This window comes from Chitinophagales bacterium (genome assembly GCA_041392475.1).
GTDB lineage: Bacteria > Bacteroidota > Bacteroidia > Chitinophagales > UBA2359 > JAUHXA01.
Map to the genome: position 1 here is coordinate 1,293,186 of JAWKLZ010000002.1, position 57,671 is coordinate 1,350,856.

Below are 57,671 nucleotides of genomic sequence, written 5' to 3' on the forward strand. Positions count from 1 at the left end.
TTGAATGCAGCAACAGGATCAGCATAGAAGAATAAATCTTGCTCAAATGTATCTGTACAACCATCAGGAGTTGTTACAGTGATAATGAGGGTATTTAAACCAATTTGCAATGGAGCACCATTTACTACAAATGGATTAGGAATGATGTTAGTAACTGTTCCAGTGAAAGTAAATGAATCACCTGTGTTAGTAAATGTAGCAACTGTTACATTGCTAGAATTTACCACACTGTATGGACCAGCACCCAAGTTAATTGGAGCACCACCGCCAACAGTAACATCTGCACCGTCATAAGTCAATACATCACCAGTAGTCAACATAACAGTAGCAACTGTTACACCACCATCTTGGATAGTAAATGTTTCAGTAGTAGGAACTGTTTCAGTAGTTTGGAACTGACCTTGGCCACCATTAGGAATAACCAATGTAGTACCATTCAATACTACTGTATAAGTATTAGCAGCTACAAGCGTGTTAGGCAAAATAGTCAAACCATCTGCAAAACAGAAGTTCAACTCATCTGGAGCAGGAGAAGCCAAAGTAGCATCAGGAGTAGGAACAACTGTAACTGTGAAGTTAGTAGTTGCAGCACATTGTCCTTCGATACCTACTGTATAAGTTACATCATAAGTTGTTGCACTACCTACTAATAAAACATCACCAGGTCCTAAAACTCCACCAACTGCATTAACAGTTGCAGCACCACCTGTATTGGTGAATCCACCACCAGGAGTAGTACCTGCACCCAAGAATTGAGTCAAGTTGATTAAGTCACCTGCATCTGCACATACTGTTTGACTATTAGAAGTAGCAACAGCAGTACCGATAATATAAACATAAGTATTGTCTGAATCAGAACAAACACCATTTGTAACAGTGTGAGTAATTTCATACAATCCATCTAAACCAGTAGTAGGGATAACAGCACCAACAGTACCACCATTGAAAGTAATAGTAGAAGTACCAAGAATAGTACCTGTAGGAGTTACTGTGATATCATCACCAGCACATACAAATGGCTCAGCATCTACTGTAAAGCTTGCATCTACGGCTCCGTTGATAAGAATGTCAGTAGTAGTACCAACATAACAATCAACAGCAGGACCATCAACACCAGCAGCAAGATCCATGAAAGTAACACCAGCAGCAGGGTTAGGAGTATATGTAATGGTAACAGTTGTACCATCAGCAATACCACTAATATCCAACATAGTACCAGCAGCAGTAGCTGTTACAGTACCTGCACTTGCAGTCAATGTACCAGGAGCAGCACCAGCATTCAAGTATCCGCTTAAGTTCAATGGACCTGCATCAGAACATACAGCAGCAGGAGCAGTCAAAACTGCAGCATCACGAGATGGGAATACAGTAATGTGGAATGTTTGACAATCTTCACACTCATCGTCACCAATACAGTATTGAACAGCAACAGTGCCTACCAATCCAGTTGGGTCAAAAGTTGCAATACCACCAAAGTCTGTTACACCAAGTCCACTGAAAGAACCTGCAGTAACTAAGCCATTAAAATCAGCTGCCAATTCTTCTAAGAACTGAACGCCTGCATCTTCACATACTGCTACATCAGCAATAGCTGCATCACCAGCGAATTTCACTTCAATGATTTGGCTCAATACATTAGTACAAGCACCCAAGCCATTGTTTTGTGTATAAGTGATGGTAAATGTACCAACACCAGCAACAGCAGGATCGAAGGTAGTACCAGCTACACCAGTACCCGCAAAAGTACCAGCAGCTTTGTCAGCACCTGTTACAACTGCATCCAAATCAACAACTCCGTCTGTCAAACAAACATGGTCAACTAAGTCGAAACTTACCTGTGTATTGTTGTTATCTACAAATACAGTAAATGTAGAAGTAGCAAAACATGGAGCACCAATTCCAGCATCACCTACTGTGTAATCAATGTCTACTTGAATTGTTCCACCAGCAGGAATTGCTAGAGGATCGTAGTGCAATACATTGCCGCCAATAAAGTCAAATTGACCAGCTACTGTATTGAAAGCAAAAGTACCACCAGGAGTAGTATTCGCTAAGAATGCTTCAGTCAAGTTCACTTGACCAGAACCAGTTGCACACAATTCAACATCAGTAGTAGTAGCATCTACATTTGTTACAATAGTAACACTATGAGATTGAGAAGCTACACATTGCTCGTATCCTACAAATGAAGTAATAGTATAAGTACCAGGAGGTAAGCTTGTATCGAAAGTAGCAGTACCGTCACCATTGTTTACGATACCAGGACCGTCGAAAACTACAGCTACTTGCAATTCAGCTGCAATGCCATTGTTTGGAGCATCGATGAAGAATACATCTTCCAAAGCAGTCAAAGCAGGAATAACATCTTCATCCAATACGTCAGGCTCAATAGTGATAGCGCCACCATTCGCACCTTGACATACAACCAATGGCAATGGATTCGCATTAGGAGCGTTTCCACCATCAAAAGAAGCAATGAAAGAAGGATATACGTTTACGATTTGTTGGTCGATAGCTTGGCAGTCGATGTCTGTTCCAACAACAAAGAATACACTGTGTTGTCCAGGACCAGCAAGGAAAGGATCAAAAGCAGCAGTGTTGTTGCCATTGTCCACAACATATCCAGCGAAATCACCAAAGAATGTACCAACAGGTAAATCATTTACCAAAGGATTCAAAGGATCAGTAACAGGACCTACATAAGGAGCTCCATTAGGATCACCATAAATTGTTACAGCAGCATCAAATTGACAATAGTCATTAGACAAAGCCAAAATCTCAGCTTGTGGCGTTTCGAATTGACCGCTTACAGTACTCTCACATCCGTTTGCATCCTGAACAGTCAAAGACCATACAGTATTAGCAGGTACGAACAAAAGAGGATTAGGGAAAGCGATAGGATCGCCAGCCATGTAAGCTGTAGTCAAACCAGCATCAGAATATACTTCTGTTGCAGCATTTACAGTGTAAGGAGCAGTACCACCTGTCACATCTAATGCAGGAATTTGTGCTACATCAGGAGAGATACAGTCATAGTTGGTTAATGGATTGATTCCATTAGGATTAAGAAAGTTTCCAACTATGTCAAATGCAGCTGAAGCTGCAGTTGTTGGCACAGCACAGAAATCCTGACGGATAGGTAAACCGTCTGGTGTAGGATCTGTACCTAAGTACACATCACCAACAGCAGTATAACCTACACCAGGAGCCAATGGAGAACCTGTAATAACAGGGGCATTGGTACCTGCAGGCGTACCAGCGGTAACTGTACCGTCAGCAGCAATGCTGATAGTCACTGCATTCAACAATGCAGGAGTCAAAGACTGAGCAGGATTACCTTCAAAAAGGACAGTTGCTATATTGCCACCATCTGTGATGGTAACAACGTAAGCACCATACAATCCTGCCGCTACACCAGTAGGAATATCTACTGCTGATAATCCGATGTCGAGACCACCTACTCCTGGGCATACAACTGCCGCATTCGTAGTAGGAGCACCTCCGGCATCACATTGAGCGAAAGTTTGATTGGTAGTAAGCGTAAGGCAACAAATAATGGCAATCAACGCAGCCATTTGCCCTAAACCTACTCGGAATAAATTTTTCATCATGTACATCTTGGTTTTGGAAAGTGAATAAAGAAAAAATAATTATAAAATAAATTAAAAATTGTTTTGTCGTTTTCGTGTCTTTTTAGGAATACGCCAAAACCCCTGAGAACAGTTTTGTTCACAAGAGTCGCAAAATAAACTAATAAATTGGAATTTTTGAAGCATATCTCTGAAAAAACTAAAATTACTCATTCAATTAGGTACTATTTTTCTTGAAAAAGAACGCAGCCAGTATTTTGCTACGAAATATCATGCTATTATTATCCTTTTCAAGTTCAATTAGAAAAAAATGACAATAATTTTACAAAAATAAAAAGATGTGTAATTAAACGTTTCTTAATGAAAACCAGAGAGAATAGAATCATACAGAAAGGGCATCCACCCAATTTGTTTTGGAATGTAATAAATGTGGAGTCGTAAGAAAAAATAATTGTAGTGATGCAAAGGTAAGTATTTTCATCCAATTTGCAAGCAATACCTAAAAATATTTTTTCTTAGAAGAAATTTATTTACAGTTATTGACAATTGCATCATACGTTGCTTTGAACTCAGCATGCTTGTCTTCTGCCAAGCGCTTCAATGTTGCATCATAGCTTTTTTGAACCCTTGTATCACAACGCTCTTTATCAGAGTTAGCAATACAATTGCAGTAGGTTTTCCCCAAAGCTTCTGCTCGTTTCATCATCATAGATGTCACCTGTTCATCTGTTTTTGCAGCTTTACGTGACTCTATTTCTTCCTTTTTTTCTGGAGAGAGAGTAGTTGCATCACCTGATGCGGGTGCCGCTGTTTTTGCAGGGGCATTACTATCTGCCTTACCCGTAGTATCCGAGCTTTTACAACTCGTTCCTACACAGACGCTCAACAAAATACAAAAAATCAAAGAGAGATACTTTTTCATGTGTTTGTTTTTGAAATACTTCCTATACACTAGCAATAGACTAATAGAAGGATTTCTTTGTTAAGAAAATTATCTACTAAATTAAAGGACAAAGATACGACCCTTCGCCATATTCCCACAAAGATTTGTATTAAATTTGTGCTTCAAAAAACAAAATCTGATGAAACAACCATTTTTTCTCCTATTTATATTCATGACAATGCTTCAATTTTCAGCTTGTCAATCTGATATATCCGCTCATTTGAATGGAACAAATTGGGAAGCCACAAATTTTTCGGTAACAATGCCGAGTTATCGAAGCAGCGACTCTTCTTATGTAAAAAAGGCTGACAAAAGCAATTGGGAAAGTGTTTTACAGGGAAAACCTTCAAAGTTGCACTTCAATAGTGATGGCTCTTACAGTGAAGAACACTTCAATCTAAATAACGACCTTATTCTAACCTATCAAGGAGCTTGGGAAATAACGGGTGACTCTATTATTTTCAATATTCAAAAACCTGCAAAAATCAAACATACTTACTTGATAAGTTTAGATGATGCCAAATCTACATTGCAGTTGTCCAGAACCTATGACCATGATAGAGACAAACAAGCGGACGATCAACAGGTCGTGATTTATAAAAAACAATAAGGATTGCCACTAAAAACGACGTAAACTTATGAAGTCTATTCTACTTTCGCTAGTGCTATGCTCGGTTTTATTTGCTTGCCATAATAACTCTACAAAAGAAGATACGCATACAACAGATTATTCTGTAAGGGATCAAGCAGGGAATACCGAATGGCTTGCTATTCCAAACAAAAGTGTGGGTAAAATTACTCCCGATATGACCGAAGCCAACATCATTGAAGTCTATGGAAAAGAACAGGTAATACATGACAGTCTTCATGTAGGAGAAGGGTTTTTCATTCAATCTACTGTTGTTTTCCCCAATACGCCCAATGAACTGCGTATTGCATGGGAAGAGGAGAAAACCTTTGAAAAAATAGCTCGCATCATCGTTAAAAAAGAAAATGCGCAATGGCATACCCCCAATGGTTTGAAAATCGGTACTCCGCTTCAAAAAGTCATTGACCTCAATGGAGTACCCTTCAATTTTTGGGGCTTTGATTGGGACTATTCAGGCAGTGTGTCTTCATGGGAAGGCGGCAATTTTGATGGGCAAGGGATAGGTGTCCGATTATCATACGGCGTTGATATTCAAAACTTGGACCGACATGCTATTGAAGCAGTAGTGGGCGATCAAGAAGTTTCGAGTGCAGAACCCATTTTGAAGGATATGCAAGTCCGCGTATCAGAGATGTTTTTCTATTTCCCTTAGTTGATTACAGATTTTGTAGATTGCGCTGATTATTAAAAAACGATCTGCCTTATTATTTTAATTTTCACCTACTTATATGCAATTCTCTACTTGGAAACAAACAGGTAAATACTTCACCTACAAAGAAAAACACTCTATTTTTTACCAAGAAGCAGGTACAGGTGAAGTGCTGATTTTGCTACATGGTTTTCCGACTGCTTCATGGGATTGGCACAAAATCTGGCAACCTCTTTCAGAAAAATACCGCTTGATTGCTCCTGATTTCATTGGATTTGGCTATTCCGACAAACCTCAAAAATACAACTATTCGATTCACGATCAAGCAGATTTGATTGAAGCATTGGCAGCACATTTGGAACTGCAAAAGGTACATATTTTGGCACACGATTATGGAGATACCGTTCTACAGGAATTATTGGCGAGAGACATTGACCGAAGAAAAGCAAACATTTCAACAGGTTTGCAGCTCCAAAGCATTGTGCTATTGAATGGTGGACTGTTTCCCGAAACACATTTGGCGAGGCCGATTCAAAAGGCATTATTGAGTCCTTTTGGTTTTATGCTGACTCCTTTTTTAAGCAAAAAAATGCTGCGAAAAACTTTTCACCAGATTTTTGGCAAAGAAACACCTCCGAGTGAAAAAGAAATGGATGAATTTTACACTTTGATGGACTTCAAAAAAGGGCAGCGAATTTTCCACAAATTGATTCATTATATGACCAATCGAATCCAACATCGAGAGCGTTGGGTAGCAGCACTTCAAAATTCTCCTGCTCCCATACGAATCATTGATGGAGCAGCTGACCCTATTTCGGGTGAACACATGACCAAACGTTATACTGAATTGGTGGAGAACGCAGATATTGTTTTATTGAAGGAAATCGGGCATTATCCCCAAACAGAAGCTCCCGAACGGGTTTTGGTTGCCTATTTGGAATTTCGCAAATAGGCACACACACTTAATGTTTAATTTTAATATTATTTCCAGCCCTCTATCGCAATACCTTCAACATCTTCGGTAAAATCTCAAATTGAAGTGGAGCAAAACCCAACAATTCTCCATCGGCTTGTACATATAGGAGCGTTTTACCTGTTGCTTCAATGGAAATTTGGGTTGTTTGAAAATATTTCACCTTATGAAAGTGAATAAAACTGCCATCATACAAACCATTGAGTTGCCCTAAAACCTCCATTTTACTGGCTTTTTCGATGAAGGTGACATCAAAAAGGCCGTCATCTAATACAGCATTAGGAACAACTTTCATACCACTACCCAAATATTTACCAATCCCTACATTGAGCATAAAAATAGGTGTATCGGACTGAAATGAACCGCTTTGCAGTTGTATGGGTATATTTTGAAAAGAAACAATCCCCTTCAACAACTCCCAAAAATAAGTAAATTGACCAAATCGTTTGAGGGATTTACCCATCCGATAGGCAACATACCCGTCAAAACCTGCTCCTGCTACATTGATAAAATACCGATGTTCTTGCTCCTTATACTGATTCATAAATGTAACCAAACCAATATCCTGCAAAAAGGTAGTGCCATTTTGTAGAATATGAATAGCTGCTTCAAGCTCAGAAGGAATCTCCAAACTGCGAATCCAATCATTGCCTGTTCCAACGGGAATGACTGCAAAAGTAATCTCAGTAGAAGCTACAATCGTCTGATTCATGATGCCATTCGCCACCTCGTGAAAAGTGCCATCGCCCCCAACAGCCAATATATGGCGGCTACCTGTTTCAATGAGTTGCTGAGTGAGTTTGCTTGCATGACCTGCCGATTGGGTAAATGCCGTTTGGTGGAAGATGTTTTTTTGTTGTAGCAAAGGAGCAATTTTTTGATGCCATTGTTTTTCGGCTTTGCCACCTCCAGCCGTAGGGTTGATGATTACAGACCAGTTCATGTGTTGTGGATGAATAATAAATCAATGATGAGGCAAGTTAAGAAATCCAAGAATAAATTGGGGCGACTAACAAAAGAAAGAGGTTAAATTTGATAGGATTGTATGGATAATCAAGTGGGATTTACGATATGCGGTAAGGAAATGGCATAAAAAAAGTTGGTAGTTCCAAGCCACTGAAAACTACCAACTTTAGAAAAAAATGTGTGTTTGTTAAAATCCAAGCATCTACAACTTAAACTATCATGTCGTTGTGATGGTGCAAATATACTGCATTTTGGGCAGTCATTTATTCTGTTTTCGATAAGTGGCAGTTTTGTGATGATATGAGGCAGAAATGTTCGATTTTCGGTTCTATAGAAATCGTAAGTTAATGTACCTGATATAGTGATTTGATTTGGGGAGGTATCTGTAAGTAAAGATTTGAGGAAACGTATGGGTATAAAAAAAGTTGGTAGTCCCAAGCCACTGAAAACTACCAACTTTAGAAAAAAATGTGTGTTTGTTAAAATCCAAGCATCTACAACTTAAACTATCATGTCGTTGTGATGGTGCAAATATACTGCATGTTGGGCAATCATTTATTCTGTTTTCGATAAGTGGCAGTTTTGTGATGATATGAGGCAGAAATGTTCGATTTTCGGTTCTATAGAAATCGTAAGTTAATGTAACTGATTTAGTGAATTATTTGTAAGTAAGATTTGAGCAGACATATGGGCATAAAAAAAGTTGGTAGTCCCAAGCCACTGAAAACTACCAACTTTAAAAAAAGTGTGTTTGTTAATTTAATCCAAACATCTACAACTTAAACTATCATATCATTGTGATGGTACAAAGATACCGTATGTTGGACGGTCATTTATTTCGTTTTCGATAGGTGGTAACTTTTTAAAGATAAAAGGTAAAAATGTTCGATTTTTGGTTTTGTAGAAATTGAATCACAGGTCAACGCCTTTGATGTAGAGGTTTGATTTGAGGAGACGATAGGTACAAAAAAAGTTGGTAATCCCAAGCCATTGAAAACTACCAACTCTAGAAAAAAATGTGTGTTTGTTAAAATTACCCAAGCATCTACAACTTAAACTATCATGTCGTTGTGATGATGCAAATATAAACACTTGTGAAGGATTGCCTGTTTTGTTTTCGATAAACGGTAGCTTTGCCGAGATGCATGGTAAAAGCGTTCGATTTTCGGTTTTTGTGAAGTTCAAAAAAATGACTGACTGTGACACCTAACTATAAAGAGAAGGTCATATGTCGAAAATATCAGGAGTGATTTTTGCCTGTAATAGCTTAATCAGTCTAAAAATAAATGGTTTTATATGAGAGGGATAAATTTTACTTCTAAAACAATCAGTTGTTTCTTGTTTTTTTTATTGTCAATGAGCATTGTAGCTCAAACAGATAAAACCACTGTTCCACAGGTAGAACTCATTAGCAAAAAACCTGCAACTATTTTTACCCAAACTATTCGAGGACAGGTAATAGACCAATCTACGGGTTTTCCTCTTATTGGAGCAACAGTGAGCGTATTGCCAAGCAAACCATTGCAAGGAACGACTACAAATGCGGATGGGTATTTTGAATTGAAGGAAGTAGCCGTAGGGCGTTATCGTTTGAAGGTCAGTTTTATTGGTTATGAAGATTTTATTGTACCTGAATTACTCGTCACAAAAGGTAAACAAGTGGTACAAAACGTAGAAATGATAGCCAACCCTTACGACTTGGAAACGATTACCATTGCAGCAATGACCTCACCATCTGCTATTTACACAACTCCTGCCATTACCGTCGAAAAAACACGCCGATTTCCTGCCACTTTTTTTGACCCAGCTCGTGTGATCATGGCCTACCCTGGAGTCATCAATACCAACGATCAAGCAAACAATATGACCGTTCGAGGCAATTCTCCAAACGGTGTTTTGTGGCGATTGGAAGGAGTAGATATTGTGAATCCCAATCACTTGAGCAATGCAGGAACATTTGACGATCGAGCGACTCAAAATGGAGGCGGAGTCAATATTTTGAGTGCTCAAATGCTGGACGATTCTCGTTTTTTGATGGGTGCTTTGCCTGCCGATTTTGGAAATGTCCAATCGGGGATAATGGATATGCGGCTCAGAGATGGCAACAATGAACAAAGTGAATTTATGAATCAAATTGGATTAATTGGAGTTGATTTTGCAGCCGAAGCTCCACTCGGTAAGGGCAAAAAAAGCAGCTATTTAGCCAACTACCGTTTTTCGACCATTGGTTTACTTTCGGCCTTGGGCGTACAATTGGGCGATGAAGACATTACCTTTCAAGACCTATCTTTTAAGTTGTCTTTTCCGCTTCAAAAATCGGGTAAACTCAGCGTTTTTGGCTTTGGAGGTTTGAACAGCAATGTGTTTCAGGCAGAGCGAGATTCTACTATTTGGGAGTTTGAAAAAGACCGACAAGACATCCGATTTGACAGCAAAGTGGGCGCACTTGGAATAAATTATCACAAACCTTTGTCCGACAAAGTCCAGTTGAAGGTCAGCAGTGTCTATTCTATTGCAGACAATGAACGCAGTGCCGACATTTTGAAGGGAAGCGACTACACTCCAAATGACCTTGGGAAAGACAACCAAAAACTTGGCTTGTGGTCTTCAAAGGCTGAGGCAGATATTCCCCTAAACCCCAAACATCAATTCAAAATCACTACTTTATTCAACCATTACGATTTCAATTATTTCTCAACACAGGGTACATTTTCAGATATTCCTCTTGAAAAAGTCACTGCAAATGGTCAACTTCAAACCGTACAGTCTTCGCTGCAATGGTTGGCAAACATTGCCCCTTCGATTGGCTTCAATGCAGGTGTGAATATCCATACTTTTGTAGGAGATGCCTTCAATAGGAATGCGTCTATTGAACCGAGGTTTGCATTGAAGTGGCAAGCCGCTCCAAAAAGTGATGTGGTTTTGGCGTATGGTCAGCGCAGTCAAATGCAATTGTTCGGCACATATTTTTCGAGCATCACCGACCAACTCGGCAATACAACGCAACCTAATGAAGGCTTGGACTTCACCAAATCCCGCAACTATTCACTTGCTTACACTCAGCAATTATCAGAAAGTCAGTTACTTCGGATAGAATCCTATTACCAAGACTTGTACGATGTGCCTATTTCACAGACTGCCAACAGTTTTTCGGCATTGAATCTGATTGACGGGTTTGTGGACGAGGCTTTGGTGAATGGCGGAACGGGTGAAAACTATGGAGTTGAGGTAAGTTTGGAGAAATTCTTTTCAGATAACTGGTACTATTTGGTGGGCGGAACTTGGTACGAATCAAAATATGTGGGTTCGGACGGCATCAAACGTGATACCCGCTTCAATGGCAATTACAATTTTAACCTCACAACAGGCAAAGAATTTCCGTGGCATCGAAAGGGAAAAGATCGGGTTTTGAGTATCAATGCGGCATTTACATATGCAGGTGGATTTCGAGATACCCCGATTGATGTCGCCACTTCAATGGCTGCCGAAAAAACGATTTACCAACAAACCGAGGCTTTCACCATCCAAATGGAAGACTACTACAAAATGGATCTTCGGGTAGCGATTCGCCGCAACAAAGCGAGTTCTTCAAGGGTTTTGGCTTTGGATATCCAAAATGTGAGCAACCACGAAAACATTGCGTTTCAGTATTTTGACGTGCAGAAAGGTGAGATTGTAACCAAAAGACAATTGGGAATCATTCCGATATTGAGTTGGAGGATAGAGTTTTAGTTTGGAGAGTAGAAAATTTTTGTACGATATTTTTATTTGTATGTTCCAAACATACAGTAAAATATCAGCGCAACCCAGCCCATAACTCCTTCCTAACAAAAAACATCCCCATCACCACCAAATCATCCGCTTCAATGATTTTCCAATAATAACACCCTGCTTTGAAATCGGAGGAGGATAGCTCAAAAGTCACCTCCTTGTTTCCAGCATCGATTGTTTCCTCTATCAAAATGTCGTATTGATTGTTTTCAATCAAAATTTCGACTTCTTTCTGCAATGATTTTTCAAAAACAAAATGGATGGAAGCATCAGTGCAATTCACTTCATTTTCTGGACTAAGAAGTGTAAGAGCGCTACCACGAGTCGTTGCGGCAATGGCAGTCGTATAGTTGGGAATTGGGCGAAAAAGTTCGATGAATTGGTCAATCGTATATCCCAACTGTTTGACCTCTGCCTCAATAACTGCCCGTACTGTATCTAAACCACTGATTTTGCTTTCGGTAGTTTTTACTGCAATCGTTTTTTCCAAGCTTTGAAATTGCTGCTTCAATACCTTACGAGCATTTGATTGGATACTGGTTAGGAGGTCTTTTTGGAAAATCACAGATAGGGCAAAATCTTTGTCATCTGCCAGCAGTTGTTGAAAAACCGTTTGCTCTTTTGCAGACAAATGATTGGATAGATGTTTTTCGATTAATTCGAGTTTTTGGTTGTCTGTCAATGTAAACATAAGCCTCTTGGTTGAAAATAAAAAAGTGAGTAGGTGAATTTACAGTTCATCTTGTTCATACAAATCAGCTGCCATCGTTCGCAGTCTTTTGATGCACCGAACCTTTTGGTTTTTGACCACCGATTCATTTTTGTACTCCATCGCTGTCACAATAGCCTCTACCGAAAACTGTTGATAATAAAACAATTGCAGCAAAGTTTTGCAAGGTTCACCGAGTTTTTCTAAAAGCTGAACAATCGCTTCTTGGCGTTCGCTTAGTTGGATAGAATCGTCAATTTGAAGTCCATCAGCTACGTTTTGCAGCACCTCCAATTCTTCCGTTTTTCCCTTTTCGTTCCGAAAACGCTTCAACAAAATATTGCGCCCGATGGCAAACAAATAAGTTTTGACCGAACTTTGAAACTCAATAATTTTATTGTTCACCACATTTTCATAAAACGCAATGATGGTTTCTTGAAACACATCAATGCTGTCTGCTTCCTTGCAGTTGAACTTCCTCCTTGTCCAATGGATAAATTCCGCTCGATAGGTTTCATAAAGTTGGTTCAATACCGTTCGATTGCCTATTTTTATCTGCTGCAATAAGTTTGCTCCTGTTATTTTATTGCTTTCACTCATTTAGTACCCCAATTTTTGAAAAGGTAAACGCCTAAAATTAATAAAAATATGACCCTTTCCCAACTTCAATACATCATTGCGCTGGACAAACACCGACACTTCAGCAAAGCTGCCGAACGCTGCAATGTGACACAACCAACCTTGAGCATTCAAATCCAAAAACTGGAGAAGGAACTCGAAATTGTCATTTTTGACCGCACTAAAAATCCAGTAGTGCCAACACAAGAAGGTGAACAACTTTTGGCGCAAGCTTACAGGGTATTGGAGGAAACCAAAAAGTTGAAAAATCTGGCTACTGATACCCGAACAAGTATCAGCGGACGACTAAGAATTGCAGTATTGCCTTCTCTTGCGCCTTATTTACTGCCTTTGTTTATTGGATCTTTTTTAGAGAAATATCCACAGGTTCAATTAGAGGTTATGGAACTGCATAATTATCAAATCTTTGGGCGTTTGAGGCAGGATAGAGCAGATGTTGCCATTACAGTTGCGCCGATTGAAGAAGAGGGTTTTTATGAGATTCCACTTTTCAACGAACCCATTGCAGTCTATTTGTCACCGACTCATCCTTTGGCTTCAAAAAAAACCTTAGCAGTAGAGGATGTAGATTTGGAGGAATGTATTTTAACAGATGATTCGCATACGATGCGTCAAAACATCGAAAGATTGCAGAGAAATAAAAGGGACAGAAAATCGACTGCAAGTAGCAATTTGAAGTATAGAAGTGGCTCGATGGAAAGCATTTGCAGGATTATCGAAAATTACGGAGGTATTACCCTTCTACCCTATTTGGCCACCCTTCATAAGAGTGATTGGGAAAAACAGTTTGTGCGTTACTTTGAAAATGCGCCACATCGTGAGGTAATTTTTTTGACGCAAAGAGGGTTTGAAAAACAGAAACTAATTGATTTGCTGGGCAAAGAGATCATGAGCGGAGTGGAAAAATATTTTTAGTCATAAGTTTCTGATTAATGACATCAAAAAGCTGTAACCTCTTTTCAAATGAATACGACTAAACTACTGAAATCAATATTTAACAATCAAACTAAACAGATACCAATATGCACGTATTCGAAATGATAACAACACTTGTGGTGGTGACAACTTTTTTCAGCACCATATCCTTTTTGGCAAAGACTTTTTTTACGGCTCGCCATAAAGAGCGCATGGCACTCATAGAAAGTGGGCGAGACATGACGGTTTTCAAACCTAAAAAAAGACAGACCAACCGAGCATTGAAGTTTGGCTTACTTTTTTTTGGTATTGGGGCAGGGATTTTGACGGGTAGCATCATTGAAGCGATTTTTGGTTTAGAAGAACCTCTAGGAATTTTTTCGATGATGTTTATGTTTGGAGGCGTAGCATTGGTGTTGTACTACATCCTTGCAGCAAAGTATAGTTTTGAAGAAAGGGAGGAGGAAGTGGTTCTTGAAAAGAATGTAGAACCACCTTTTGAAACAGAACTGCGAATGAAAGAACGGCAATTTGACGAAGAAGAAGGATTTGATTTGACCCAAAGACAGTATTAGTGAATTGACCTTCAAGAAGAATAATCTGATTTTTTTGGTGAAAGACAGGTAAGTGAAAACTTATCTGTCTTTTTTTGTTAATTTCACTACAAAGAATCCTTCTACTATGAAATATCTTCTAATTTTTGTATCCCTATTCTTTCTTGTTAGTTTTTCAACTATTGAGGCTCAAAACATTGGCATCGGCATTGAAGCCCAAAAGTATGCAGCAGGTCATATTTTGGGTGGGCGAATAGACATTGGTATAGGAGATTACAATAACTTGAATGTACGAGTAGGCTACAATTTTGCACGACACGAAGATTTTGGCGTACATCAAGATGAAACGGGTGGAGGATGGGGAGGTTCTCTTGGGTTTCGACATTATACGAGTCCTGACAAATCTGCTTTGTTTTTAGGAGTTCGTACAGATTTGTGGTTCAATACAATAGATTGGATAGATTTCATTGGACAAGTCGATGAGGTAAGCGGCACAACAGATATCGTTGTACTCCAACCTACTATTGAAATAGGGTATGGTTTTTTGCTGAATGACCGAATATTGATTGCTCCATCTGCCGCTTTTGGATGGGAATGGAACATCAAAGTCGATGGTGCTGATGTTGGAGAAGGGGCAATTTTATTGGGAGGTGTTCAGGTGTCGTATAGATTTTGATTGAACTAAAAATATTCACCCCCTAATGATTGCACCTATAAAGTAGCTTCTATGTTTGAAGGAAAGACTTCCGAAATTCTCGCTTTGTGAGGTCTTGAGCCTAAAAATAGCTCACTTTTTTGAAGAATAAATTTCGGAAATCTATATCTGATTTTTTTTCATACTATTCGGATTAGAAATCCAATCCCAAGCCAATGTGCCATTTAGAGTCTTGGACATTGCCGTTATCTACTCCCCACGCCCAATCAGCCCGCACAAAATAGCCCAATAATTTACTTCTAACTCCAACGCCATAACCTCCAATGACAGGGTTGCGGAAATAACGAACCGTAGCTGTAACAGGTGTCTGTAGAGGATTGCCTACTTCAACAGAGGTAAACTTGTTTTCATCGTCAAAAGGCGATACTCCATCCCATGCCACTCCTACATCTGCAAAACCAACAATTTGGAAGTTGCGGAAAAACTCTGAGCGAATCGGTGCATTGGAGATATACGCAAAAATAGGTATTCGCAATTCACTATTGAGAACCGCATAACTGTTGCCATTGCGGGAGTTTTGTTTGAAGCCCCTCACATTGGTTGCCAAAGATTGGAAACCATAATTTTGTTCTTGGTCAATAGGGGTGGTCGTATCAAAACGTTTATCATTGTCAAAAAGCAGCCAATTATCGACTCCCCCTAAATAGTAGAGCATTTTACGAGTACCATAACTATAAGCAGAAGCAAAGCGGTTGGCCCAAACAATTTGTTTGTGAACACGCTGATAGTGTCTAAAATCTGCACCTATAATCCCCAAATAACCTGTATCTTTGAAGTTAAGTTTGTTGATATCTTTGTCAAATTGGGCTTCAAAAGGTTTGTGTACTTCTGCATAGACTTTGAAGCGAGTACCGTTCATGATATTGAGTGCCACGTCAATGGTATTGTCAAATACATATTCTGCTTTGGTGAACAACCAACTTTCCGACTGTTGTGGTTCGATAAGCGAAATAAGGTCGCTTGCCAAATAGGTCACTTTATCATAACGTGCGCCTACATGCAGCCTTACACTTTGGTTTACATCCAATGGATAACTGAACGATGTTTGAAAATAATTGCTGACCACTTTTGCATCCGCTTGATAACTCGTTCCAGGCGGCAACAGGTCAGAGTCTAAACTAAAGGGTTGATTGTTGGCTCGGCGGTAATACAAGAATTTTTTATCCAAACGATGTTTCAGATTCCAGTACTCAACAAAATATTCTGAACCACCAAAGCCAACTGGTAATCTAAAACCTCCTATCAAACGATAATCTTCCATCAAATCGGTAATCCCCACTTTGATAAGTGTGTTCAAATCAGGACTGGTGAAGGCAGGGATTCCAGAAGTTGGGCTGCCAAATTGGAAGTTTTCATACTGATTGAAAATCACTGTATTGTCCAACTGTGTTACCACATTATCTACACTAAACTTGGTTTTGTAGGTACGAATCCGAGAATTTGTTAGTACCGATTCTTGTGCAGGAGGATTCAGACCTGGCAAATTGATGGTCGGAACAATCATACCACTATCCGTGATTGTAGATTTAGCGATTCCCGTTTTGCTGGGTAGTTCTATTGATGCAGGCGGCGCAGTGATAGTTTCATCATAGTCAAATTCACTTTGAAAGAAAAAGTTTTCCAAATCTATCTCTTCTGCCTCCTCAGCTTGCTGTTGTACTTCAATGTTTTCCAAAGTCATATCAGAATTTGGTAAGAGAGGTTCAATATCCTCTACATCCGCACCTTCTGTTTCTTCACCCAAAATAGTATCTGTTAGCGAACCTTGCGGTTTCTTTTCTTCAAAAGGATTTTGGAAAAACGAATCGGAATCACCATTGTCCTTCTCATTCGATTTTTTATTAGGTTGGGTAGAAGGTGTTGGCGAAACACTTGGTTGTGTACTATTTCTTTTATCCCGCTTCGAGGATTTGCTGAGTTTCGAATTCTTATTTGCAGAAAGCCTACTGCTCATTGCATTTTCAAGTTGTTGCCGGTAAATGGTCTTACTTAAGGTTTTCTTGGCTTGCTCAGGATCTTCGGGGAGTTGGCTTTTGTGAACTTCATAAGCACCATCTTGGTAGTGCAATTGCACAATTTCTTTCGTTTTGGAGGCAATATCGTATTCGCCAATATTTCGTTGGTAGTTGGTAATCGGATAACTAACTGCCACAATTCTATAAATATCTTCGTTGATAATCGTGTCTATCAAACCTTCTGCTTGGTATTCATCGAGTGCATAGGTCGGATTGATCACCATCGAATCCAAATAAAATACCTTCGTATCAGTTCGCACAAATATGCTGTCAAAGTGTGCAGCATACAAGTTTTTGATGCCATTTTTGTCACTCAAATAGGCAATGTGTGTACTGTCGTATTGCATCGGCAGCCATTCTTGCGAAAGAGGTGTGTTGGTAATTCTGGTTAAAACTTGGTCTTCGCCTTTGGCAAGATCATAGAAAAACAAGTCGAAATTGCTCGATGGTGCAATGCTGTCCAATTTTTCTACCTTCAATGTATCTACATACCGATTGGATTTGAAGACAATACCACGTACACCGTTGATGGTGACAAATCTTGGCTCCAAATCAGCAAAGTAGTCATTGGTTAATCGGTCTGTTTTGGTATTGGGAATAAAGTAAGTATAAAGGTCAGACTGTCCTTGACTGAGTGAAACCGCCGAAAGAATGAGTTTTTCGGAGTCGTCCATATAGGCGATGTCAGAAATTTGTTGGAACTTGTTCATGTCATCTGCATAGATTTCTTCATCTTCCAAGACATTGTATTCCATCAATTTCACCTGATCCCGTTTCTCAAAAACGATGGCCAATTTTTCGCTTCGTTTGTTCCATGCCAACAAAGGATAACGGGTTTCCAAAGGCTGTTTGAACGAGCGAAAACCATTTTTAAGGATAAGTTTTTGAGTATTGTTTTGGGTATCATAGAGATATACCTTGTGCCTTCCTTTTTCATCCGTTGTGTAAGCAATATAGCGTCCACTTGGACTGACCTTCACCTCATCATACAAGATATTACGCCGTTTCACCTTCTTTTTGGTGCGAATCAATTGGTTGTTTTCATCAAAAATCGCACGGTTACTGTCTTCAGAAGCATACAAATTGGCGTAGTATTCATTAAATTCTGCAATGGTATTTTTTACCGTATTGCCCAACACAAACAAAAAACCACTCTCCAAACTACGATTGATGCGGGTGAGATACAACAAATTAGGAATAGACGATTCCCCATTCATTTGAGCGATATAGTGCCACAGTGCGTGTCCTGCAAAAGTCGCTTCGTCGGTAGTCAATCGGTTGAAATTTTTGAGTTTGTCTTTTTCGACAAATTCACGCAATTTTGCGTCCATTTCTGTACTCCACTCTTCACCCACATACGAAACCATTCCATTGACAAACCAATCGGGCAGGTTGAGCAATACTGCATTTTGCAGCACCTCTTGAATGTTTCCGCCATAAATCATGTTTTCGAGGAAAATCCTTGCAATACCTTCTTTGATTTGTTCTGCCAAACGATTGTGATCACCATCAAAAGATACAAACATCTTATTTCCAATGATTTTGGTCACACCACCTGTATTCGTAGTTTCGATGCCTTGACCAATATTGCTTTGCTTCAAATCCGAAAGGTTGTGGTAAACCATAATTTCAACCTTTCGATTGACCTTAAACTCCAATTTTGCCTCAATGGCATCTAAGTTTGTTTCAGCTACCATCACTGCAAATTTTCCCAACTGCTGCCCACCTTGATAAAAATAGGCGAGGAAATTAGGAGATTCATAGTAAGACCACTCAAAATCGTGGTATTGCACCCGATTTTGGCCAAAAGTGGTATAAAAACCCTGAGCAAAAGTCGTATGCGATTGGCACAACATTGCTACAAAAAACAAAAGGGAGATAAAAGCTCTCATAACAGATTTTAAGATAGGGAGCATAGGCATCAAGGTATTTATTGATTAGATGGTTCTTGTCATTTTATTACACAAATCACAAAGTTTTTCAAGACTTTTGCCGTTATGTTTAGAATAGGAAGCCTATTACATAAATAGGCACTGTTCTTAACTTGCATTTTCATCATTTGGTTGCTGCATACTTATCAGCAGGACGACTTTTTTGCAAGTTTATAACTTCTGTTCGTCTAAGATAACAAAAATTAAACACAAAAAACATGATACAAGTTTTAAAATTCACCTTCAATCCCTTTCAGGAAAACACTTACTTGTTGTACGATTACACCAAGGAATGTGTTGTTTTCGATCCAGGTTGTCAAACAGCCGAAGAACAACAACGACTAACTGACGTTATTGCAGACTTAAAATTGAAGCCGGTGCTATTGGTCAACACACACTGCCATATTGACCACGTTTTCGGTAATAAGTTCGTTATGGAACGATATGGCTTAGAATTAGCTATCCATAGAGGAGAACTGCCTGTGTTGCAGTCAGTCGAAATGGTGGGCAGAATGTATGGTATTGAAGTTGAACCCTCCCCTTTGCCAAGTGTATTTTTGGAGGAAGGAGAGCCGTTGGAGTTTGGTGAATCGAGTCTCCAAATATTTTTTACTCCAGGACATTCTCCTGCAAGTTTGTCATTTTATAGCGAAGCTGACCAATTTGTGATTGCAGGTGACGTTTTGTTCTATGAAAGCATTGGAAGAACTGATTTGCCAGGAGGAGATTTTACAACGCTGATCAAAAGCATCAAAACCAAATTGTTTACTTTGGCAGATGGAGTAAAAGTATATTCAGGACATGGGCCCGAAACAACTATTGGCCATGAAAAGAAAAACAATGTCTTTTTGAAGTGAAAAATCTTTTGATTAAATGCTTTTTTTTTAGTAAATTGTACCATTTATCAAAAGGGCGTTAAAGTTTGTTAATATTGGAAGTTATGAAACTTTTTTCATTTTTTCATAGTTCTATTGTAAAGGGCTTAAAATATCTACCTTTGAAATAAAAAAAGATATTCGCCATGATTATCATGTAAAGAACTAAAATTTGATAAAAGGTTCATAATCCGACAGTTTCTTTGAAGAATTAGTAGCAATTTTGGAAAATAAAAAATGTTTTAATTCAAAATAAGAACACATACAATGACTTTTTTACGCCATCAAAAAAATGAGAAAAATCAATTTTGATGGATTCCAACATACGAGAAGAAAGGAAATAAAACAACCTTTGTGGGCGTTTTTCTCGTAAATTAGATTAGATAAATGCTCCTGATAACATTGCTCCAACAGTATATGTTTTTCAGCAATAAAAATAAGTTAGGAGTTGACTTTAACCTTAAAAGATTTAACAATATGTCTGCAATAGAATTTAATAGTTCAATTACGGGTATGTACGGGTCTCTAAAACCCTACGCTGTAAAGTTGACCAGAAGTTTAGAAGATGCCAACGATTTGTTGCAAGAAACGATATTGAAGGCATTGACCAATAGAGATAAATACCGCCATAATACCAATTTAAAAGCGTGGCTTTACACCATCATGCGTAATATTTTTATCAACAATTACCGCAAAAAAGTGCGCCAAAATACCATCTTTGACAATACCGATCAATCTTATTTGATGAATACGGCAAAAACGGTGAACAATGATGCTCCTTCCAACTTTGTAGTGGAAGACATAGATAGAGCCTTGGAAGATTTACCCGATAGATACCGAACACCGTTTTGGATGATGTATGAGGGCTTTAAGTACCATGAAATCGCCGATGCTTTGGAAGTACCTTTGGGTACAGTAAAAAGCAGAATATTCTTGGCCAGAAAACAACTAAGCGATACCCTCGAAACCTACGCACACGCACAGGAAGAGGAATTGGCAGAATAACAAAATGATATTTTAGAGTTTAAAAAATGAATCAAGGGCAGTCCGAAAGGGTTGCCCTTTTTTGTTTTTACACCCAACTGTATATCCACCCAACTACTGCATTGCCAATCGGGAAATACGCTGCAAAAAACAGAGTCATGCCCAAAGTAAAGTTTCGGATGCCAAATATTCTATCTAAGATATTGTCTTCAAATGCAATAGATGTCTTGAACCAATACCCTGCAAACTCCAAAATCCCCATAAAAAACAAACCATAAACATACTGTTCATACCAAGCCATGTCCTTCAATAAAATAGAAATCGGAACCATGTAAAGAATGTAGCAACTAACGATTTGCCACCAATGCCGAAAGCGAGCAATGCGTGTATAAATGCCAAAATTGTGCATCAAAACTCCCCAAAGAAAATAGACCACTATATAGATAATCGCTAATTTAGAATCGGTTGATAAGAGTTGTTGGAACAGGATATTCATGTGATAGCAAGGTTTGATTGCGGTGTTATCAGATAATATTTTATTCACCTCATTGTCTATTTTTCTATAAAGATTTACCTTGCTTGTTTGTTCTTGAAGTTCTCCAAAATAATTTGTATTCCATCCTAAAACAGTTACAAACTTTAATGAAACAAACCAACATCACCAGCACCATTTTGATGGTTCGTCCTGTGGCCTTTGATGCCAATGAAGAAACAATGGACTCCAATGCCTTTCAAGAAGAAAGAACGGATGAGTCAGCTAAACAAGTGCAATCAAAAGCAGTGAGAGAATTTGATGCTTTTGTGGATAAACTACGCATTTATGGCATTGAAGTCATAGTCTTTGATGACAGATTGCAGCCTCGAACACCTGATTCTATTTTTCCGAACAACTGGATTTCTTTTCACAACAATGGTAGGGTGATGACCTACCCTATGCAAGCCATTAGCCGCAGACTAGAACGCCGCACCGATATTATCGAATCCTTGCAGCAGGAGTATGGTTTTGAAGTGACGCAGGTGATTGACATGGGGCCCTTGTATGAGGCAGAAGATCGTTTTTTGGAGGGAACAGGTAGTTTGATTATTGACAGAAATGATCGGTATGTGTATGCCTGTATTTCGCCAAGAACACACCGAGAATTGGTAGAAGATTGGGCAGAATATTGGGGTTTTGAAGCCATTATTTTTGAAGCATTGGACGAGCAGGGGCAGCAAATTTACCACACCAATGTGTTGATGTGTTTGGGGGATGCTTTTGTGGTGATTTGTATGGAAGCTATTCGAGATGCGTCGGAAAGAAAACAAGTGGAGGAGAGTTTTGAAAGTAGTGAACGTACGGTTGTCGAAATTTCCTTCGACCAAATGAATCACTTTGCAGGGAATATGCTGCAATTGCAGAACGAACAGAGTGAGAAAATTTTGGTAATGTCGCAGGCGGCTTACGATTCGCTGAGTTCTGAACAAATTGAAATATTGCAGGGCTTCAATGATCATTTGGTGAGTTCCCCCATTCCTACGATTGAAAAATATGGCGGCGGAAGTGTGCGCTGTATGATGGCGGAGGTGTTTTTGCCCAAAAAAATAAATCAACACGCATGACCATTTTAGAAACTGAAAGACTGCTCATTGAAGAAGTCAATATAAACGATACAGCGTTTATCTTCAAACTGTTGAATAGTCCAGGTTGGCTCAAATTTATCGGCAATAGGGGAATCAACAACTTAGCCGATGCAGAAGCTTACATTCAAAATCCGTTGATGAAAAGTTATGAAGAAAATGGCTTGGGGCTGTATAAAGTAGTGCGAAAAAAAAATGCTGAACCGATGGGTTTGTGCGGCTTGATTTCTCGTCCAATATTGCCGAATGTGGACATTGGCTTTGCCATTTTGCCTGAATATGAAGGAAAAAGTTATACATTTGAAGCGGCAAAAGCAATCATAGATGATGGTACTGCAAGGTTGGGATTGAAGGTGGTATTGGGCATTACCAGTCCCGATAATGTTAAATCCCAAAAATTACTCGAAAAATTGGGCTTGAAATTCGTGGAGAGGTTGCAATTAAATGGCTATGAAGATGATACATTTTTATACTCAAACGAAGAAAATTCATGAAGCGTTAAAGACGTTTAACCTTTGATAGCCACAGGAATGTAAAATCCCTTGATTTTTGGATCCAAAGCAACCGTTCCTGGCATGAATTGAATAATACCTTTGGGCAAAAACTTGCGGGAAATAGGTGCAGGCAGGGTAATCGGACGAGCTACTTCAAGGGTTTGCAACATTTCTACCGCAGGTCCATTGTATGTCATTTGCATATAGGTCTGACCATCTTTTCCTTTGACCAATTTTTGGCTGAAAGAATAGTTGGAAATATCCTTTCCTTGTTTGTCTTTCATAAAAATGGTCAAATCTTTCCCTTTTTTATTGACAGCAGCAGGTTTCTCACTTTTCATATAACCTTTTGGCGACACACCATTTTTGAAATCACTGGTCGTCTTGATTCCATAAAGCACCAAACCCAAGCGTCCTGTTTCAAAAACATCGGCCATCCTAAACTGCACATACATTCCCTCACCCTTCACTTTTTCATTCATCGCCAATTCAATGCCTGTTTTATTCATTGAATTGATAGAAAAATCGAGTGCCACTTCTTCGCTCACATCTGCTGCAATTTGAGGAATAGGAGGAAGAGGTTCACGCACAAAACCAATCCAACTTAAACTCAACAATATCAACCCCGCAATAAAAAATCCAACCTTTTTCATGTTCAAATGATAATCTTAGGAATACTTTAATTTACCCAAATTTAAGCAAAATTCGCCATTTCTTCTAATTTTTCTTTTATCTCTGTAACAATCTGCTGCGCTTGTGTTTCGTCCATTTCTGCCGTTAAATAGGTGAAATCCATCCCAATTCCGCCAAACAATATTTTGCCAAATGCTGAAAAATCAGGCCCAAATTGGTTGTTGGTAATAAACGCTTGCACATTTTGCAGTTGAATGGCCCCGTATTGTGGCTGTAAATCCAATTTACCAATAAAACTGAGCGCAGACACTCCCAAACGCATCTTTTTGAGAGCAAGTGTCATTCGAATCAAATATTTACTCACTTTGGACATCAAAAACACTTCCCCCAATCTGCTTGACTTGAAAATCTCTCGGCGAATATTGGCTGCAAAATCATACACAGATTCTCCGTCCGCTACAGGAACCGTCAAACGCAACATCGAAATACAACAGCCCAAGTCTTGATTGCCAACAACGGGAGTCACCAAAGAACGGGTATCTACAAAACTGATTACCCTCGCCAAACGTCTGCCTACATTTCCATATTTGTGCTTCAAAATCACCTGCGTCATTACGGCCAACAATGCACTGTTCAAACTAAGCCCTTTGCGTCCAATATGCACCATCAATTTTCGGGAAACCTCGGGCGAAAGCAACAAATTGATTACCGCATTGGAGGAATGTATTGGAATGGTCGAACTAAATCCCCTCTTTAGATAGGTCCATTCATCCTTCATCTGCCGTCCTCCAAAAGCAAACAAACGTTTGGCTAAGTTCCATCCCTGATAGTCAGCAGGAAATTTTGATGCAACCGAAGATTTCCGGACAGTAGGAAGCGAAAGTCCTCCCAAAAGACTCAACAATTCGTGCAGAACCAAACGGGCTGAAGTCCCGTCAATGATGGCATGGTGAAAGCACACTACCAATTCAGAATGATTCGTTTCATCATCTGCAATAGCACAACATTTCATCAATGGCCCTTTTTTATCAAAAATAGTATTGAGTGCTTTCTCTGCAATCGCTTTCCAAGTAGCTGAATTTGTTCGGTAAACTATCTCCAATCGAATAGGAGGAGCAGGCTCTAATTTTGAAAAATAAAAATCCCCTTTTGACTCCACGATTTCAGCTTGTAGCAAAATATGGCGGGACTGAAGTTGCTGCAAAGCCAATTGTATATCTTGACTTTCTGGACAAGCATCCAATTGAAGTACGCACACCACACACAAGGGCAGCGCATCGTTGGAGAGCGTAAACGCTTGCTCAATAGCACTAAGTGGTCTGATAAGGTTTTGAGTTGTTTTCATCACCTATCAAAATTACAAAATTTAATGGTTCTATGACAAAATCTGTGAAAAGGGCCTCAGTGTTTACGAATAATCCCCACTTTACCTTTCAGCGAACTTTTCAACAGGAGCTATTTCTAAGAATTCTCCGCACCCTTACCAAACCCATGCAAGTTCTGATGCACAAAATCATGAGGAAATTCGTCTATACCAGGAAAACCCAAGCGAATATCTCGTCCACTATAAGGAATGTATGCCGTTCCAAAAAGATAGTCCCAACAAGCAAGGGTCAAGCCATAATTCATGCCATAAGGATGCTCATTAGGAAGTTCGTAGGCATGGTGCCAAATGTGCATTTCGGGGCTATTGAAGATGTATTTCATAAAATGGCTCAACACACCTATCCCAAACAAAGTAGTTCCAATGACCAAATAGAGGTTTTCACTCGTTGTTGCATTTTCCCACTGACTGACCACAAAAACGCCTATCAAAAACCCCAATACACCGCCCGTAACCCGTCCGCTGACAGTGATGTTGGAGTGATTGTAATGCCCTACGGCAAGGGTGAAAATGTGGATAATAAAAAAGTCGTTTAGCCCAATGCCAATCATTGCCAAGGGAATGTACTCCAAAGAACGATACACCACGTTTTCCATCCAATGATAGCGTAAGTGTGCTGCAAATCCCATTTCTTCAACAGAATGATGGACTTTGTGAAATTCCCATAATCTGGGAGAACGGTGCAAAAGGCGGTGAATGTTCCACTGCACAAAATCTCGAATGATGAAACCCAGCAACAAATGCCCCCACAATGGCCAACTTTGTACTTCAATCGCTGCCAAATTATTCACGTCAAACAGTCCCAAAAAGTCATTGAAGAGCTGCACGACTACATCCGAAGCAGCATTGTAGATAATGAGTGAAAACAAAAAGAAATTGAAGAACATATAGAAAAAATCCATCCAAAAGTCTTTGCGAAACTTCGCCTGATTTTTTCGCCACGGTGCAAACCATTCTAAGGCAAAGAAAAAAGCAGACACCAGTAGCAACCAGTAAAAATAATTGTGCCAAGTAGGGTGTGTTATTTCGTGTAGCAGGTAGCTGAAGTAACCTGTATAACCATTGATGAAAGTTTCTAAGTAGCTGTGCATAAAAAAATCTTTTGTCTTGTGTCTTTTTGCTTTTGTCTATTCTTCCTCCAATTCATACCACTCAACATCGGTCAACAACTTTCGCCGTCCTGTGTTCTCGGGAGCATAATGTTTCGCCAAATAGTTGAGAATAATTTCCTCCTGTTCGCCCAAATCCCAAAGATTTTGAGTCGCTTGCATCCATCGAATCATCTGCTCCCAACCTTCACGAGTCGCTCGGTTTTGCGTCACCAATTTGGCTGAATGACAAGCCGTACAAGTCGCAATCACCATCTCCAAACCTTCTCCTTCCGCAAATCCCGTTGCTACATGAATCCCGTCTTTGATAGGATTTTCTGCAATGGCTTTTTGTTGAACCGCTGCAATCTGTTCCCTTTCTGCCTTCAATTTTTGGGCATGAGGCGCAATCGTATCGGTATAAAACACCCAAAAAATAGCTCCCATCAGTAGGACAACTAAGATTGAAGTAGCTTTCACGATGAAAGACAGCAAATTGAGAATCCGTTGGTCTTTGAAGAAGTTGTTGGTGTCTTTATCCATGATTTAGACTTTTGAAGTTTTGTTTAAAAGATTCTCGATTGCAATGAAAATCAACATTCTTAAAAGGGTAAACTTCAAAAGTTTCCAATTTGAATGTGGTAAGTTATTTTGTTGGTAATCCTAAGTTGCAGATATTAGCAATTTAACAATAAAACCATACAACAATACCTACTTCACCATCACTGCAATCCGATGGCAAGCATTGTTTAGATAACCCCTTGGATTCCAACCAGGAAGCACCATTGGCTGCATGATGCCCTCGCCATCCGTTGCCCTCGCCCAAATTTCGTAATAGCCCTTTTGCGGAAAAGACAATTTTGCGCTCCAATGCTGCCAGGCATAGCGATTGGCGGCAGCATCCAAAGTGCATTTTTGCCATGTTGCACCATAGTCCATTGAGCAGTGCATTTCCTTGATAGCCAACTTTCCCGCCCAGGCATGACCTGCAATATCCAAAGTCCGCCCAAGTGTGATAATTGCACCCGTTTTTGGGTAGGTAATCAAGGATTTGACAGGCATATCTTCAATGATGCACATTTTTTCGTCCGCCACCGTAGAACCTGCTGCAACAGGTTCGCAAGGCACACGATAGGATTGACCCGTCATTTTTGGGCCATCGTGAACTCGGTCACGCACCACGATCCGGTAGAGCCATTTGCCCGAAGTTGAAGCGGGTACATCACTAAAAACCAAGCGCAAGGGATAACCATTTTGAAGCGGTAAATCCTCGCCATTCATCGCCCAAGCGATTAGGCTTTCTTCCTCCAATGCCTTCGCTATCGGCACGCCCCTCGAAATGACCACTTTATCAGGCTCGCCCGAAAGGTGTGTGTCTTTGCCATAGTAGCCGATATAGATTGCATTGGACTTTACGCCAACATATTCCAACACATCTTTGAGGCGAACGCCCGTCCATTTTGGGCTGCCGACTGCGCCCGTTGTCCACTGATTGCCCTTTGCAGGAGGATTGAATTCACTGCGCCCATTACCGCCACATTCCAAGGTTAATTGATAGGTGTAATGTTGGAATTTGGACTTCAAATCTGCCAAAGACAAAACAACTTTTTGTTTTGCGGCTTCTCCTTCAATCGTCAGCGTCCAGTTTTTGGAGTCGACTTCAGTGGGTGGAATGCCGTTGTTTCGGACAAAAAGTTTATCATTTGGAGTGATTTTATCATTCAGCAAATGCGGAGGGGCTTCGGCATTGATGGGTTTGTCGTTCAGTACCACCAATTCTTTGTGCTTGCCCTTTAAGCTGAAAGGGTTACCTATGTCGGTCAATGCCAAAGGTTTCCATCCTTCAAAAACATACTCGGCAAAGGCGATTTCTGTTCCGAAGATGCCGCTTAGAGTAGCTAAAGTGGTTTTTTGAAGGAAGGAGCGTCTTGAAGTGGGTTTGTTGTTGGTCATTTATTAAATAATTGTGGTTTATCCGACAATAGTCTGTAGTATTTTTCTAATAAATTGACAGTCAGATTATTAAGAAATAAATTAAATTTTTGCAACTACTTGATAATCAAATCTCTCCGTCTCTCCGTTTAGCAAAAAGTACCCGAACTATTGTCTGATGAAGTTAGCAGAATTTTTCTACAAAAGAATCAATTTTATCGTCATCAACTCTCCAATCTTCACCTTTGTTTTCATATAAATATACCATGCCTGCCAATGCTAATGTGTCTTCTGCTATCAGCACTACCTTTTCATTTTCAGCTAACCACATTTTCCCATCGTCTGTAATTGTATAGCCTTTTTCTGTCAGCAAATAATATATGGGAACTAAAATATTACTCGCAGCAGCTAATCGAAATTTTTCTTTCATTGAATGGACATTCAGTTATTTGTTTTTCAGTGTTTCAAAAATCATCTTCACCCTATCGCTCATTTTTTGATGTACATTAGGGCCTGAAACATTGGTGACAGCATACACGCCTGTTTGCAATTCGGGAACAATGGTCATCCAACTCGATGTACCAAAAGCACCACCATTTTGAAAAAATTGGTCGGGCTTGTCACCATCTTTGAAGATTTGCCAAAACAAACCGCTTTCATAATCTCCGTATTTTCCATTCCACAACTCTTGATGTGAAATTTTTACAATTGCATTCGTTGTGTCAGCGTGAAACTGCATATATTTCACCATGTCGTCCAAAGTGGATTTGATTCCTCCTTCTGCGTTCATTTGTTTGTTGGTGTAAAAAGGCATTTCTTTGCCATTGTGATTAAAGCCCTGCGCCAAGTGTTTTTGCTGTTCCTCAGAAAGTTGAATGGCAGTGTTGGTCATTTGAAGTGGCTCGAAAATGTATTGTTTCAAAAGTTCCTCATACGGTTTACCATATATTTCCTCCAAACAATATCCCAACAGGTTTGCACCTGCATTGGAGTATTTGAATTGGTGTCCTGAAAGAGTGTCCAAAGTGACTTTTTGCAGTTCGCTGAAAAACTGTTCTTTCGTGAAGTTCTTTTGAAGGTCATTTATCACAAAGGGTAATTTGTCAAAATCTGGATTGTTGAATATTTCTGGTTGGTGTGGAAACATATCTGGCAATCTGCTGGTATGTGTCACCAAATGCCGAAAGGTAATCGGCTGGCCTTCATACTCTAAGTTGGGCAAGCTGTCAGTCAAAACGGTTCGGATGTCGTCATCTATCGCCACTTTTTTGTCGTGAATCGCCTGTGCAAGCAGCGTTCCTGTGAAGGTTTTGGTGAGAGACGCAATCTCATAAAGGGTTTGGTCATTGGGAACTTTGCCGTCTGCCAATTGTCCTTTGTGAAATGTATGTACTTTTCCATTTGTCCATACAGCCATAGAAAGAGCCTTGAATTCTGGTTCGGAAAGCAATGAATCTATTTGGATTTCAATGATTTGAGTAACTGGGTCTTCTTCATTTTCTTGGGTTTTTTGTTGGCAGTTGGTCAAACCAACAAGAACTAAGAAAAAGAAAATGATTGAAGTGGAAGTTTGAGAAAGTGGTTTCATTTTTGCGTTTATTTTAATTTTACAACTATGGGACAATGGTCTGAATGTTTCACATCAGGTAAAATACTTGCACCAATCAACCGCTCCTGCAATGGTTTTGTAACCGAATGATAGTCAATCCTCCAACCTTTGTTGTTGTTGCGAGCATTGGCTCGGTAGCTCCACCATGAGTAGTGATGTGGTTCAGAATTGAAGTGACGAAAAGAATCCACAAAACCGCTTTCAAACCAATCGTCCATCCATGCCCTTTCTTCAGGCAAAAATCCAGATGTGTTTTTGTTGCTCACAGGGTTGTGAATGTCAATTGCTTTGTGGCAAATATTGTAGTCACCCGAAACGAGGAGATTGGGGCATTGCTCTCGCAATTTCGTGATGTAGGGAAGGAAGTCGCCCAAAAACTGCATTTTGATATCTTGACGCACATCACCCGAACTGCCAGAAGGAATGTAAACGCTCATCACCGAAAAGTCGTCAAAGTCGGCTCGCAAAATTCGCCCTTCGCTGTCGTAGTCGGTCATGCCAGAACCGTATTCAATGTGATTCGGTTTTGTTTTGGCCAAAATACCGACTCCGCTATAGCCCTTTTTTTCGGCGCTGTGCCAATAGCAGTGATAGCCCAATGCCTCAAAAAGTGCGTTGTCAATCTGTTCGGGTTGGGCTTTCGTTTCTTGAAAGCATACGATATCGTACTCGTTTGCAGCCAACCATTCGACCAGACCTTTGTTGATGGCAGCTCGAATACCGTTTACATTGTAGGAGATGATTTTCATAGAATATTTGAAGTGTTTTGGTTTTGAAGCGATAAAGATACGGCAATCTCGTAGCTATTTCAAAGAAGTCAATTTACCCGCTCGACATTCAATTCGTCCTTAATCACTACCACTGTCCATGCCTGTAGATTCTTCAGATTTCGCAACTTGTCAGAATCTGCAATGTAGTTCAACAACTGCTTTTTGGCGGTCTCTTGTTCCGCTTTGCAGCGTTTGGCATTTTCTTTCTTCAAATACTTCAATTCAAAAATGTATTGGTGATTGATGGGGACAGGAGGGCGTTGCAGCAAAGAAATATCCAAATAGCCAGCAGGAGTTTCCCTTTCGCTTTCGATGTAATACGCATCCGTTAGCATCAATTCTGCCATCATAATTAGCTTGACATATTTCTCGTCAAATCGCTGGTAATCTCTATCTGCCAATTGGTGCAAAACATCGTGAATCAAATGAAAAAAGGAATGTGGATTGCCCTTCAATGCCATTTCTCTGACCGCATCTCTGATTTTACTCACATTCACTGAAATCTGATTTTGGTCTTCTAATAATTCCCAGAAATAATGGACATACAACTCTTGTACCACATAATTCGGCACTCGAAAAGTAAACTCTCCTGCCCATTCATCTTCAATAGTCAAAAAGCCTTGGTAAAACAACAAACTCAAAAAATCATCTTGTGTGAACTTTCTTTCAAAGGTAAACTGAGCTGTCATTCCTCCTCTAATTTCCCTATCTCGCACGATTTTCTTCAAAGACTCATAGTTTGCATCAGGAGTTTCGACAGTTAGCAAACGGCGAACTTTTGTGTAGTCACTCGAAATATTGATGTCCAACATTTTTTTGGGTGCTTTTCCAAAGGCTTGATAGGCATTTAGAAAGTACAATACCATGTTGGGATTATAGAGTTTGTGTTGTGCATCCGCATTGAATTTATAACCATTGTACCAATCTCGCATCAATGGGAGTACCTCATCTATTTGGTCTTTGTGACTCGGGTTGGACAATTCAAACAGTTCTTTGACCGTATTCTCTGTAAAACCCATCATTTCTACTACCCGTAAATCCAGCGAAAGGTTGGTCGCAATATTGAAGCCGCTTGTCATGCTGTCTAAGGTAATAGGGGTAATGCCTGTGGCGAAAAAACGGTCCACAACTCCTGCCTTTGTTCCTTCTTTGATGGCTTCGTAAAACTTTCGCATAAAACCATTTAGACTGACTATTTCCTTAAAATCCTCCAACCGAAAAGCAATCAATTCATTGGCGAAATGATCGTATTCATCTACCAACACGTACAATTTTTTGTCAGGAGCATTTCGCAACATAAGCGTAACAATTTCCTCCATGATATCGGCAGGAACTTTTTTATCCAAAGTCGCCTTTTGCTCGGTCGAACTACATAAATCAGGGTAAGCATCAAAAAAACGTTTGATGCCTGTTCGTACCCGTTCTAAAAAACCATTGTAGGTGGTGTCTTTTGAATCTGTATTGATTTTGGTGAACTCAAAATCTATTACATAGTATTGATTCGCCATTGAAGTAGGGTGCTGTCCGATATAGTATTTCCCAAAAAACTGTTGGAACTTGTCTTTGTGTTCCAATCCATAGTAGTGATGCAATAGGGAGATAAATAGACTTTTGCCAAAACGCCGAGGACGCAAATAGAAAAAATACCTCTCAGACATGTTTTCCAGCACTTCGATGTAGTGTGTTTTGTCTATGTAGTGGTATCCATAGTGTACCAAATCCTCAAAATTGCTGACACTATAGGGTAACTTTATGTGTTGATTCATGTTTTTGTTTTTGTCGAAAGATACAGTTTTTCCAACAAAAAATGCTTGTTCAAAGTTTGAGAATGCTTACATTGAAGCATAAAAGCAACTTTAGGCTTTCAAAAGCGTTATCAATAAATAACCCAAAAAACAAACTAAAATAAACTTTAGAATAAAAGAAAGAGTCAAAAAATAACAGATAAATATACAACATTGTTTATTTGTCCGCATCTTTGATTTATGCACAATGAATCAATCATTTCGACCACTTAAACCCCTATGGTATTGTGAAACCTAAGAACCTACTCTACACTTCCATCCTTGCTGCAATTTGTCTTCTTACTCAAACTACTTTTGCCCAGACCTATCGCATTAGTGGACGGATTATTGAAGATCACTCAGAAGAATCCATTCCCTTCGTCAATATTTTCCTTCAGGGCACTACCATTGGGACAACCTCCAATATGGATGGCAGCTTTGTTTTGGAAACCAATCAATTGACCGATAGCATTGGCGTGTCTGCAATAGGTTACAAGACCCAATACAAGGCACTTTCTAAAAATACGGAACAGTCTATTTCCTTTCGATTGCTACGTGACGATATCATGATAGACGAGATTGTAGTCATTGCAGGAGAAAATCCAGCCGATATTCTACTCCGAAAAATCATTGCCAACAAATACAAAAACGACATAGACCAATCCGATTATTATCAATACGAATCCTACAATAAATTGGAAGTAGATGCTGCCAATTTGACCAAAGAACTGATGGGCAAGAAGTTATTGAAGCCCTTTGATTTTATTTTTGAAAATGTGGATTCCGTATCCGAAGAACGCCCATTTCTGCCACTTTTCATCACCGAAACCATCTCGGATTACCACTACCGCAAAAATCCAAATGGTAAGCGTGAAATCATCAAGGCAAGCAAAATTTCGGGTACAAAAAACGCCAGTTGGACGCAGTTTCTCGGCAATATGTACCAACAGTTTGATATTTATGACAATTTTATTGAAGTGATGGGCAAAAACTTTGCAAGCCCAATTTCCAATATGGGTTTGGCAAATTACAAATACTACTTGGTCGATAGTGGTTATATTGACAACAAATGGTCGTATCAAATCACCTTCAAACCCAAATTGAAGCAAGACAACGCTTTTATTGGTGACTTTTGGGTGGCAGACACTTCTTTTGCCATTCGTCGAATCAGCATGGAATTGTTGGCAAAAGAGGCGAACATCAACTTTGTGAACAAGTTGAGCATCTTCCAAGAATTTGGTGAGGTGAACGATTCTATTTGGGTATTGAAGAAAGATAAGTTGATTGTCAGCTTTGTAACGACTGGAAAAATGCCCGAAATCATCGGTCGTAAATCCACTTACTTCAAAAATCACCTCTTCAACAACGAAAAAACAAAGATGATTTTCAAAATACCCGAAGACATCATCGTACAAGAAGGGGCAATGGACAAAAGCGAAGATTTTTGGGCAGCATCCCGACACGATAGCCTCAGTAGAAATGAAAAAGCCATCTATGCAATGGTCGACAGCATCAAACAAATGCCTTTGGTGAAAACCTATATGGACATCGCTACCGTTGTCATTTCGGGATACAAAGAGTTCGGAGCCATTGAAGTAGGACCTTACTTCAATGCCTATAGTACCAACATTGTAGAAGGGTCGAGGTTTCGTTTGGGGGTTCGCACCAATACCGATTTTAGCGAGCGAATGAGGTTCAGTGCTTATGGTGCGTATGGCACTAAAGACCAAAGATTCAAATACGGAGGAGAGGCCTTCTTTTTACTCTCCCAAAAACCGTGGCAGACATTTACAGTAAAATACCAAGACGATTTGGATGTCGAAAGCCCTAATGCAGAAGAGTTTGGAGAAGACAACATTTTTGCGGGTTTGTACCGCCGTGATGTACCCCAAAAGCTGATGCACATCCGCAAAATGGAAGCCATGTTTAGCCGAGATTGGAGATGGGGTTTGTCCAATCAATTGAGTTTCTCGAATCGCCGTTTGGATCCTTATTTTGATTTCTTCAATTTCGGCAAAAGTTACGATCCAAGTATAGAACCTGCACGAACGATTACCACCTCCGAAATCAAACTCAATACCCGATTTTCCTACAAAGAAAAATACATCTACAACGGCTTCAATCGCACTGCCATCAACTACGACAAACCAATTGCCAACCTTTCTTATACTTTGGGTGTAGCAGATGTTTTGGACAGCGAATATACCTACCACCGTTTGGATTTCAGTTTCAAAGATTGGTTCTATGCAGGTCGTTGGGGTTATACGAGTTATGTCCTGCAGGGCGGAAAAATATTTGGCACTTTGCCTTTCTTGCTTTTGCACAACCATCCTGGCAATGAAACCTATTTCTTCAATACCTATTCTTTCAACCGCATGGACGATTATGAATTTATCAGTGATACCTATGCGTCCTTATTTGTAACCCATTATTTTGAGGGTTTTTTGATGAACCGTATTCCGCTGATGCGAAGACTGAAATGGCGTTCTTTGGTGACAGGAAAAATAGCTGTTGGTAGTCTTTCGGATGCCAACATTGCCGCAAATACCGACCCAACGGGTACACACAAAAATTTTGGTAATTTTGAACAAATGGCTGATTGGCAACTCCAAACGCCCACATTTGCCAAGCCTTACATTGAAGTAGGTGTAGGGATGGAGAATATTTTACACCTGTTCAGAGTTGATGCTATCTGGCGGTTGAGTTATACAGATACCCCTTCTAAAGTCGGGATTCGAGCAGGAATGCAGTTGAAGTTTTAACAGAATACACTTTCTTCACTGGATTTGAAATTGAACGGAGAGACGCTGAGAGGGAGAGATTTTTTTCTATTGGATTTGAAACTTTACCAACAGTCGAAGACTTTGGCAACAGTTGAAACGGGGATTGATTACAGGAACGGAGAGATTTTTGGGCGTGAGAAACAAAAGATAAACGATTGTAAAGCTCATTGAGGTGTTGTCCTTGATGGGCTTTTTTTTGTAGTGTTTGAAAGGAATGATTGGATTTTTGCTTATTTTTACTATTATTTCCATTAAGTTGAACGACTAAAAATATGAATTATAAAGACTTAGGTGAATTTGTTAAATCAGAACGCAAAAAACACGATTTCACCCAAGCAGATTTGGCAAAGTTGTCAGACGTAACAGATCGCACCATAAAAAACATCGAGGCTGGAATTAAAACACATATCAACACATTGAGAAAGGTAATGAAGGTCTTGGGATATAAAGTGGATATGACTACTCAAATTGTTTTTAGTATTAAAAAAGATTGATTTTCAATATTTTTAAAGGAAAATAATTTTTCCTTTAATGATTTTTGTTTTATTTTTGTACGAATAATATAAGCATCAATATGGAATCCGCAGAAACCAATAAACATACAGATACTTTAGAAACAACTCCTCCAAATAGGAGTCTTTTGAAGTTGGCTTCCTTTGAAGAACTTCTAAAAGGAAAGTTGTTTTTGGTGGTAAATGAGCAATTGTTATTTGAGAAAGAAGGGAAGTATGTTTTTACCCAAATCAATCTTGAAAACAACTATACGGCTGCAGATTACGCTGAACTTCCAGAAGGTGCTCCTTTTCAGTTAATACAAGGAAAATTGATTTTTATGGCTTCTCCTTACTACATCCACCAAAAAGTGTTGATGCGATTGGCAAATAAATTGGATACACACGTAGAAGAAAATGGGTTGGGAGAAGTGTTGCCTGCTCCAATGGATGTTCATTTTGATGCTAAAAATGTCTATCAGCCTGATATTTTATTTGTATCGGTAGCTCGCAAAGATATCATTGACAAGTTCATACAAGGTGCGCCTGATTTGGTAGTAGAAATTTTGTCTAAAAGCACTGCTCAGAAAGATGAAACGGATAAAATGAAAATCTATGGCAAATATGATGTCTTAGAATATTGGATGATTCACCCTACAGAGCAATGGGTAAAAGTGTATGAGAATCAATCAGGCGAAATGAAAGAGGTGGTCGAACTGCAACAAACGGGTAAATACCACTCTAAAACCATTGAAGGTTTTGTGTTGGATGTAGCGACTATTTTTAAAGGTTTGTAGAAATGAAATTTAGAATAGAAAACGTTGGAAACGCAAGAGATTTTGTTAGATTAGGGTTTACCATTCAAGCCATCAAACAAAGATTCACTTATTGGGTTTTGGGAGATGTCCAATTCATACGAGCAAGCCAATTTGACACTTTTATCTAAAATCTAAGCCTTATCTTTGGCTTTTGCACATTGAAGTGCATCCTCATATTAACTTCCATTATCCCATGATTTATTTCGACCACGCTGCCACTACCCCCTTAGCCCCCGAAGTTTTAGAAGAAATGTTGCCCTATATGCAAGACTTTTATGGCAATGCCTCCTCCATTCATGCAATGGGGCGCCGCAGCCGAACTGCCATTGAGCGCGCCAGAAAAATTATTGCAGGACACCTCAACGCCTCTATTGGAGAGATTTTCTTTACTTCTTGTGGCACCGAATCCAGCAACATGGCATTGACCGCAGCCATTCGAGATTGGGGTGTGAAGCACATCGTCAGTTCACCCATCGAACACCATTGCGTATTCCATACCATTGACGCACTCGAAAAATACGGAGAAGTCCAAAAACACGCTGTGCGCTTGTTGCCGAATGGACATGTGGATTTGACACATTTAGAAGAAATGCTCCAACTTCTTCAAAATGAATCTACTTTGGTTTCACTCATGCACGTAAACAATGAAATCGGCAATATTTTGGATCTGCAAACGGTGAGTAAATTGTGTGAACAATATGGTGCATATTTGCACTCCGATACCGTTCAAACTTGGGGTTTTGAGCGTATAGATGTGCAGGCAATGAAGGTGAATTTTCTGACAGGTTCGGCACATAAGTTTCACGGTCCCAAAGGAATTGGATTTATTTATGTCAATTCTGATTACCCAATTCAACCCTTCCTTTTGGGCGGTTCGCAAGAACGCAACATGAGAGCTGGTACCGAAAATGTGTATGGAATTGTCGGAATGGCAAAGGCATTTGATTTGGCTTACAAGCATTTAGAAGAAAATCAAGTACATATTTTAGGCTTAAAAAACAAAATGATGACTGCCCTTCGACAAGCGATTCCAGCTATTTCCTTCAATGGTGATGCAGAGGGCAGATCGAGCTACAAAATCCTCAACGTGGCATTTCCCAGTCTCGCCAATGCAGACCTTTTGCTGTTGAATTTGGATATTGCAGGGATTTGCGCATCAGGCGGAAGTGCTTGCAGTTCGGGGGTGGACAAAGGTTCACACGTTTTACAGGCATTGCAGGGAGCAGATTCTACGACGGTCAATGTGCGTTTTTCATTCTCCCGCTACAACACCGAAGAAGAAGTGGATAAAGTGGTGGACAAATTGAAGGAGATTTTGAAGGTTGCATAAATTAAATTTAATCTATGATTTTATTTGATAATCAAACATTAAAATAGAAAACTATGTGCCAAAAGTCACTTAAAAAGGTAGAAAAATGATTGCATGCAATTACAAAAAAAGTCAGTAGCTAAGTGACTAAAAAAAGCAATAAATAACTTTTTGAAGAAAAATCGTGCTTTTTTCAACAAAAACAAATCACACAGACACCATTTTTCAGCCTTTTGGCATCTTTTCGTAAAGACACCCAATTGACCAGAAAAATAGTTTTGTGAACTGTATTGAAGTTCTGAAAAGAACTCTTTTTTTGAAAAATACGAACTAAAAAATTAGTTAAAAATCATTATCCTAAACCTTGAAGCAATGCTTTCCGCTCTGTTTCTTCAAACCTTCAATCAGCATGAAAAACCTAAAAAATCATTTAAAAATCAGCAGATTGTTATTTGTTGTAGTTTTGTTGGTAAGTTGTAATGGTTCGACCTTACATCGAGAAGGTATGGTTATCCAATCTCATGATCAAATTGCTACAAGTACAAGCGAACATGAAATAACCCCCAACCTAGACGACAACGCTCAGAATCCCGACTTCAATACCGAAGAATACGATGTGATTGTCGAAAATCCATTTTTAGAAGCCACCAAAAATCCCTTGTCCACTTTTTCGATTGACGTAGATGCGGCTTCTTATAGCAACATGCGCCGATTCATCACCAACCACCAACTTCCTCCAGCAGGTTCGGTTCGCATTGAAGAATTTATCAACTATTTCACCTACGATTATCCACAACCCAAAGGCGAACATCCTTTTTCGATTACGACCGAAATAGACAAATGCCCCTGGAATGGCGATCATAAGGTGTTACACATTGGATTACAGGGCAAAAGAATGGACATTCAAGAATTGCCGCCCAACAACCTCGTTTTCCTTTTGGATGTATCGGGTTCGATGAATGACCCTGATAAATTGCCTTTGTTGAAAAAAGCTATTCGTTTGTTGGTCAATGAAATGCGTCCAAGTGACCGAGTCGCAATCGTGGTCTATGCAGGGGCAGCGGGTTTGGTATTGCCTTCGACTTCGTTTGATGAAAAGAGCAAAATTTTGGAGGCAGTAGAACGGCTTGAAGCAGGTGGCTCGACAGCAGGTGGCGAAGGTATTAAATTGGCGTATCAAGAGGCGCAGAAAAATTTTATTGAAAAGGGCAACAACCGCATCATTTTGGCGACCGACGGTGACTTCAATGTAGGACCTTCTTCAGATGCTGCTTTGGTCAAAATGATTGAAGAAAAACGCAAATCGGGTGTCTTCTTGACCGTTTTGGGCTTTGGCACAGGCAATTACAAAGATTCCAAAATGGAACAATTGGCAGACAAAGGCAACGGAAACTATGCCTATATTGACAACATTATGGAAGCCAAAAAAGTATTGGTCAACGAAATTGGTGCTACACTTTTTACCATCGCCAAAGATGTAAAACTGCAAATCGAGTTCAACCCTGCAAAGGTGAAATCCTACCGTTTGATTGGCTACGAAAACCGCATGTTGCGCTCCGAAGACTTCAATGACGACACCAAAGATGCGGGTGAATTGGGCGCAGGTCATTCGGTGACAGCCCTATACGAAATCGTTCCTGCTGACTCCAATGCCCCTGTTGCCTCAGTAGATGCACTCAAATACCAACAAACCGACATCAAACCTTCTGCTATGGAAACGGACGAATGGCTGACCGTCAAGTTCCGCTACAAGGCTCCTGATGCTACGCAAAGCCGCTTGATTGTGCAACCTGTCAAACAAAGTACAGTAGGCGTAGTTTCCAACAACTTACCTTTCTCGGCTGCCGTTGCAAGTTTTGGGATGATTTTGCGGAATTCGGAACACAAGGGGGAAAGCTCTTATGAATTGGTGAAACGATTGGCGAGTCGTGCGAAAGGAGAAGATAAATTGGGTTATCGGGCAGAGTTTTTGAAGCTGGTGGAACAGGCGGAGGCTTTGGATAATCGGGGAGAATAGTGCTTTTTTTTGAACATGAACTGCTAGATAGAAAGGAACTTTTGCCTATGGAAGGTGAGGGTTTCTTTTTATTTTGAGACTTCTGTATATACTTGGATTTTATTATTTGTCATTCCAATGGAATCTTGTTTCGTTTTTTCAATCGCTGGTTTGGACTGATTGCACCACAATTTAACAGAAAAAAATGGTAACAAAAAGAAGTGGCTCAGATATTTCTGAATCCAAACATTTGTTCAATATATGACATTCTCTCATTCATCCAAAATCAATTGCCCATCGTAAGTGTTTTATGGATGTATTTCTACAAAACAAAAATTTACGAAACAAATGAAACTTACTTATTCCCTTATCATCAGCTTGTTGTTCATCACCCTTGAAGTATTTGGTCAGTCAGCACCTCAAAAATATGTGTTAATGGAGCATTTCACCAATTCTCGTTGCAGCACCTGCGCTTCTCGAAACCCCGCTTTTTATGATGTGATTCACGCCCCCGAAAACGAGGGCAAGATTCACCACATTACCATTCACCCTCCCTACCCTTATGAGCAATGTGCTTTTTATCAACACAATACCAACGACAACTTAGTCCGCACCGAATTTTATGGCGTATTGGGAACACCTCGGGTTTTTGTTTGGGGAACTCAAAATTCGGAAGGCATCAAATTGTTGAGTCAAGAACGCTTGAATACGTTTTTGAACCAAACCGCACCGATTGCCATCCTTGTAGAGGAAAGTACAGACGGCAATTCACGTACTGCCAACATAGAAGTCAAAAGTTATGAAAACATTGCTGGCGATAATTTGAAGTTGTTTGCAGCCGTTGTAGAAAAAGTGGTGAACTACAATGCGCCCAATGGAGAAAAGGAACATTTTGATGTATTGCGAAAAACGCTGCCAACCTATGACGGTATAGCCTTCAATCCTGCTGCAATGGGTGAAAGCAAGAACTTCAGTTTCACCTATGACTTAAACGCAGAGTGGGATGCGTCACAAATATATGTGGTCGCTTTTGTGCAGAATGTAGCGACCAAAGAAGTATTGAACTCAGGAACACGCTTTGACGAGGTGGCAACAGGCATTGAAGAAAGTGTTTTGGACAAAAACATTCGTTTGTACCCCAATCCTACCAACGACTTCATTCACCTCCAATTAAATGACAATCAATTGAATATTCAAGAAGTTGCGCTTTACAACAACAGCGGTGCTTTGCTGCAATCCTTTGAAGGAAATCCTTCTAAAATAGATGTACGAAGCTACCCTTCAGGCATTTATTTTGTAAAATTGAAGTCAGGTGAAGAAATGATTTATAGAAAGGTGGTGGTGCAATAAAGAACGAAGGCTAAGTAATGTCAATATAACAACTTACCGATTTGAAGTAGAGACTTCCGAAATTTGCTTTTTAAGAAACCATTCAAGCAATAAATCATATCATTTTTGAAAAATAAATTTCGGAAGTCTATAGCATGAGGTCATTTTATTGGAGTTCCTATCCAATCCGATACACCCGACACTCCTCTGCCTCCAATCCATAACTCACCGTATAATGCTTTCCATTAAAAACCAGATTTTTATCCGTCTCCGCAACATCCAAAGTAGTTGAAAAAACCAGTTCTAATGACTGGTTCTCAACCCCTTCAATAGCAGGAATCGCAAACCGTTTGCAGCGATTTTGGAGGTCGGTATTGGCTACAAAAACAAATTGTGGATTTTCGGCTTGTGTCCACACAACCACCTTTTTCCAAGTCATGGCATCGGGATAAATCAACCATTGTGTCCTTTGTGCTGCAATAATAGGAAGAATGTCTTCTGCCAACAATCGGAGGTAGGTAAGCAGGTGAAACAACATAGTATTTTTTCCCCATTCAAAAACTCCATTTGTAGCTTTTTCGGGGTCTTTCACCTGAAACACAAAGTATTTGCTGTATTCTTCATTGTGTTCAGCATGACCCAAATGTGTATTGCGGGTCTCGAATCCCAAGCCCATATAACTCGGCATATCCGCCACAAAAAATGCCACAAACATCCGCAAAACGTTGCCCGCCACATAAAACTTGTCAAAACGAGGGTCGTCTTTATCGGCAGTCATCACCGTAAAATTGGGCGCAAAACTTCGGGTGTCTAAGAAGTCCAAATATTGCCGAAAACGCTGCAAAAAATCGGGCGTACCGACAACAGTCGACTGCAAATCGCCCAAAGTGCTATCGGCATCAGAGGCTTCGAGATGATCGGCTTCATCGCCATAACCCATAAAATCGGTATGCGCCAAAAACGTTTCGGCAAAATAGCCAAAGTAAGCAATATCTTGTTTTTGAATGTGTTGTTTGACATACTTCAATAAATCATAGTAGTCATCTATTGCAGCAAGCACACCTTCGGGACGCATTTGTACGTGCGACATATCTCCTCGCATAAAGTCAAAATTGAAGGCAGCTTGCATTTCCCCATATTTCTTACCGACATATTCCCAAATTTCGGTTCGGGGCTTCGAAAAATCTATCGCCCAATCTCGATTATCGTCCAATCGTTCATAGAGTTTGTAGCGGGTCAAAGGGCCAAAAACGCGAGACATTTCTTGTTTTCGTTCTTCAATGATTTTGAAGTCTCGCCACACAATCCCCATTTCATCCACTATTTCACTGTTCGTATCTACTTCCACACCCCGATACGGCGGAGCCATTGTTGCAGGAAGCGGCTCATACCCTTCTGCAATTAAGTGTTTCATCAAAGCAATCCGACGATTCAATCGCAATGCTGCATCCTCCGCTTTGCCAAACAAAATTTCACTTCTTTGCTGTTCTTCAATGGCATTGGAGAAAAATATTCCTCGCTCCAATGGAAAATCCATTTCCTCATCTTCTGCCGTTCCTTCAATTTTCAAAAACTCCAATATGCGTTCTTGCACTGCAATGTGTAGGTTTTCGGTGTGATTGGTGATTTGATAATCGTTTCTTTGTACCCATTCAAAATAGTGCGGATTCGCCAACACAATTTCCGAAAAACGATCAGTATGTGGAATGACATCCATCCCAACCGTTTTGCCCATCAAATGCAGAATATTGACCATTGCCCGCAACTGCTTTTCGACCGTATTCAGATGGTCAAAAGCCACTACCCACTCCAAACTGAAAAACTCTCGATTGATGTTCCAACTACTCATCCCGTACAAACTCCCAACAACGCCTGGCTCCCAAATCGGCAATAGGTGAATCGAATCTTGGAATTTGGGTAAGGTGAGAGCGTATTTCACCACATTCCAAAAACTGCCAACTGTCCGCACATTAATTCCCACCATGTTGCTACGTTTCAGCCATGCGCCATTGGTTTGTTGTCTTACAGGACTTTTCAATACCTCTGGTAAATCTGCAATCGGAAAACTGGGGTCGGTGTATTGGGGTGAAAGTGCCAAGTCAATGGCTTCTCCAAATTTGCTGCGTAGAATCGCCATCGTGTCAACGACACTGAAAGACACCGCTTTTTCGGGCAACAGATTGGGAACAAACGAGTTTTTCCCACTGCTGTACAGTTGCTTCAATGGGCTTTGTTGCCATTGCCAATTGTCTTGGTATTCTTGGTAGGTTTTGGGGATGTGCATTTTAGATACTTAGTTGATACTATCGTTTTATCCCCTTTTGGGCAGTAGTTTGCTAAAATAAAATCTCTATTCTTAGCCCACGAATTAATTTGTGGGCTAAGAATGGGTTTGATAAGCAGTTGATTGTAACTTTATAAAATAGTGTTTTATCAACCAAGAGGGGATAAATGAATTCTTTTATTAGATTCAAATGTAATCATATATCAGTTCTCTACAAAATAGTTATTACAATTTGTACAAAAGCATCTTACGAGAATCCATATAATCACTTCTGCCGTTTCCCAATCGTGTACCAATCAATATTCCTCGACAAATACATCACTACTGCCAAAATTACAAACAAACCAACACTTCCCATCAACAAAGCATAGTCCTGCAATTGAAGGAGTGAATACAAAAAGCCATACAAACCGACCAAAGTGCCAAACATGACTATCGTTAAGAAGTTATTTTTCAACACACTTTTGGAGTAAATCGTAATCAACAAAATAACGCCTGTACTGGCAATCATATATGCCTTATTAAAGCCAATTTGCTCCGAAAAAGAAAGCAGCAGAAGGTAAAAAACACAGATGGACAATCCTACCAAAAGGTATTGAAGTGGATGTATGCGGGTAGAATTAAGGATTTCAACGAAAAAGAATAGTAAGAATGTCAAGCAAATAAACATAATGGCGTATTTGACCGAGCGTTCATTTTTTTGGTATTCATCGAGTGGTCTCAACAAGGATAGACCAAATTGTGATTGTGCAATATCATGGCTATTGCCAAGCCATTGCTGTGGATAGTTTCGATTGAGGTGCAGCACTTTCCAGTTGGCAGTGAAGCCGTCCTTGGTAATGTTTCTTTCGTCTGGCAAAAATGCGCCATTGAAGCTGGGACTGCCCCAATTGGATTGCATGGCAAGGGTTGTTTCTTTTCCCAATGGCATGAAACTGAGTGATTCGCTGCCATTAATGTTGATGTTGAGCGAAAAAATATGTGGTATATTGACTTCTACCGTATCCTGCAATGGTATGCCCACGCTTACGCCTGAACCAAAAACTTCATTGACGGGAATTCCTGGGTCAAACATGTATTGGCCGCTATCCCACTTCAATTCGATGCTCTCTTGTATGCCCCGCATGTCGGGAATCCCTATCGAAACAAAAGCTTCACTCCATAGCGCATTTTGAGGATCAATACCCAATACGTCAAAGTTGGGGCTGCTGAAATTGCCATTTAGTTGCAACTGAGCATTGTATAGAATGGCCTCGTAAATACCTCGATAGCGTATTTCGGGTGAAATATTGCTTTTGATAACCAGTTCATTGGGTAAAAAATGAGCGTATTTGGTGATAGAAACCGTTTTGGTGGTTTTCTTTTCGGTGTCTTCAATGATGGTGTAGTGTTTGTAGGGAACGGTGAGTACTGGTCCTGCAATGGTTTGGGAGTTTCCCCATGTATTACTGATTTCTCGCACAGTGTCATTTCGGCGGTATTCTCGTTCCCTGATTAGGCTGTCAATCATCATTGTTGGAATCAGCAAAATCAAGATTAAGAATCCAATAGATAGCAGTTTGAGGGTTAGCGATTGACGTACCCAACTGCCGATTCTTTCTAAATTTGAAGGATTTTCAGACATGATTTTTTGTGTTGGAGTTTTAATGTGTTCGTGTGTTTAGAGATACACGAATAGGAAGGGAAACGTTCACTATATTGAAGAAAATTCACGCTTTTTTTAAACAATGGGTTAGAAAATTGTTTATGCCGAAAAGATTAGATTTGAGCTTACTAATTTACCATCCCACCAATTACCAGTCACCAAACTACTTCCAAACCCTTGTCTGATTCACTGCATCTTTGTTTCGAAATGCTTGTTCTATGTCGACATTGAAGAAATTGGCGAGGTCTAATAGGTAGGCAAAAACGTCTGCAAATTCTTCCTCCAATTCGGTTTGTTTGTGTTGTCGTTCTGACTCTGTGTATAGGCGGGTATGGTTGCGGATCGCTTTGGCGAGTTCACCCACTTCTTCCGAAAAGAGTAAAAACAATTCTAAGTGGTTATTTTTGTTCCAGCCTCTTTCTTCACAAATATCTTTGATGTAGTTTTGAAGGTCGGGAAGTGTGGGGTTGGTTTTGAGGATAGACATAACTGTTAATAATTGAAGGTGAATCACAAAAATAAAAAAAGCTGAGATTCATTTTGTTTAAAAACGAGTTTCAGCTTTTTTTGAATTTGTAGTTTGGACTTAAATTTCCCTACGCCGTTGTTCCACCACAACTTGACCCCGCTCCAGCCGTACATCCATAACAATGCTGATTTACGATGATGTTGCGTTGGTTTAAAATATCCACATCAAAATCGTCAATGTGTTGAGGAGAACTACCTTCCACTTTGAGTTCCAGCATCTGATTGAAGTCACAATCATAGAGATAACCATCCCAACCCACAGAAATCGTATTGCGGCACATCACCCCCATTGCAGCAGTAGGATTGAAGGCTTCCACCAGTTCTGTCATATACGATTCATAGTTTTCACTTTCCAATAAATAATCCAAGAATCGGCTGACAGGAAGATTGGTAATCGCAAATAAATTGTTGAAAACAATGTCATAACGCCGCTTCAATTGGCGTTTAAATTCTGCTTCAAGGCTGCCTTGATCGCCTGGCAAAAATGCGCCAGAGGGATTGTAAACCAAATGTAAATTCAAGCCTGTTCCTTCCTTTCCATAACCCACTTCATTGAGCATTTGCAGTGCTTTTATAGAAGCCTCAAAAACACCGTCTCCACGTTGGTTATCCGTTCTGCTTTGGCTAAAATAAGGCAATGAAGACACGACTTCTACTTTATGTTCGGCAAAAAACTGTGGTAAATCGTGGTATTTGGGATTGGCGAGTATGATGGTCAAATTGCATCTATCTATCACCTTCTTACCCAACTTACTACACTCTTCCACAAACCACCGAAAATGTGGATTCATTTCGGGTGCGCCGCCTGTGATGTCCACTGTTGGAATGTCGGTGCTCGCCAAAATTTCGAGACATCGCTCAAAAGTTTGACGGGTCATGATTTCCTTGCGATCAGGTCCTGCATCCACATGGCAATGCTTACACACCTGATTGCACATTTTCCCAGCATTAATTTGAAAAGTATCAATGCCTGTTGGCTTCAAAGGAAGCAGTCCGATATCCTTCAATTTGCGCCCAAAAGGAGTAAATTTTGCATCAATAATATCTTTGCCATTCAGTACATTCAACTGAATCATGGTATCCGAAAGTCGGTGACCTTTACCTTGCAAGGAACGCTTAGATTCCTTTTTATCTGCTGATATCATGCTACTGTTTTAATTGTTTGCTATATTGTTGGATGGTTATATTGTTGAAACACTACCGAATCAGTACAGCAATGCGACCATATAGCCATTCAAACATCCTACATAAGTACTTCCTTTGCCTTGTTCATCATCTGAACACCATGTACCAAGGAAGCGCCTCCACGAATTGCTACTGCCACATGAACCGCTTCCATCATCTGTTCTTCATCTGCTCCATTTTTGAGGCAGCTACCAGTATAAGCGTCAATGCAATAAGGGCATTGAACTGTGTGCGCTACTGCCAAAGCTATCAAGGCTTTTTCACGCACCGTCAGCGCACCTTCTTCAAAAACAGTTCCGTAGTAGTCAAAGAATTTTTTACCCATTTCTTCTTGCCATTCCGTCACTTTTCCAAATTTCTTCAGATCCGCAGGATTGTAATAAGTATCAGACATAAAATGTATTATTTTTAGAATGAACGATAAATGTAATACCTTTGTATAATTACAACTGTCTTTTTAAGGACGAACCAACAAAGAATAATAAGCCCTGTATAGCGTCCAAACATACGATAAAAAACTTGTTTTGGATTATAAATGAGTGTTGGAAACGATAATTTTGGTTGGTTGTTTATCTCCTCGAATTTTCTCCACGCTTACCACAAAACCATCTGCTTCAATGGCATTTTTCATTCGGAAAAAATTGGCTACATCAGTTTGATAGTTGAAAACACCCAAATCTATATACTGTTCTTTTTGCAGCAGCCACACTTGATATTGTTTGTCAGGAGGAGGGATAGGTAAGCCATCTGCATCTATATAAACCGTATGTTCATTTGGATTCCAATAAATTATGGCTTTTGCAGTATCGGCAGGTGAAATGCTTTGAAGCAATATTTTTTTGGTATTTTCTTGCCGCAATACTTCAAAATTTTCCTTGGCTACCTCATAGTTTCGTTGCAATACCTTATACTGCTGTGCAAAAACATCTTCCTCTTCTTTTAAGGCTGCAATGCGTTCATCCGTACCCCCCAATTCCATCACAAAAAAAGCATTTGCAATCAAACTAATGCTCAGCATCACCAAAGTCACTACTCGCAATACATTTGAATTCATAGATGTTTTATTTTAATTTCTTCAAACAAATCGTTCACTTTCAGTTGCATCCCGTCTATTGCATTAATAGATTTTCTCCACCTTCTTGTTCAGCCAAATGCCCCAAGACTTAGAAAAACCGTGTACTTTTTTGGTAGGCGTTGCAGTAGAATCCAATACCTCCTGTTCTCGATTGGCCCATTCAAAAATACCTCCATAAAGGTTGTACACATTCGTAAAGCCCATTTTCTGCAATTGTTCACCAATCCGTTCACTTCGATAGCCCACTGAACAATACACCACAATCGTTGTATCTTTAGGAAAGTCTGCTACTTTGGTCGAATCAAACGCTTCGTAACCCACCCAAATCGAGTTTTTGAGGTGACTTACCTTGTATTCTGCCTCTTCTCGGCTGTCCAACAAAACAATACTGTCAGCAGGTAGTTCATGAGAAAGTTGTTCCACATTTACCAATGGAACCGTATTTTTATACAAGGTTTTCAAAAGCAACCCATAAGCAGGATTGTTCACATTTTTTGAAGAATTGCAGGCTGTGAAGGTAAACATCAATAGTATCAAGAGTTTGGAGAATTTCAATGGTTTGTATTTTTTTAAAAATACAAAGATACGGAATCAGTACCAGCTACTTTGCTCCAAAAATCAATCATTCACCTTACTTAACATTTTTTTGGGAACTTTCTACAACTGTACTACCTTTATAAAGAAAGTAAGAGTCGCTTAATTTGAAGCAGAAAACAAAAAGGTGAAAAGTATAGTGTGATTTAGTTCATTTTAATTTTCATTTCCATTTTTTTTTGCTTTTGTAAGTAACCTTTATGGTTTATTACTCGACAAAATAATCAAACAAATAAAACAAGATGGCACGAAGTGCGAAACTTAAAAAAGGCAATATCATATTTTTTATTCTATTGATTTTTGGATTGTTGTACTACTTCAATCGAGAACAAATCAACCGTGATTTGAAGGATTTGGGAGTATTGCCCTCATCCGAAAACATAGATGATAACGAAAGACCTACCAACGAATTTCCTATTATTGAAGATGAACCGAAAACAGAAGAGGTCACAACTGAAGAAGAAACAACTACCAGAGAACCTGCTTTTCAGATTTTGACCAAAGGCGGTATGGGAAACTTGTATGTCGGTGAAAATCCCATTCGCATACAGGCTACGGGTATTGACCTCGCCAATGTAACTCCTATTGCAGAAGGTTCGTGGATTGACATCGAAACCATTGACAAAGAAAGAGGTCTGTACAATGTAAAACCACAGAGACAAGGCACTGCAAAAATCAACTTGTTTGCCAAAATCAACGGCAAATATGGCGTCGTCAGCGAACACTCCTTCAAGGTGCTTCCCATACCAGAACCCAATGTGAATGCTCCTATCAAAAATAGACTTGTACGGATTTGATTATGATAGAGTTATGTGAAAAGTGATTTGTTGTGTGCAATTATTTTCCTCTTGAAAAACATTTGTTATAATCAAAATATAGGACTCTTTTTCAAAACATTTGTTTATGAGTGTTTTAAGCATAAAATAATAAATCATTAAATATTTTCAATAATTTATTATTCACTGATTATCGAGCCGAACAAGTCTAATAATCCAGTAGATGACTTACTGTGGACAATTAAAAATGTGGGAGGCGAAGAAGGCATTTTACAAGCCAACCAAGACACCCCATTGGAGGTTGCCATTGCAGAAGTAGATCCGAGTACGATTCGCCTCGAAGTCACAGGAGAAGGCAATACTGTATCCCCCATTGACCCCAGCAAAGGCAAGTTCAATGTCAATGTGCGTTCGGGAAATAGAGTCACTGTAACGGTTCGAGCGAAAGTAGGTGGTCGCCCACAAATTATTGGTACAAAAGATTTTGTGGTCAAAGGAAATCCCAATAGCAAATATACTCCCACAGAAGAAGAAACTACTAACAATGCTTCAAAAGTAGAAAAATCGGAAGCCATTTTGTATGTAGGTGTGGATTATCCCTTCAATATTGACGATCCAAATGTTGATCCCAAGAACCTGCAATTCAAGGGCGAAAATGTGCGAATTACGGGCAACAATGGCGAATATGTGATGAAAGTAACCCAAGCGGGGGAAGTGAAAGTCGAAATTTTTGACAGAAGCAATGGTACACCGCAACTGATTGAAACCACTATTTATCAAGCCGAAGAACTCCCTGCTCCTATCGCTATGATTGACGGCAAAACAGGGGGCGAAATCACCATGGCAAAAATGCGGGATACCAAAAACTTGGAATTTGGCTACAATGATTTGGATGTCAAAGTTAATTTCCAACTCATACGCTGCAAAGTAACCCGCTATCCAGCCGATGCACCTCCTGAATCCCAAATCAATGGCGGCAATGTGTTCAGCACTTCTACACGCCGCTTGTTTTTGGAAGCACAAGTGGGTGATTTGTACCGCATTACTGATATTAAGGTAAAAACTCCGAACAATAAATTTTTGGAGGTAAAACCGATTAGTTTTGAAGTGAAATAAGGTTTTTTAAATCGTTGTCAAATATATCTGCCAAGCCAGTACGAAAAGTAATAGGACAATGGCAAGAATAAACAATACCATTTGCCAATCAGCAGTCTTTTGGGTTCCTGTTTCAATTTCGCTTCCTGATTCTTGTTCAACTGGTTTGGGGGCTTCAATTTGAGAAGAATCCACAGTTGAAGCAGGTTCGATTTCGCTGTATAAATCTACTATTTGCCCTTCAAGGTACTTGCTCAGCTTGTTTTTACGCTCTGTTTTCACCACCTGATGAATCAGTGATTCCACCTCTACATTCTTGATGTAGTTGTTTGAACACTTGATGTATTTTTCTCGCTGTTCGTGGTACATTTGCAGTTCGCTGAACTGGAAAAAATTCGGTTCTTTGCTATCTGCACATTCGGCGCAATTGCAGGAAATCCACTCACTCACACTCAGGTTATTCACATCCGCATGAATTTCTTCAATCGTCTGGCGAATCATTCGAAGCATTTCTTTCTTAAAACTACCTTCAAGTGTGATGTGAATTTTGCGGTCAAAATATTGTTCTCGCACCAATGCCCTTGTGTCTTTGTAGTCCAACAATACACCATATCGCCAGTTCGTTCCTTCGTGAATAAACGGATGTAACTTGACAATCAACCTCGTCAGCATCCCTTTGGGCATGAATGGATAGCGGTATTCAAAGTGAAAATTGTTGAGATGAGTGCGCCATTCGTAAGGAATTTCATCCACATTCAAAAGCTGAGGCGCAAGGTAATGACCAGGTCGCAGTTCAAAACAAAGTTCAAACTTGTGATTTTTCATGAGTGATAGTAACTCTTGCTTGTTGTCACCATACTCTTCATCTCGCCAAATATGGCTCAAATCGCTGTCTGTAAAATGTCCATATTTTTCTTTAATGCGCTGGTTGTCCAGTACATTATACACTCCTTTTGTCACCCAATCATGGTTTAGGAAAATGCGGCTTTTCAGTTCTTCATCATCTTTGAAGTGAAGAATGACCCCTAAATCATGGAAAAATTCGCTGAGGAACAAAGCACTTGTTTCATTCAAATGGTGCTTTTGACAAAGCTCCAAATACTCTTCAAAACCAATGTAATTTTTGCCTTCTTCCTTCAATTGCTCCAACTTTTTACGAATATCCACCCATACTTTGGGTAGTGGCGTACCAATGTGCGGCAACAATTGACGATTTTGAAGTAGCTCTTTTATCTTGTCTTTTAGTGCTTCAATTGTATCTCTATAGTCTGGTTTGCAGCTAATTCGCTCTAGACTGACAATGTTCTGAAAATGTTTCCTGTACTCATTTATCGGTAGTTCTTTGGTAGGCTGATCGCACTTATTAAGTACCATCAACACAGGACTATCTCCTCCTAAAAGGCTGATAATGTTGAGCCAATAATAAAAATCTTCGTGTTTGTCTTCTTTTCGTGGTTCGGTGACGAGTAGATAAATGGCACGTTTGGTAAGGAAAAATTGGTGGGTTGCATGGTAAATTTCCTGTCCTCCAAAGTCCCATATATTCAGCCTGAAATCTTTTTGTAAACTCAATTCTTCTTTCGGAATAATCCAAGCTTTCACATCTATTCCTTCGGTGCTTTGTTCATCCTGCAATTGATAATCTTTGTGAGTCAGCGATTTAGACAAAGATGTTTTGCCAACTCGCCCCTCACCTACCAAGAGCAATTTCATTTCATACAGAAAATCTTTTTCCTCAGCTTTTGCCAACGCTTTGAAGTAGTTGCGAATAGAAATAATGCCTCTATTGGCAATTTCAAGTGGAGGTGAATCAATTGGATTGTCTTTGAGGTATAGATATTGCAGACTCTGAATGTTGGCAATTTCTGGCGAAATATCCCGCAATCTATTTCCACTCAAATCCAACAGTTCTAATTTTTGAAGGTTGGCTACTTCTGCCAACAAAACACGAATTTCGTTTTTGCCTAAATCTAAGTATTCCAATTCCTTCAAATTACCTATTCCACTCGGTAGCCCTACAATTTGATTGCTGCGTACATCCAACAATTGCAGCTTCTCCAATCCTGAAAAAGTTTCGGGTAAAGTTGTCAATTGATTGTTGCTGAGGTACAATCGCTGCAATTCTTTTAGCTCGGCAAAAGAATCTGGTAAAGACTTCAACTGATTGCCTCCCAAATACAATCGCTGCAAAGATGTCAATTGAGCAAAATCTTCGGGCAGTTCTTTGAGTAAATTGTCGCCCAAACCCAATCGCTGCAAAGCGGGTAAAGCACATAATTCATTTCCAATTCTCCCCAATCGGTTTCCCTTCAAATCCAAACGTTGTAGGTTTCGCAGTTGGGAAAAATGCTCGGGTAGTTGTGTCAAATGATTACTACTCAACCCTAAGCGTTGCAGGTTTTGCAGTTGACAAAAACTTTCAGGTAATTCATTCAGTTGGTTGTTGCTCAAATCCAATCGCTGCAATCGCTGTAAGTTTCCTATTTCTTTTGGGAGATTTTCGAGTTCGTTTTTGCTCACATCCAGCAGTTCCAGTTGTTTCAAAAAACCTATTGCAGGAGGCAACGCTTCTAATGTATTGCTGCTTAAATCAAGGAGTTGCAGATTTTGGAGCAGTCCGATTTCACTCGGAATGTGACTGATTTGATTCCTATCTCGTTTTGTATATGCCGACCAATGCCCCAGTTTTAATTCTGTTAAATGAGTTAATTCAAATACGTTATCCGGTATTTTGGTTAATCCGAGGTTGGTAAGGTCTAAAGTGCGAAGTTGTTGGCTCCGTGCTTCTTCAATTCGTTGTATGACCAGCTCTTGCAAATCCATTTGTATATTGTTTTATCCGCTATTTCCGTTATCTTAGAGCAATTATTGAACCGATTTTCTAAACAAAGATAGACCTTTTTTAGCTGATGGATAGAATCAAACTTCAACGGGGTGATATTACCAAAATGATGGTGGATGCGGTGGTGAATGCTGCAAATCGTTCTTTGCTGGGCGGTGGCGGTGTAGATGGAGCGATTCACCGAGCAGGTGGACCTGCTATTTTGGAGGAGTGTAAAAAAATTGGCGGCTGCAATACAGGCGATGCCGTTATTACTACGGCGGGTCGGATGCCTGCAAAGTATGTGATTCATACTGTTGGCCCTATTTGGCGTGGTGGCCATCGGGAAGAGGCGGACTTGTTGAAGAATTGTTATTGGAATAGCCTTTCACTTGCCGTGGAAAACGAAGTTGAAACCATTGCATTTCCGAATATCAGCACGGGGGTTTATGGCTATCCGAAAGAAATGGCAGCGAATATTGCAGTAGAAACTACGCAGCGTTTTTTGGAGGAAAAGGGTGAAACATTGAAGGAGGTCATTTTTATTTGTTTTGACGAAGAAAATTGGCAACTTTACGACCGAATTTTGAGTCACTGATTTCGCAAATAGCACAGATAATCGCAGATTAGAGAGATACTTTTTTTAGCTTTACACAAATTTTGAACAGTATCATTATTATGAAACGAACGATTTTTAGTATAGTTTTTTTGTGTGTTTTGATGTTGGGTTCTTGCGGCAATAAAGAACGTATTGTATTGATTAGTACCGATTATGGTGACATGAAAGTGAAATTGTACAACGAAACTCCATTGCATCGGGACAATTTTGTTAAACTTGCCAAAGAAGGTTTCTTTGATGGAACGCTTTTTCATAGAGTGATTAAGGACTTTATGATTCAGGGAGGTGATCCTGATTCCAAAGATGTGGACTCCAATAAAATGTTGGGCGGCGGCGGTCCTGGTTACACGGTGGAAGCAGAGTTTGTTTTTCCGCAGTATTTTCACAAAAAAGGAGCTTTATCGGCTGCTCGTCAAGGAGATAATGTAAACCCTGCGAAAGCTTCTTCTGGCTCACAGTTTTACATTGTTCAAGGCAAACCTGTTTCTGAGGGTGAATTGAAGCAGATGGAGAACAAATTGAAGGTGACATTCACTGATGAGCAAAAAAAGATTTACACAGAAGTAGGTGGCACACCGTTTTTGGACAATAACTACACCGTTTTTGGCGAAGTGATTGAAGGTTTGGAGGTGATTGATAAGATTGCGGCTGTGGCTACCAAAAGAGGTGATAGACCTGTTGAAGATGTGAAAATGACGATTAAAGTGTTGAAATAAGGTCTTTACCTACAAAAAACTCTGAAATAATCATTTCGTCTTCTACCATTAATTTCCAATAATAACGCCCTGGCGGGTAATCTTTTGCAGCAAAGGGAACGATGAATTGAAAAGTGTTCGGGAGAATTTCTTGTGTATAAACTTCCTCACATTGGTTGTTTTCAATGCTCAACTCTAAGGTTTCGTCACTTGCTTCTGTGAGTTCAAACTGCAATCCCTCATCCGTACAATCAATGCCATTTTGAGGTATCATCACTTCAAGACTGCCTGCCCTCGTTGGCATGGCTAAAAGTGGCTGATAGTGAGGTACAGGAGCAAACAGTTCCTTCAATTGCTCAACAGAATACTCTACGTGTTCTTTGATTGATGTTTTGATTTTATCTATTGAAGTAGAAAGGTTATTGGCGTACTTTTTTTGCAGTTTGGCCTCAATGCCTGCAAATTGTTTTCGCAACTGCATTTTTTTCACTTCAATGGCTGTAAACAAAACCTCTCTTTGAAAAGCTTCTTCTTCTTTCCATTCAGCATCCTCTGCAATCCGTAGTTCTACCATTGCCGCTTCCTCTGGTGATAGTCTATGGGTAATAAAATCAGCAATTTTTGTCATCTGTTCCATCTCGTAACTTTTTTTTCATCTCTAAAATTGGAGGTTTAATACAAATCTTCCTTACTATATGTTTCTTTCATAATCGCCCGCATTTTTTTCAAGCAACGCATTTTTTGCATTCTTGCTACCGTATCACTGCTATACCCCATTTGTTCCGCAATTTTTTTAAACTGCAGATTCTCTGTATAGTACAACATGATTAAGTCTTTGCAGGGACTTCCCATATCGTTTAGCACTTCTATTAATATTTTCTGACGCTCCGAAACTTGTAAGTTTACTTGTACCGAAGTCTTATCCACAATTTCGCTTTCTTTGTCCGTTATACTGCTTCGTTCTCGTTGAAATTTTCGGCGATTGTAGAGGATTACATTTCTCCCAATCGCAAACAAATACGTTTTAATACTGCTCGTAAATTTTGTTAATTTTTCTTTTTTCACATTGTTGTAAAGCACCAATACACTTTCTTGATATGCATCCATTGCCTGTTCATCAGTACATTGATACTTATTTTTTATCCATAAAAAAAACTCTTTTCGGTATTTTTCATACAGATGTGAGATAGCCTCTTCATTTCCAGATTTAATTAACTCAAGCCATTCTTCAAGGGTATATTTTTTGCTTCTCATAGTATTGATTGCATTAAGATGGATATCGTAAACATACAAAAAACATTTATTTTCTGTTAGCATAAAGGTAAACCAAAAATAATTCTGTCTTATTGAAGTTTCAAAAATAGACAATCAGTTCACTTTTGATATTGTTTTCAGGTTCACTTTCACCTATAACATGGGAACTACTTTGGCGATAATTTTGTAGCAGTTCTATAACTTTACAAAACAATTGTATATTTGTGGCTTTATTTAATTTGCCTGAAAACGCAGAACTGTTATGGTACAAATCAGCGACTTATCTCAATATGATGAACAGCAAGTTACCCTAAAAGGTTGGGTAGCTACACGACGAACAGGAGGAAAAATTGCATTTATTACTCTTCGTGATGGCTCTGGATATGTAGAGTGTGTGATTAATTTACAGGATGTTTCGGAAGACGATTTTGAAGCTGTCAAAAGAGCTACACAAGAAAGTTCGATTATTCTAACTGGCAAAGTCATAAAAAACGAAAGACAAACAGGAGGTTATGAACTTCAGGTAAGCAAAGTTGAAATTGTCCATCTTGCGGAAGAGTTTCCATTGGGCAAAAAAGAACATGGACCCGACTTCTTGTTGAATCACCGTCATTTGTGGTTGCGCTCCAAAAAACAATGGGCTATTTTGCGTATTCGCAACCGCCTGAAAATGTCCATTCACCAATTTTTTCAGGATAGAGGTTTTATACAAACCGATTCACCTATTCTAACGGGAAATGCAGCAGAAGGAACATCAGATCTTTTTGGGACAGAGTTCTACAAAGAAGGAGTCGAGGCGTATCTTTCTCAATCTGGTCAGTTGTATGCCGAAGCTACTGCAATGGCAATGGGCAAGGTTTATACCTTTGGGCCTTGTTTTAGGGCTGAAAAGTCGGTCACGCCCCGTCACTTATCGGAGTTTTGGATGATAGAACCCGAAATGGCGTTTTATGATTTGGACATGGACATGGATTTGATTGAAGAATTTATTCGTTTCATCATCACCGATGTTTTTGAAAAATGCCAAACCGAATTGCAGGCTTTGGAGCGAGATACTTTCCTTTTTGAACATATTCACAAGCCTTTTCCACGAATCACTTATGAAGAGGCAGTGGACATTATTCGTGGAGAAAAGGATGTGAATGGCAAAAATGCCATTGCTGTACAAGAAGCGGACTTGGCGGAAGTGGAAACAAAATTGACGCAAGCGAAAACTGAAATTGAAGAAACGGAAGCGACACTATCAAAAGGCAATATCAAAAAAGGTCAGCGCAACTATCTGCAAAGTAAAGTGGATAAGTTGAAACAGGAGGTGAAACAATTGGAGGAGAGCGCAAGAAACATTCCGCTTTGGATTGAATCTTCTAAAAACTTTCCTCGTGGCGAAGATTTTGGCGCACCCAATGAGCGTGTATTGACCCGCCTCTACGATACGCCTGTGATGGTTTATAAATGGCCTCGTGCTATCAAGGCGTTCTATATGAAGCGTTATCCTGATGACCCTGAATACATTAAAGGGGTGGATGTATTGGCTCCCGAAGGTTTTGGTGAAGTTGTTGGTGGTTCGGAGCGTGAGGATGATTTGGATGTATTGTTGGCCTCTATCAGGGCGCACAACCTGCCTGAAGATGTTTTTCAGTGGTACACCGATTTACGACGGTATGGTTCTGTTCCTCACTCGGGTTTTGGATTGGGCTTTGAGCGGACGGTGATGTGGATTACTGGCGCACAGCATATTCGTGAGACGATTCCTTTTCCGAGATACTACGGACGTTTGTTTCCTTAGTGTTGTTTGTTTTAATAAAATAGAAAAAAGCAAGTACAGAAAACAACAAACTCAAATCTGCCAGCTATTTTGTAAATTTGAGTTTGTTGTTTTAATTTGCATTTGAATTTTCTTCAATGGGTCCCATAGTTCAAGGGATAGAATAGAAGTTTCCTAAACTTTTGATCCAGGTTCGAGTCCTGGTGGGGCCACTTTTCTTCAACATAACATCTTGCAAATTACACATTTGCAAGATGCTTTTTATTTTAATTGGGTGTCTAAAAAACTCGTTTAAGAACGCTTCAAAAATAATTTTACCAATTTTATTTGATAAGAAACCGATATTGAAGTGCTTTTTTTATTTTAATTTTCATTTACAGCTTATGTCAACTGCTCTTTCTGAATGCTCAACACAGTTGC

49 protein-coding genes and 1 tRNA gene (2 of these 50 cut by a window edge) are annotated in these 57,671 nt (G+C 39.6%); 23 read left to right on the top strand and 27 right to left on the bottom strand.

From position 1 onward, the window contains the following. Together R3E32_18550 and R3E32_18555 are read right to left on the bottom strand one after the other, a co-directional pair. On the bottom strand, window positions 1-3,611 hold the 5' end (the start) of the coding sequence (locus tag R3E32_18550; protein MEZ4886735.1) for a T9SS type A sorting domain-containing protein. The gene continues 8,059 nt to the left of window position 1, outside the view; only the first 3,611 of its 11,670 coding nucleotides appear in the window; its start codon is at window positions 3,609-3,611; the stop codon falls past the left edge of the window. Between the two features lie 505 nt (window positions 3,612-4,116). After that, window positions 4,117-4,512: a hypothetical protein gene (locus R3E32_18555; GenBank protein ID MEZ4886736.1), complete on the bottom strand. Its 396-nt coding sequence runs from the start codon at window positions 4,510-4,512 to the stop codon at window positions 4,117-4,119. Between the two features lie 160 nt (window positions 4,513-4,672). On the opposite strand from R3E32_18555, the gene R3E32_18560 reads away from it, so the two are divergent. The 3 genes from R3E32_18560 to R3E32_18570 all read left to right on the top strand — a co-directional run bounded on the left by R3E32_18560 (window position 4,673) and on the right by R3E32_18570 (window position 6,783). Continuing rightward, window positions 4,673-5,143: a hypothetical protein gene (locus R3E32_18560; GenBank protein ID MEZ4886737.1), complete on the top strand. Its 471-nt coding sequence runs from the start codon at window positions 4,673-4,675 to the stop codon at window positions 5,141-5,143. A 28-nt stretch (window positions 5,144-5,171) separates the two neighbouring features. Further along, complete coding sequence (locus R3E32_18565) at window positions 5,172-5,834, top strand: hypothetical protein (GenBank protein MEZ4886738.1); 663 nt, start codon at window positions 5,172-5,174, stop codon at window positions 5,832-5,834. Between the two features lie 76 nt (window positions 5,835-5,910). Continuing rightward, window positions 5,911-6,783, top strand: a complete 873-nt coding sequence (locus tag R3E32_18570; GenBank protein ID MEZ4886739.1) for an alpha/beta hydrolase — start codon at window positions 5,911-5,913, stop codon at window positions 6,781-6,783. Between the two features lie 43 nt (window positions 6,784-6,826). Here the strand turns inward: R3E32_18570 and R3E32_18575 are convergent, their stop codons facing one another. Beyond that, window positions 6,827-7,747 (bottom strand): diacylglycerol kinase family lipid kinase, encoded by a 921-nt coding sequence (locus R3E32_18575; GenBank protein ID MEZ4886740.1) that lies wholly within the window; start codon window positions 7,745-7,747, stop codon window positions 6,827-6,829. Between the two features lie 1,319 nt (window positions 7,748-9,066). Here R3E32_18575 and R3E32_18580 point away from each other — a divergent pair. Next, entirely contained in the window at window positions 9,067-11,502 is a 2,436-nt protein-coding gene (locus R3E32_18580; protein MEZ4886741.1) for a TonB-dependent receptor, read from the top strand. 64 nt (window positions 11,503-11,566) lie between these two features. Here the strand turns inward: R3E32_18580 and R3E32_18585 are convergent, their stop codons facing one another. Continuing rightward, window positions 11,567-12,232, bottom strand: coding sequence for a hypothetical protein (locus R3E32_18585; protein MEZ4886742.1), 666 nt, complete (start codon window positions 12,230-12,232; stop codon window positions 11,567-11,569). Between the two features lie 39 nt (window positions 12,233-12,271). Further along, on the bottom strand, window positions 12,272-12,850 hold the full coding sequence (locus tag R3E32_18590) for a sigma-70 family RNA polymerase sigma factor (protein MEZ4886743.1): 579 nt from the start codon (window positions 12,848-12,850) through the stop codon (window positions 12,272-12,274). 48 nt (window positions 12,851-12,898) lie between these two features. Here R3E32_18590 and R3E32_18595 point away from each other — a divergent pair, with 48 nt between their 5' ends. The 3 genes from R3E32_18595 (at window position 12,899) to R3E32_18605 (ending at window position 15,034) form a co-directional block, all read left to right on the top strand. Further along, entirely contained in the window at window positions 12,899-13,804 is a 906-nt protein-coding gene (locus R3E32_18595) for a LysR substrate-binding domain-containing protein (protein MEZ4886744.1), read from the top strand. A gap of 122 nt (window positions 13,805-13,926) precedes the next feature. Next, the gene (locus R3E32_18600; protein ID MEZ4886745.1) at window positions 13,927-14,379 is read left to right on the top strand and encodes a DUF6249 domain-containing protein; all 453 of its coding nucleotides are present in this window, start codon (window positions 13,927-13,929) and stop codon (window positions 14,377-14,379) included. A 106-nt stretch (window positions 14,380-14,485) separates the two neighbouring features. Continuing rightward, window positions 14,486-15,034 (top strand): hypothetical protein, encoded by a 549-nt coding sequence (locus R3E32_18605; GenBank protein ID MEZ4886746.1) that lies wholly within the window; start codon window positions 14,486-14,488, stop codon window positions 15,032-15,034. A gap of 172 nt (window positions 15,035-15,206) precedes the next feature. On the opposite strand, the gene R3E32_18610 is transcribed toward R3E32_18605, so the two are convergent. Further along, window positions 15,207-19,004 carry a BamA/TamA family outer membrane protein gene (locus R3E32_18610; protein ID MEZ4886747.1) on the bottom strand — a complete coding sequence of 1,266 codons (3,798 nt, stop codon included), beginning with the start codon at window positions 19,002-19,004 and terminating at the stop codon, window positions 15,207-15,209. 233 nt (window positions 19,005-19,237) lie between these two features. On the opposite strand from R3E32_18610, the gene R3E32_18615 reads away from it, so the two are divergent. Continuing rightward, window positions 19,238-19,876, top strand: coding sequence for an MBL fold metallo-hydrolase (locus R3E32_18615; GenBank protein MEZ4886748.1), 639 nt, complete (start codon window positions 19,238-19,240; stop codon window positions 19,874-19,876). A gap of 495 nt (window positions 19,877-20,371) precedes the next feature. Further along, window positions 20,372-20,899 carry an RNA polymerase sigma factor gene (locus R3E32_18620; GenBank protein ID MEZ4886749.1) on the top strand — a complete coding sequence of 176 codons (528 nt, stop codon included), beginning with the start codon at window positions 20,372-20,374 and terminating at the stop codon, window positions 20,897-20,899. A 67-nt stretch (window positions 20,900-20,966) separates the two neighbouring features. On the opposite strand, the gene R3E32_18625 is transcribed toward R3E32_18620, so the two are convergent. Continuing rightward, window positions 20,967-21,374, bottom strand: coding sequence for a hypothetical protein (locus tag R3E32_18625; protein ID MEZ4886750.1), 408 nt, complete (start codon window positions 21,372-21,374; stop codon window positions 20,967-20,969). 146 nt (window positions 21,375-21,520) lie between these two features. On the opposite strand from R3E32_18625, the gene R3E32_18630 reads away from it, so the two are divergent. Together R3E32_18630 and R3E32_18635 are read left to right on the top strand one after the other, a co-directional pair. Continuing rightward, a complete protein-coding gene (locus tag R3E32_18630; GenBank protein MEZ4886751.1) occupies window positions 21,521-22,477 on the top strand; it encodes an arginine deiminase-related protein in 957 nt (318 codons plus the stop codon). Next, a complete protein-coding gene (locus tag R3E32_18635) occupies window positions 22,474-22,989 on the top strand; it encodes a GNAT family N-acetyltransferase (GenBank protein ID MEZ4886752.1) in 516 nt (171 codons plus the stop codon). The genes R3E32_18630 and R3E32_18635 overlap by 4 nt, the downstream gene beginning before the upstream one ends. Before the next feature lie 14 nt (window positions 22,990-23,003). Here R3E32_18635 and R3E32_18640 read toward each other — a convergent pair whose 3' ends face one another. The 9 genes from R3E32_18640 to R3E32_18680 form a co-directional block, all read right to left on the bottom strand. Further along, window positions 23,004-23,642, bottom strand: coding sequence for a hypothetical protein (locus tag R3E32_18640; GenBank protein MEZ4886753.1), 639 nt, complete (start codon window positions 23,640-23,642; stop codon window positions 23,004-23,006). 41 nt (window positions 23,643-23,683) lie between these two features. Continuing rightward, the gene (locus tag R3E32_18645) at window positions 23,684-24,967 is read right to left on the bottom strand and encodes a condensation domain-containing protein (protein ID MEZ4886754.1); all 1,284 of its coding nucleotides are present in this window, start codon (window positions 24,965-24,967) and stop codon (window positions 23,684-23,686) included. Between the two features lie 116 nt (window positions 24,968-25,083). After that, on the bottom strand, window positions 25,084-26,097 hold the full coding sequence (locus R3E32_18650; protein MEZ4886755.1) for a sterol desaturase family protein: 1,014 nt from the start codon (window positions 26,095-26,097) through the stop codon (window positions 25,084-25,086). Window positions 26,098-26,133: 36 nt separating this feature from the next. Next, window positions 26,134-26,637 carry a hypothetical protein gene (locus tag R3E32_18655; protein ID MEZ4886756.1) on the bottom strand — a complete coding sequence of 168 codons (504 nt, stop codon included), beginning with the start codon at window positions 26,635-26,637 and terminating at the stop codon, window positions 26,134-26,136. A gap of 168 nt (window positions 26,638-26,805) precedes the next feature. Then, window positions 26,806-28,047: a sulfite oxidase gene (locus tag R3E32_18660; protein MEZ4886757.1), complete on the bottom strand. Its 1,242-nt coding sequence runs from the start codon at window positions 28,045-28,047 to the stop codon at window positions 26,806-26,808. A 163-nt stretch (window positions 28,048-28,210) separates the two neighbouring features. Continuing rightward, complete coding sequence (locus R3E32_18665) at window positions 28,211-28,456, bottom strand: hypothetical protein (protein MEZ4886758.1); 246 nt, start codon at window positions 28,454-28,456, stop codon at window positions 28,211-28,213. A gap of 15 nt (window positions 28,457-28,471) precedes the next feature. Next, the gene (locus tag R3E32_18670; protein MEZ4886759.1) at window positions 28,472-29,614 is read right to left on the bottom strand and encodes a serine hydrolase domain-containing protein; all 1,143 of its coding nucleotides are present in this window, start codon (window positions 29,612-29,614) and stop codon (window positions 28,472-28,474) included. Window positions 29,615-29,622: 8 nt separating this feature from the next. Further along, window positions 29,623-30,384 carry an exodeoxyribonuclease III gene (locus R3E32_18675; GenBank protein MEZ4886760.1) on the bottom strand — a complete coding sequence of 254 codons (762 nt, stop codon included), beginning with the start codon at window positions 30,382-30,384 and terminating at the stop codon, window positions 29,623-29,625. 68 nt (window positions 30,385-30,452) lie between these two features. Then, window positions 30,453-32,171: an AAA family ATPase gene (locus tag R3E32_18680; protein MEZ4886761.1), complete on the bottom strand. Its 1,719-nt coding sequence runs from the start codon at window positions 32,169-32,171 to the stop codon at window positions 30,453-30,455. A gap of 266 nt (window positions 32,172-32,437) precedes the next feature. Here R3E32_18680 and R3E32_18685 point away from each other — a divergent pair, with 266 nt between their 5' ends. The 6 genes from R3E32_18685 to R3E32_18710 all read left to right on the top strand — a co-directional run bounded on the left by R3E32_18685 (window position 32,438) and on the right by R3E32_18710 (window position 40,936). Continuing rightward, window positions 32,438-34,951, top strand: coding sequence for a DUF5686 family protein (locus R3E32_18685; protein MEZ4886762.1), 2,514 nt, complete (start codon window positions 32,438-32,440; stop codon window positions 34,949-34,951). Window positions 34,952-35,244: 293 nt separating this feature from the next. Beyond that, window positions 35,245-35,466, top strand: coding sequence for a helix-turn-helix domain-containing protein (locus R3E32_18690; GenBank protein MEZ4886763.1), 222 nt, complete (start codon window positions 35,245-35,247; stop codon window positions 35,464-35,466). A gap of 80 nt (window positions 35,467-35,546) precedes the next feature. After that, window positions 35,547-36,260, top strand: a complete 714-nt coding sequence (locus tag R3E32_18695) for a Uma2 family endonuclease (GenBank protein ID MEZ4886764.1) — start codon at window positions 35,547-35,549, stop codon at window positions 36,258-36,260. 214 nt (window positions 36,261-36,474) lie between these two features. Beyond that, the gene (locus R3E32_18700) at window positions 36,475-37,611 is read left to right on the top strand and encodes a cysteine desulfurase family protein (GenBank protein ID MEZ4886765.1); all 1,137 of its coding nucleotides are present in this window, start codon (window positions 36,475-36,477) and stop codon (window positions 37,609-37,611) included. Between the two features lie 388 nt (window positions 37,612-37,999). Further along, a complete protein-coding gene (locus R3E32_18705) occupies window positions 38,000-39,607 on the top strand; it encodes a VWA domain-containing protein (protein ID MEZ4886766.1) in 1,608 nt (535 codons plus the stop codon). A 327-nt stretch (window positions 39,608-39,934) separates the two neighbouring features. After that, entirely contained in the window at window positions 39,935-40,936 is a 1,002-nt protein-coding gene (locus R3E32_18710; GenBank protein MEZ4886767.1) for a T9SS type A sorting domain-containing protein, read from the top strand. 157 nt (window positions 40,937-41,093) lie between these two features. Here R3E32_18710 and R3E32_18715 read toward each other — a convergent pair whose 3' ends face one another. From R3E32_18715 to R3E32_18745, 7 genes are all read right to left on the bottom strand, one after another. Beyond that, entirely contained in the window at window positions 41,094-43,199 is a 2,106-nt protein-coding gene (locus R3E32_18715) for a hypothetical protein (GenBank protein MEZ4886768.1), read from the bottom strand. 265 nt (window positions 43,200-43,464) lie between these two features. Then, window positions 43,465-44,823: a cell envelope integrity protein CreD gene (gene creD / locus R3E32_18720; protein MEZ4886769.1), complete on the bottom strand. Its 1,359-nt coding sequence runs from the start codon at window positions 44,821-44,823 to the stop codon at window positions 43,465-43,467. Between the two features lie 184 nt (window positions 44,824-45,007). Beyond that, window positions 45,008-45,331 carry a MazG nucleotide pyrophosphohydrolase domain-containing protein gene (locus R3E32_18725; protein MEZ4886770.1) on the bottom strand — a complete coding sequence of 108 codons (324 nt, stop codon included), beginning with the start codon at window positions 45,329-45,331 and terminating at the stop codon, window positions 45,008-45,010. 109 nt (window positions 45,332-45,440) lie between these two features. Then, entirely contained in the window at window positions 45,441-46,517 is a 1,077-nt protein-coding gene (gene arsS, locus R3E32_18730; GenBank protein ID MEZ4886771.1) for an arsenosugar biosynthesis radical SAM protein ArsS, read from the bottom strand. A 98-nt stretch (window positions 46,518-46,615) separates the two neighbouring features. Further along, the gene (locus tag R3E32_18735; protein MEZ4886772.1) at window positions 46,616-46,951 is read right to left on the bottom strand and encodes an arsenosugar biosynthesis-associated peroxidase-like protein; all 336 of its coding nucleotides are present in this window, start codon (window positions 46,949-46,951) and stop codon (window positions 46,616-46,618) included. A gap of 135 nt (window positions 46,952-47,086) precedes the next feature. Beyond that, window positions 47,087-47,611: an anti-sigma factor gene (locus R3E32_18740; protein ID MEZ4886773.1), complete on the bottom strand. Its 525-nt coding sequence runs from the start codon at window positions 47,609-47,611 to the stop codon at window positions 47,087-47,089. A 63-nt stretch (window positions 47,612-47,674) separates the two neighbouring features. Further along, on the bottom strand, window positions 47,675-48,157 hold the full coding sequence (locus R3E32_18745) for a rhodanese-like domain-containing protein (protein MEZ4886774.1): 483 nt from the start codon (window positions 48,155-48,157) through the stop codon (window positions 47,675-47,677). A gap of 311 nt (window positions 48,158-48,468) precedes the next feature. Here R3E32_18745 and R3E32_18750 point away from each other — a divergent pair, with 311 nt between their 5' ends. Then, on the top strand, window positions 48,469-49,023 hold the full coding sequence (locus R3E32_18750; GenBank protein ID MEZ4886775.1) for a GldM family protein: 555 nt from the start codon (window positions 48,469-48,471) through the stop codon (window positions 49,021-49,023). A 228-nt stretch (window positions 49,024-49,251) separates the two neighbouring features. Then, entirely contained in the window at window positions 49,252-50,118 is an 867-nt protein-coding gene (locus R3E32_18755) for a GldM family protein (GenBank protein MEZ4886776.1), read from the top strand. Between the two features lie 6 nt (window positions 50,119-50,124). Here R3E32_18755 and R3E32_18760 read toward each other — a convergent pair whose 3' ends face one another. Then, window positions 50,125-52,920, bottom strand: coding sequence for a COR domain-containing protein (locus tag R3E32_18760; protein ID MEZ4886777.1), 2,796 nt, complete (start codon window positions 52,918-52,920; stop codon window positions 50,125-50,127). An 86-nt stretch (window positions 52,921-53,006) separates the two neighbouring features. Here R3E32_18760 and R3E32_18765 point away from each other — a divergent pair, with 86 nt between their 5' ends. Beyond that, window positions 53,007-53,516: an O-acetyl-ADP-ribose deacetylase gene (locus R3E32_18765; GenBank protein MEZ4886778.1), complete on the top strand. Its 510-nt coding sequence runs from the start codon at window positions 53,007-53,009 to the stop codon at window positions 53,514-53,516. 80 nt (window positions 53,517-53,596) lie between these two features. Beyond that, window positions 53,597-54,253, top strand: coding sequence for a peptidylprolyl isomerase (locus tag R3E32_18770; protein MEZ4886779.1), 657 nt, complete (start codon window positions 53,597-53,599; stop codon window positions 54,251-54,253). On the opposite strand, the gene R3E32_18775 is transcribed toward R3E32_18770, so the two are convergent. Both R3E32_18775 and R3E32_18780 read right to left on the bottom strand, forming a co-directional pair. Then, window positions 54,237-54,869: a hypothetical protein gene (locus R3E32_18775; GenBank protein MEZ4886780.1), complete on the bottom strand. Its 633-nt coding sequence runs from the start codon at window positions 54,867-54,869 to the stop codon at window positions 54,237-54,239. The genes R3E32_18770 and R3E32_18775 overlap by 17 nt on opposite strands. A 35-nt stretch (window positions 54,870-54,904) precedes the next feature. Further along, the gene (locus tag R3E32_18780) at window positions 54,905-55,486 is read right to left on the bottom strand and encodes a sigma-70 family RNA polymerase sigma factor (protein MEZ4886781.1); all 582 of its coding nucleotides are present in this window, start codon (window positions 55,484-55,486) and stop codon (window positions 54,905-54,907) included. Between the two features lie 262 nt (window positions 55,487-55,748). On the opposite strand from R3E32_18780, the gene R3E32_18785 reads away from it, so the two are divergent. After that, window positions 55,749-57,272, top strand: a complete 1,524-nt coding sequence (locus tag R3E32_18785; protein ID MEZ4886782.1) for an amino acid--tRNA ligase-related protein — start codon at window positions 55,749-55,751, stop codon at window positions 57,270-57,272. 119 nt (window positions 57,273-57,391) lie between these two features. Further along, a tRNA-Arg gene (locus R3E32_18790) sits at window positions 57,392-57,463 on the top strand. A 169-nt stretch (window positions 57,464-57,632) separates the two neighbouring features. On the opposite strand, the gene R3E32_18795 is transcribed toward R3E32_18790, so the two are convergent. Next, window positions 57,633-57,671, bottom strand: partial view of a TerB family tellurite resistance protein gene (locus R3E32_18795; GenBank protein MEZ4886783.1) — the 3' portion only. It continues 645 nt past the right edge of the window; the window shows 39 of its 684 coding nt (coding positions 646-684); its start codon lies beyond the right edge, outside the window; the stop codon is at window positions 57,633-57,635.

Excerpts from the sequence above, each read along its gene's own strand:
- R3E32_18695 (MEZ4886764.1), top strand. The coding sequence starts at position 35,547 with ATGGAATCCGCAGAAACCAATAAACATACAGATACTTTAGAAACAACT.
- R3E32_18660 (MEZ4886757.1), bottom strand. The coding sequence starts at position 28,047 with ATGACCAACAACAAACCCACTTCAAGACGCTCCTTCCTTCAAAAAACC.
- R3E32_18715 (MEZ4886768.1), bottom strand. The coding sequence starts at position 43,199 with ATGCACATCCCCAAAACCTACCAAGAATACCAAGACAATTGGCAATGG.
- R3E32_18760 (MEZ4886777.1), bottom strand. The coding sequence starts at position 52,920 with ATGGATTTGCAAGAGCTGGTCATACAACGAATTGAAGAAGCACGGAGC.
- R3E32_18780 (MEZ4886781.1), bottom strand. The coding sequence starts at position 55,486 with ATGAGAAGCAAAAAATATACCCTTGAAGAATGGCTTGAGTTAATTAAA.
- R3E32_18725 (MEZ4886770.1), bottom strand. The coding sequence starts at position 45,331 with ATGTCTATCCTCAAAACCAACCCCACACTTCCCGACCTTCAAAACTAC.
- R3E32_18690 (MEZ4886763.1), top strand. The coding sequence starts at position 35,245 with ATGAATTATAAAGACTTAGGTGAATTTGTTAAATCAGAACGCAAAAAA.
- R3E32_18585 (MEZ4886742.1), bottom strand. The coding sequence starts at position 12,232 with ATGTTTACATTGACAGACAACCAAAAACTCGAATTAATCGAAAAACAT.
- R3E32_18610 (MEZ4886747.1), bottom strand. The coding sequence starts at position 19,004 with ATGCTCCCTATCTTAAAATCTGTTATGAGAGCTTTTATCTCCCTTTTG.
- R3E32_18710 (MEZ4886767.1), top strand. The coding sequence starts at position 39,935 with ATGAAACTTACTTATTCCCTTATCATCAGCTTGTTGTTCATCACCCTT.
- R3E32_18620 (MEZ4886749.1), top strand. The coding sequence starts at position 20,372 with ATGTCTGCAATAGAATTTAATAGTTCAATTACGGGTATGTACGGGTCT.
- R3E32_18600 (MEZ4886745.1), top strand. The coding sequence starts at position 13,927 with ATGATAACAACACTTGTGGTGGTGACAACTTTTTTCAGCACCATATCC.
- R3E32_18645 (MEZ4886754.1), bottom strand. The coding sequence starts at position 24,967 with ATGAAAACAACTCAAAACCTTATCAGACCACTTAGTGCTATTGAGCAA.
- R3E32_18675 (MEZ4886760.1), bottom strand. The coding sequence starts at position 30,384 with ATGAAAATCATCTCCTACAATGTAAACGGTATTCGAGCTGCCATCAAC.
- R3E32_18650 (MEZ4886755.1), bottom strand. The coding sequence starts at position 26,097 with ATGCACAGCTACTTAGAAACTTTCATCAATGGTTATACAGGTTACTTC.
- arsS (MEZ4886771.1), bottom strand. The coding sequence starts at position 46,517 with ATGATATCAGCAGATAAAAAGGAATCTAAGCGTTCCTTGCAAGGTAAA.
- R3E32_18705 (MEZ4886766.1), top strand. The coding sequence starts at position 38,000 with ATGAAAAACCTAAAAAATCATTTAAAAATCAGCAGATTGTTATTTGTT.
- R3E32_18625 (MEZ4886750.1), bottom strand. The coding sequence starts at position 21,374 with ATGAATATCCTGTTCCAACAACTCTTATCAACCGATTCTAAATTAGCG.
- R3E32_18655 (MEZ4886756.1), bottom strand. The coding sequence starts at position 26,637 with ATGGATAAAGACACCAACAACTTCTTCAAAGACCAACGGATTCTCAAT.
- R3E32_18575 (MEZ4886740.1), bottom strand. The coding sequence starts at position 7,747 with ATGAACTGGTCTGTAATCATCAACCCTACGGCTGGAGGTGGCAAAGCC.
- R3E32_18770 (MEZ4886779.1), top strand. The coding sequence starts at position 53,597 with ATGAAACGAACGATTTTTAGTATAGTTTTTTTGTGTGTTTTGATGTTG.
- R3E32_18615 (MEZ4886748.1), top strand. The coding sequence starts at position 19,238 with ATGATACAAGTTTTAAAATTCACCTTCAATCCCTTTCAGGAAAACACT.
- R3E32_18565 (MEZ4886738.1), top strand. The coding sequence starts at position 5,172 with ATGAAGTCTATTCTACTTTCGCTAGTGCTATGCTCGGTTTTATTTGCT.
- R3E32_18595 (MEZ4886744.1), top strand. The coding sequence starts at position 12,899 with ATGACCCTTTCCCAACTTCAATACATCATTGCGCTGGACAAACACCGA.
- R3E32_18590 (MEZ4886743.1), bottom strand. The coding sequence starts at position 12,850 with ATGAGTGAAAGCAATAAAATAACAGGAGCAAACTTATTGCAGCAGATA.
- creD (MEZ4886769.1), bottom strand. The coding sequence starts at position 44,823 with ATGTCTGAAAATCCTTCAAATTTAGAAAGAATCGGCAGTTGGGTACGT.
- R3E32_18775 (MEZ4886780.1), bottom strand. The coding sequence starts at position 54,869 with ATGGAACAGATGACAAAAATTGCTGATTTTATTACCCATAGACTATCA.
- R3E32_18560 (MEZ4886737.1), top strand. The coding sequence starts at position 4,673 with ATGAAACAACCATTTTTTCTCCTATTTATATTCATGACAATGCTTCAA.
- R3E32_18785 (MEZ4886782.1), top strand. The coding sequence starts at position 55,749 with ATGGTACAAATCAGCGACTTATCTCAATATGATGAACAGCAAGTTACC.
- R3E32_18665 (MEZ4886758.1), bottom strand. The coding sequence starts at position 28,456 with ATGAAAGAAAAATTTCGATTAGCTGCTGCGAGTAATATTTTAGTTCCC.
- R3E32_18635 (MEZ4886752.1), top strand. The coding sequence starts at position 22,474 with ATGACCATTTTAGAAACTGAAAGACTGCTCATTGAAGAAGTCAATATA.
- R3E32_18670 (MEZ4886759.1), bottom strand. The coding sequence starts at position 29,614 with ATGAAACCACTTTCTCAAACTTCCACTTCAATCATTTTCTTTTTCTTA.
- R3E32_18750 (MEZ4886775.1), top strand. The coding sequence starts at position 48,469 with ATGGCACGAAGTGCGAAACTTAAAAAAGGCAATATCATATTTTTTATT.
- R3E32_18680 (MEZ4886761.1), bottom strand. The coding sequence starts at position 32,171 with ATGAATCAACACATAAAGTTACCCTATAGTGTCAGCAATTTTGAGGAT.
- R3E32_18700 (MEZ4886765.1), top strand. The coding sequence starts at position 36,475 with ATGATTTATTTCGACCACGCTGCCACTACCCCCTTAGCCCCCGAAGTT.
- R3E32_18745 (MEZ4886774.1), bottom strand. The coding sequence starts at position 48,157 with ATGTTTACCTTCACAGCCTGCAATTCTTCAAAAAATGTGAACAATCCT.
- R3E32_18740 (MEZ4886773.1), bottom strand. The coding sequence starts at position 47,611 with ATGAATTCAAATGTATTGCGAGTAGTGACTTTGGTGATGCTGAGCATT.
- R3E32_18555 (MEZ4886736.1), bottom strand. The coding sequence starts at position 4,512 with ATGAAAAAGTATCTCTCTTTGATTTTTTGTATTTTGTTGAGCGTCTGT.
- R3E32_18570 (MEZ4886739.1), top strand. The coding sequence starts at position 5,911 with ATGCAATTCTCTACTTGGAAACAAACAGGTAAATACTTCACCTACAAA.
- R3E32_18605 (MEZ4886746.1), top strand. The coding sequence starts at position 14,486 with ATGAAATATCTTCTAATTTTTGTATCCCTATTCTTTCTTGTTAGTTTT.
- R3E32_18735 (MEZ4886772.1), bottom strand. The coding sequence starts at position 46,951 with ATGTCTGATACTTATTACAATCCTGCGGATCTGAAGAAATTTGGAAAA.
- R3E32_18630 (MEZ4886751.1), top strand. The coding sequence starts at position 21,521 with ATGAAACAAACCAACATCACCAGCACCATTTTGATGGTTCGTCCTGTG.
- R3E32_18640 (MEZ4886753.1), bottom strand. The coding sequence starts at position 23,642 with ATGAAAAAGGTTGGATTTTTTATTGCGGGGTTGATATTGTTGAGTTTA.
- R3E32_18765 (MEZ4886778.1), top strand. The coding sequence starts at position 53,007 with ATGGATAGAATCAAACTTCAACGGGGTGATATTACCAAAATGATGGTG.
- R3E32_18580 (MEZ4886741.1), top strand. The coding sequence starts at position 9,067 with ATGAGAGGGATAAATTTTACTTCTAAAACAATCAGTTGTTTCTTGTTT.